The 56,029-nt window shown below is 57.7% G+C and carries 58 protein-coding genes (1 of these 58 cut by a window edge); 25 read left to right on the top strand and 33 right to left on the bottom strand.

From position 1 onward, the window contains the following. The 3 genes in view from HK24_RS08240 to HK24_RS08230 are tightly spaced (each overlapping or abutting the next) and all read left to right on the top strand, a layout consistent with a single transcriptional unit that may run on beyond the window. Positions 1-203, top strand: the 3' portion of a protein-coding gene (locus HK24_RS08240) for a metallophosphoesterase (RefSeq protein WP_046899576.1). Its footprint begins 484 nt before the window's first position; only the last 203 of its 687 coding nucleotides appear in the window; its start codon lies beyond the left edge, outside the window; it ends in the stop codon at positions 201-203. Beyond that, the gene (locus HK24_RS08235; RefSeq protein ID WP_086634073.1) at positions 193-507 is read left to right on the top strand and encodes a chorismate mutase; all 315 of its coding nucleotides are present in this window, start codon (positions 193-195) and stop codon (positions 505-507) included. The genes HK24_RS08240 and HK24_RS08235 overlap by 11 nt, the downstream gene beginning before the upstream one ends. Beyond that, a complete protein-coding gene (locus tag HK24_RS08230) occupies positions 508-1,023 on the top strand; it encodes a histidine phosphatase family protein (protein WP_086634072.1) in 516 nt (171 codons plus the stop codon). An 18-nt stretch (positions 1,024-1,041) separates the two neighbouring features. On the opposite strand, the gene HK24_RS13870 is transcribed toward HK24_RS08230, so the two are convergent. From HK24_RS13870 to HK24_RS13860, 3 genes are all read right to left on the bottom strand, one after another. Further along, positions 1,042-1,959: a Hint domain-containing protein gene (locus HK24_RS13870; RefSeq protein WP_233126184.1), complete on the bottom strand. Its 918-nt coding sequence runs from the start codon at positions 1,957-1,959 to the stop codon at positions 1,042-1,044. Between the two features lie 136 nt (positions 1,960-2,095). Beyond that, on the bottom strand, positions 2,096-2,296 hold the full coding sequence (locus tag HK24_RS13865; protein ID WP_233126183.1) for a hypothetical protein: 201 nt from the start codon (positions 2,294-2,296) through the stop codon (positions 2,096-2,098). Positions 2,297-2,305: 9 nt separating this feature from the next. Continuing rightward, complete coding sequence (locus HK24_RS13860) at positions 2,306-2,530, bottom strand: hypothetical protein (protein ID WP_233126182.1); 225 nt, start codon at positions 2,528-2,530, stop codon at positions 2,306-2,308. A 342-nt stretch (positions 2,531-2,872) separates the two neighbouring features. On the opposite strand from HK24_RS13860, the gene HK24_RS08220 reads away from it, so the two are divergent. Next, the gene (locus HK24_RS08220) at positions 2,873-4,174 is read left to right on the top strand and encodes a citrate synthase (RefSeq protein ID WP_086634071.1); all 1,302 of its coding nucleotides are present in this window, start codon (positions 2,873-2,875) and stop codon (positions 4,172-4,174) included. Between the two features lie 24 nt (positions 4,175-4,198). Here HK24_RS08220 and HK24_RS08215 read toward each other — a convergent pair whose 3' ends face one another. Next, positions 4,199-4,435, bottom strand: coding sequence for a hypothetical protein (locus HK24_RS08215; protein WP_010502440.1), 237 nt, complete (start codon positions 4,433-4,435; stop codon positions 4,199-4,201). Positions 4,436-4,609: 174 nt separating this feature from the next. Between HK24_RS08215 and HK24_RS08210 the strand changes: the two genes are divergently transcribed. Both HK24_RS08210 and murI read left to right on the top strand, forming a co-directional pair. After that, positions 4,610-5,356 (top strand): orotate phosphoribosyltransferase, encoded by a 747-nt coding sequence (locus tag HK24_RS08210; RefSeq protein WP_086634070.1) that lies wholly within the window; start codon positions 4,610-4,612, stop codon positions 5,354-5,356. Positions 5,357-5,361: 5 nt separating this feature from the next. Beyond that, entirely contained in the window at positions 5,362-6,198 is an 837-nt protein-coding gene (gene murI / locus HK24_RS08205; protein ID WP_086634069.1) for a glutamate racemase, read from the top strand. 49 nt (positions 6,199-6,247) lie between these two features. On the opposite strand, the gene HK24_RS08200 is transcribed toward murI, so the two are convergent. Next, positions 6,248-7,303 carry a polyprenyl synthetase family protein gene (locus HK24_RS08200; protein WP_086634068.1) on the bottom strand — a complete coding sequence of 352 codons (1,056 nt, stop codon included), beginning with the start codon at positions 7,301-7,303 and terminating at the stop codon, positions 6,248-6,250. A gap of 147 nt (positions 7,304-7,450) precedes the next feature. Here HK24_RS08200 and HK24_RS08195 point away from each other — a divergent pair, with 147 nt between their 5' ends. Then, positions 7,451-8,290, top strand: coding sequence for a tRNA1(Val) (adenine(37)-N6)-methyltransferase (locus HK24_RS08195; protein ID WP_086634067.1), 840 nt, complete (start codon positions 7,451-7,453; stop codon positions 8,288-8,290). An 18-nt stretch (positions 8,291-8,308) separates the two neighbouring features. Here the strand turns inward: HK24_RS08195 and HK24_RS08190 are convergent, their stop codons facing one another. Continuing rightward, positions 8,309-9,334 (bottom strand): ribonucleotide-diphosphate reductase subunit beta, encoded by a 1,026-nt coding sequence (locus tag HK24_RS08190; protein WP_046899852.1) that lies wholly within the window; start codon positions 9,332-9,334, stop codon positions 8,309-8,311. 266 nt (positions 9,335-9,600) lie between these two features. Here HK24_RS08190 and HK24_RS13855 point away from each other — a divergent pair, with 266 nt between their 5' ends. Next, positions 9,601-12,171, top strand: a complete 2,571-nt coding sequence (locus HK24_RS13855; RefSeq protein WP_233126180.1) for a YfhO family protein — start codon at positions 9,601-9,603, stop codon at positions 12,169-12,171. Positions 12,172-12,241: 70 nt separating this feature from the next. On the opposite strand, the gene HK24_RS08180 is transcribed toward HK24_RS13855, so the two are convergent. Continuing rightward, the gene (locus HK24_RS08180; protein WP_232309134.1) at positions 12,242-14,095 is read right to left on the bottom strand and encodes a ribonucleoside-diphosphate reductase subunit alpha; all 1,854 of its coding nucleotides are present in this window, start codon (positions 14,093-14,095) and stop codon (positions 12,242-12,244) included. Between the two features lie 439 nt (positions 14,096-14,534). Between HK24_RS08180 and HK24_RS08175 the strand changes: the two genes are divergently transcribed. Then, entirely contained in the window at positions 14,535-14,966 is a 432-nt protein-coding gene (locus tag HK24_RS08175) for an OsmC family protein (protein ID WP_086634066.1), read from the top strand. A 16-nt stretch (positions 14,967-14,982) separates the two neighbouring features. On the opposite strand, the gene aroC is transcribed toward HK24_RS08175, so the two are convergent. Both aroC and fabI read right to left on the bottom strand, forming a co-directional pair. Further along, entirely contained in the window at positions 14,983-16,065 is a 1,083-nt protein-coding gene (gene aroC / locus HK24_RS08170) for a chorismate synthase (RefSeq protein ID WP_086634065.1), read from the bottom strand. A 1-nt stretch (position 16,066) separates the two neighbouring features. Next, positions 16,067-16,918 carry an enoyl-ACP reductase FabI gene (gene fabI, locus HK24_RS08165; protein ID WP_015074825.1) on the bottom strand — a complete coding sequence of 284 codons (852 nt, stop codon included), beginning with the start codon at positions 16,916-16,918 and terminating at the stop codon, positions 16,067-16,069. Positions 16,919-17,209: 291 nt separating this feature from the next. Between fabI and pdxH the strand changes: the two genes are divergently transcribed. The 7 genes from pdxH to HK24_RS08130 all read left to right on the top strand — a co-directional run bounded on the left by pdxH (position 17,210) and on the right by HK24_RS08130 (position 23,883). Next, positions 17,210-17,812, top strand: coding sequence for a pyridoxamine 5'-phosphate oxidase (gene pdxH / locus HK24_RS08160; RefSeq protein WP_086634064.1), 603 nt, complete (start codon positions 17,210-17,212; stop codon positions 17,810-17,812). 42 nt (positions 17,813-17,854) lie between these two features. After that, positions 17,855-18,739, top strand: coding sequence for a universal stress protein (locus HK24_RS08155; RefSeq protein WP_086634063.1), 885 nt, complete (start codon positions 17,855-17,857; stop codon positions 18,737-18,739). A gap of 75 nt (positions 18,740-18,814) precedes the next feature. Beyond that, the gene (locus HK24_RS08150; RefSeq protein ID WP_086634062.1) at positions 18,815-19,525 is read left to right on the top strand and encodes a polysaccharide lyase family 7 protein; all 711 of its coding nucleotides are present in this window, start codon (positions 18,815-18,817) and stop codon (positions 19,523-19,525) included. Positions 19,526-19,578: 53 nt separating this feature from the next. Then, positions 19,579-21,444 carry a glycosyltransferase N-terminal domain-containing protein gene (locus HK24_RS08145; RefSeq protein ID WP_086634061.1) on the top strand — a complete coding sequence of 622 codons (1,866 nt, stop codon included), beginning with the start codon at positions 19,579-19,581 and terminating at the stop codon, positions 21,442-21,444. Beyond that, entirely contained in the window at positions 21,441-22,424 is a 984-nt protein-coding gene (lpxK, locus tag HK24_RS08140; protein WP_086634060.1) for a tetraacyldisaccharide 4'-kinase, read from the top strand. Before HK24_RS08145 ends, lpxK begins: the two co-directional genes overlap by 4 nt. Further along, the gene (locus HK24_RS08135) at positions 22,421-23,335 is read left to right on the top strand and encodes a lysophospholipid acyltransferase family protein (protein ID WP_086634059.1); all 915 of its coding nucleotides are present in this window, start codon (positions 22,421-22,423) and stop codon (positions 23,333-23,335) included. The genes lpxK and HK24_RS08135 overlap by 4 nt, the downstream gene beginning before the upstream one ends. 164 nt (positions 23,336-23,499) lie before the next feature. After that, positions 23,500-23,883: a hypothetical protein gene (locus HK24_RS08130; protein WP_174694759.1), complete on the top strand. Its 384-nt coding sequence runs from the start codon at positions 23,500-23,502 to the stop codon at positions 23,881-23,883. A 115-nt stretch (positions 23,884-23,998) separates the two neighbouring features. Here the strand turns inward: HK24_RS08130 and HK24_RS08125 are convergent, their stop codons facing one another. Continuing rightward, entirely contained in the window at positions 23,999-25,336 is a 1,338-nt protein-coding gene (locus tag HK24_RS08125; RefSeq protein WP_369826523.1) for a penicillin-binding protein activator, read from the bottom strand. 92 nt (positions 25,337-25,428) lie between these two features. Here HK24_RS08125 and rsmI point away from each other — a divergent pair, with 92 nt between their 5' ends. After that, the gene (gene rsmI, locus HK24_RS08120; RefSeq protein WP_046899856.1) at positions 25,429-26,262 is read left to right on the top strand and encodes a 16S rRNA (cytidine(1402)-2'-O)-methyltransferase; all 834 of its coding nucleotides are present in this window, start codon (positions 25,429-25,431) and stop codon (positions 26,260-26,262) included. Positions 26,263-26,265: 3 nt separating this feature from the next. Here rsmI and HK24_RS08115 read toward each other — a convergent pair whose 3' ends face one another. The 3 genes from HK24_RS08115 to HK24_RS08105 all read right to left on the bottom strand — a co-directional run bounded on the left by HK24_RS08115 (position 26,266) and on the right by HK24_RS08105 (position 29,218). Then, on the bottom strand, positions 26,266-26,898 hold the full coding sequence (locus HK24_RS08115) for an outer membrane lipoprotein carrier protein LolA (RefSeq protein WP_086634057.1): 633 nt from the start codon (positions 26,896-26,898) through the stop codon (positions 26,266-26,268). Positions 26,899-27,025: 127 nt separating this feature from the next. After that, positions 27,026-28,402, bottom strand: coding sequence for a glutamate--cysteine ligase (locus tag HK24_RS08110; protein ID WP_086634056.1), 1,377 nt, complete (start codon positions 28,400-28,402; stop codon positions 27,026-27,028). Between the two features lie 75 nt (positions 28,403-28,477). Then, positions 28,478-29,218 (bottom strand): 16S rRNA (uracil(1498)-N(3))-methyltransferase, encoded by a 741-nt coding sequence (locus HK24_RS08105; protein WP_086634055.1) that lies wholly within the window; start codon positions 29,216-29,218, stop codon positions 28,478-28,480. Positions 29,219-29,254: 36 nt separating this feature from the next. On the opposite strand from HK24_RS08105, the gene ubiA reads away from it, so the two are divergent. Together ubiA and HK24_RS08095 are read left to right on the top strand one after the other, a co-directional pair. After that, the gene (ubiA, locus tag HK24_RS08100) at positions 29,255-30,166 is read left to right on the top strand and encodes a 4-hydroxybenzoate octaprenyltransferase (protein WP_086634054.1); all 912 of its coding nucleotides are present in this window, start codon (positions 29,255-29,257) and stop codon (positions 30,164-30,166) included. Between the two features lie 5 nt (positions 30,167-30,171). Beyond that, positions 30,172-30,840 carry a methyltransferase gene (locus HK24_RS08095; protein ID WP_086634123.1) on the top strand — a complete coding sequence of 223 codons (669 nt, stop codon included), beginning with the start codon at positions 30,172-30,174 and terminating at the stop codon, positions 30,838-30,840. Here HK24_RS08095 and HK24_RS08090 read toward each other — a convergent pair. The 5 genes from HK24_RS08090 to HK24_RS08070 all read right to left on the bottom strand — a co-directional run bounded on the left by HK24_RS08090 (position 30,809) and on the right by HK24_RS08070 (position 37,316). Then, positions 30,809-32,197: an MFS transporter gene (locus HK24_RS08090; protein ID WP_198942096.1), complete on the bottom strand. Its 1,389-nt coding sequence runs from the start codon at positions 32,195-32,197 to the stop codon at positions 30,809-30,811. The genes HK24_RS08095 and HK24_RS08090 overlap by 32 nt on opposite strands. Before the next feature lie 6 nt (positions 32,198-32,203). After that, positions 32,204-33,616 carry a sugar porter family MFS transporter gene (locus HK24_RS08085; protein ID WP_046899598.1) on the bottom strand — a complete coding sequence of 471 codons (1,413 nt, stop codon included), beginning with the start codon at positions 33,614-33,616 and terminating at the stop codon, positions 32,204-32,206. 184 nt (positions 33,617-33,800) lie between these two features. Continuing rightward, positions 33,801-35,192 (bottom strand): ribosome biogenesis GTPase Der, encoded by a 1,392-nt coding sequence (gene der / locus HK24_RS08080; RefSeq protein WP_046899857.1) that lies wholly within the window; start codon positions 35,190-35,192, stop codon positions 33,801-33,803. A gap of 4 nt (positions 35,193-35,196) precedes the next feature. Further along, entirely contained in the window at positions 35,197-36,591 is a 1,395-nt protein-coding gene (locus HK24_RS08075) for a PQQ-binding-like beta-propeller repeat protein (protein ID WP_086634052.1), read from the bottom strand. Continuing rightward, positions 36,591-37,316, bottom strand: coding sequence for a tetratricopeptide repeat protein (locus HK24_RS08070; protein WP_086634051.1), 726 nt, complete (start codon positions 37,314-37,316; stop codon positions 36,591-36,593). The genes HK24_RS08075 and HK24_RS08070 overlap by 1 nt, the downstream gene beginning before the upstream one ends. Positions 37,317-37,425: 109 nt before the next feature. On the opposite strand from HK24_RS08070, the gene HK24_RS08065 reads away from it, so the two are divergent. After that, the gene (locus HK24_RS08065; RefSeq protein ID WP_046899858.1) at positions 37,426-37,728 is read left to right on the top strand and encodes a hypothetical protein; all 303 of its coding nucleotides are present in this window, start codon (positions 37,426-37,428) and stop codon (positions 37,726-37,728) included. 7 nt (positions 37,729-37,735) lie between these two features. On the opposite strand, the gene HK24_RS08060 is transcribed toward HK24_RS08065, so the two are convergent. From HK24_RS08060 to HK24_RS08005, 12 genes are read right to left on the bottom strand one after another with little or no spacing between them, the layout of a single operon-like run. After that, positions 37,736-38,116, bottom strand: coding sequence for a hypothetical protein (locus tag HK24_RS08060; RefSeq protein ID WP_086634050.1), 381 nt, complete (start codon positions 38,114-38,116; stop codon positions 37,736-37,738). 45 nt (positions 38,117-38,161) lie between these two features. Next, positions 38,162-39,481, bottom strand: coding sequence for a dihydroorotase (locus HK24_RS08055; RefSeq protein ID WP_086634049.1), 1,320 nt, complete (start codon positions 39,479-39,481; stop codon positions 38,162-38,164). A gap of 33 nt (positions 39,482-39,514) precedes the next feature. Next, positions 39,515-41,275 (bottom strand): asparagine synthase (glutamine-hydrolyzing), encoded by a 1,761-nt coding sequence (asnB, locus tag HK24_RS08050; RefSeq protein ID WP_086634048.1) that lies wholly within the window; start codon positions 41,273-41,275, stop codon positions 39,515-39,517. Continuing rightward, positions 41,275-42,351, bottom strand: a complete 1,077-nt coding sequence (locus HK24_RS08045; protein WP_198942094.1) for a glycosyltransferase — start codon at positions 42,349-42,351, stop codon at positions 41,275-41,277. The genes asnB and HK24_RS08045 overlap by 1 nt, the downstream gene beginning before the upstream one ends. 37 nt (positions 42,352-42,388) lie before the next feature. Continuing rightward, entirely contained in the window at positions 42,389-43,297 is a 909-nt protein-coding gene (locus HK24_RS08040; protein ID WP_086634046.1) for a glycosyltransferase family 9 protein, read from the bottom strand. After that, a complete protein-coding gene (dnaQ, locus tag HK24_RS08035) occupies positions 43,297-43,983 on the bottom strand; it encodes a DNA polymerase III subunit epsilon (protein ID WP_046899604.1) in 687 nt (228 codons plus the stop codon). Before dnaQ ends, HK24_RS08040 begins: the two co-directional genes overlap by 1 nt. Continuing rightward, entirely contained in the window at positions 43,980-44,585 is a 606-nt protein-coding gene (gene coaE / locus HK24_RS08030) for a dephospho-CoA kinase (protein ID WP_086634045.1), read from the bottom strand. The genes dnaQ and coaE overlap by 4 nt, the downstream gene beginning before the upstream one ends. A 3-nt stretch (positions 44,586-44,588) precedes the next feature. Next, positions 44,589-45,419: a shikimate dehydrogenase gene (locus tag HK24_RS08025; protein WP_086634044.1), complete on the bottom strand. Its 831-nt coding sequence runs from the start codon at positions 45,417-45,419 to the stop codon at positions 44,589-44,591. Continuing rightward, complete coding sequence (locus HK24_RS08020) at positions 45,416-46,180, bottom strand: N-formylglutamate amidohydrolase (protein ID WP_086634043.1); 765 nt, start codon at positions 46,178-46,180, stop codon at positions 45,416-45,418. Before HK24_RS08020 ends, HK24_RS08025 begins: the two co-directional genes overlap by 4 nt. A gap of 15 nt (positions 46,181-46,195) precedes the next feature. Beyond that, on the bottom strand, positions 46,196-46,831 hold the full coding sequence (locus HK24_RS08015; protein WP_086634042.1) for a TlpA disulfide reductase family protein: 636 nt from the start codon (positions 46,829-46,831) through the stop codon (positions 46,196-46,198). A gap of 35 nt (positions 46,832-46,866) precedes the next feature. Then, on the bottom strand, positions 46,867-47,436 hold the full coding sequence (locus tag HK24_RS08010) for a TlpA disulfide reductase family protein (RefSeq protein WP_086634041.1): 570 nt from the start codon (positions 47,434-47,436) through the stop codon (positions 46,867-46,869). A 39-nt stretch (positions 47,437-47,475) separates the two neighbouring features. Further along, complete coding sequence (locus tag HK24_RS08005) at positions 47,476-48,051, bottom strand: TlpA disulfide reductase family protein (RefSeq protein WP_086634040.1); 576 nt, start codon at positions 48,049-48,051, stop codon at positions 47,476-47,478. A gap of 15 nt (positions 48,052-48,066) precedes the next feature. On the opposite strand from HK24_RS08005, the gene argH reads away from it, so the two are divergent. Continuing rightward, positions 48,067-49,512, top strand: coding sequence for an argininosuccinate lyase (gene argH, locus HK24_RS08000; protein ID WP_086634039.1), 1,446 nt, complete (start codon positions 48,067-48,069; stop codon positions 49,510-49,512). Next, entirely contained in the window at positions 49,509-49,646 is a 138-nt protein-coding gene (lptM, locus tag HK24_RS14065; RefSeq protein ID WP_408870428.1) for an LPS translocon maturation chaperone LptM, read from the top strand. The genes argH and lptM overlap by 4 nt, the downstream gene beginning before the upstream one ends. Before the next feature lie 63 nt (positions 49,647-49,709). Here the strand turns inward: lptM and gluQRS are convergent, their stop codons facing one another. Continuing rightward, on the bottom strand, positions 49,710-50,543 hold the full coding sequence (gene gluQRS / locus HK24_RS07995) for a tRNA glutamyl-Q(34) synthetase GluQRS (RefSeq protein ID WP_086634038.1): 834 nt from the start codon (positions 50,541-50,543) through the stop codon (positions 49,710-49,712). A 150-nt stretch (positions 50,544-50,693) separates the two neighbouring features. Between gluQRS and HK24_RS07990 the strand changes: the two genes are divergently transcribed. Together HK24_RS07990 and HK24_RS07985 are read left to right on the top strand one after the other, a co-directional pair. Next, positions 50,694-51,257, top strand: a complete 564-nt coding sequence (locus HK24_RS07990) for an HNH endonuclease (protein WP_046899613.1) — start codon at positions 50,694-50,696, stop codon at positions 51,255-51,257. Positions 51,258-51,299: 42 nt separating this feature from the next. Continuing rightward, positions 51,300-51,749 carry a CHRD domain-containing protein gene (locus HK24_RS07985; protein ID WP_046899614.1) on the top strand — a complete coding sequence of 150 codons (450 nt, stop codon included), beginning with the start codon at positions 51,300-51,302 and terminating at the stop codon, positions 51,747-51,749. 160 nt (positions 51,750-51,909) lie between these two features. Here HK24_RS07985 and HK24_RS07980 read toward each other — a convergent pair whose 3' ends face one another. Beyond that, on the bottom strand, positions 51,910-53,460 hold the full coding sequence (locus HK24_RS07980) for a M81 family metallopeptidase (protein ID WP_198942093.1): 1,551 nt from the start codon (positions 53,458-53,460) through the stop codon (positions 51,910-51,912). Between the two features lie 364 nt (positions 53,461-53,824). Then, complete coding sequence (guaA, locus tag HK24_RS07975; protein ID WP_174694761.1) at positions 53,825-55,447, bottom strand: glutamine-hydrolyzing GMP synthase; 1,623 nt, start codon at positions 55,445-55,447, stop codon at positions 53,825-53,827. A 75-nt stretch (positions 55,448-55,522) separates the two neighbouring features. Here guaA and HK24_RS07970 point away from each other — a divergent pair, with 75 nt between their 5' ends. Beyond that, positions 55,523-55,897, top strand: coding sequence for a hypothetical protein (locus tag HK24_RS07970; protein WP_086634037.1), 375 nt, complete (start codon positions 55,523-55,525; stop codon positions 55,895-55,897). The last annotated feature ends 132 nt before the right edge of the window (positions 55,898-56,029 follow it).

Here is a 56,029-nt window from a genome sequence, read left to right as displayed (position 1 = left end):
AGCCGGACGGATATCCCGAACGCCGCCTGACCTGGATCAACCGCATTCCGGACGGAATGACGGTCTATGTCGGCCATGACCGCCGCTCGACTGACGGACGCCCCTGGCGCCGGACGGGGCGCCTTGGCGGCACGGCTGTCTTCACGGATCTGGGCGCAGGAAAAGGCGGCCACCTTGCATGGATCGATATCAATGATTTCTGACAGCTCTTCCGCCCTCGCAGAACTTGAGCGCCTGCGTGCCAGCATCGACAATATCGACGCCGCCCTGATTCATATGCTGGCAGAGCGGTTCCGCTGCACCAAGGCTGTTGGCGAACTCAAGGCGCGTTCCAGCCTGCCCGCCGCAGACCCTAATCGGGAAGCCCGGCAAATCGAACGCCTGCGCCAATTGGCACGAGACGCACATCTGGACCCTGATTTTGCTGAAAAATTTCTCGCATTTGTCATTCGTGAGGTCATTCGCCACCACGAGGCCATCGCTGCCCAAGCCAACGGTACCCACTGAATGACCGAACGCCTGCTCCTCATCCTGCGGCATGCTGAAGCAGGCCCGCACCTTTATTCAGGATCGGGTGATATTGAGCGGCCATTGACACCAATGGGCCATCAACAGGCGGCCAGAATTGCTGCCCAGCTTGCAAAGCTGGAGTTACCGGGGCCTGTTCAAGTGCTTTGCAGCCCTGCACGCCGAACACGGGAAACGGTAGAGGGCGTGCTCTCTGCTCTTCCAGGCGCGGCTGTTCCGCAGCTTGAGAGCAACCTCTATGGGGCTGACCTCGACACGCTTTATGGCTTCATTCACGCCACACCAGAAGATATCCGGACGCTACTCCTGATTGGGCACAACCCGGCCATAGGAACACTGGCTCATGACCTTGCTGGGCCGGCTCTCCAAAGTGATACTTTTGCGGCTCTGAGACATGGTTACGCGCCCGCAACCCTAACCGTTTTTCAGACACAGGAAGACTGGATGAATATCCGGCCTTCTACTGTCAAAGCCAGTCAGGTTCTTACCCCCTGACTGGCGTACCAGCCTCGCTCAGGCGCAAAGAAGACTGATGCGTTTTTCAGCGGTCTGAGGTTTTACATATGGGCCAGCCTCAAGAATTTCGATCTCCAGAACACCCGCGTCAGTGGCCGACCGCGCCCCGAGTGCGAGAAGAGCATTGCCATTCGTCCAACGGATTCCTGATGGATCTGCTGGATACCATCCCTCAGCATCTGCGGGCTGGCGCGCCATAAGTTCTTGCATTCCATCTCCATCCCAAAGACGGATCGTGCGCGTCAGAACGCCGAGCATCCGGCGGTCATCCAGATAGGGACCAACCGAATCACACAGCCGAGATGCACGTGACACCAGACGCACCGTGCGCGCACCCGTCGGAAGTGAAAAGAGGAGCCTTCCTCCGACCTGACGCATCGGAGCAATATGTTGCCCCGAACGTGTTTCGAGATGGAGATGCTGAGCAAAGCTGTTGCGATTTCTTGTGTCGAGATAGCTCTCTGTCGTCAGACCGTTCGTCACAATCACATCATGATTGGCTGTCTCGACATGGTAGTAGTCATAGGACGTGATGTCAGTTGCGTAGGCAATGCTGCCACCATTCACGAGCATACGCACTGGAATGAAAACACCATTGAGATAAAGGCAATGCTCAGGCGTCAACAGCAGATCCGTATGAGGAACGCGCTCAGACACGGCCCCTTCGCAGATGCGGACCGGATAGCCAGCTTCAACCAGATACGGCCCTTTACGAACCTGTACTTTCTTGCGTCCCACCCAATTCAGACGTTCAACCTGCTCGGTGCCGTCGCGGATGACCACAACTTTTTCCCCAGCACGCAGGTCTTCAACAACGACCTCACCAGTCGGTGTCTGGATAAGGCTTCCTCCAAGAAAGCAGACCGGGCCTAGCGCAGCGATTGTTGAACCGTCATCATCTTTCTTCAGGGCCACACCATTGCTGCTGTAATCGCCCTGCATCCGCGTGGAATAAACGACATTTCCACCAAAAGTGACGTTCAGATAATAAGCCCCCCCACTGTTGACAAAGGTTGCTGTTTCCCCGTCTGAATAGCTGAGCCAATCCAGATCAGTCCGTCCGCCTGACGACAGGATCGTCTCGGTCAGGATGCCCCCCGCTTTGCAGCGTCAGGACAGCGCCCGACGAAATAACGGTCGTCGCTCCGGATGCAACGTAGAACAACGCTCCACTGCGAACTTCAGCATGGTCAACAATCGAGCCAGACAGAGCCGAGAGGGTAGCGCCGAGATTCAATTGTGTATGGGTCAACTTACCGCCCTAAGACGTAACCTGCATTCCCCCGCCGCTGACGGCTACATTATAGGCATGACCGCCGTTCGTAACAGCCTGGAGCCTCCCGGACAAAACAGTCGCGTTGTAGGAGGTACCCGCGGACCCGACTGCCAGGGCTCCACCATTACTGATGGTCAGAAAACGATCTTCCCCTTCGTTAGAAACAGCACCACCGCTCACAACGGTTACCGTATTGAATAGAGCCACCATTTTCAACGGTCAGAATGTTACCCTCTCCGCTGACGGTACCCCCGGAGACTGCCCGACCTGAAGAAACTATCTGAGACATAAAAATCCTGTTTTGACGGAAAAGGAAATCGCAGATTTTCTAAACCTGACGATGTGAAGAGCGCGGGTTGTAGCCGAAACGCATTCAAAAACACAATTTTATTAACAAAAACTTTAAGACGCGCAGTTTCACAACGGTTTTTAGGTTTTTCCGCTTTTTTTGAAGCCATCGACGGCTTGACAGATGGTGTCTCTGGACAGGGAAAACCCCTACGCCCTAGACTTTAATCCTTTCCGTCACTCTGCCAGACAGGCGCCTGTTCCATGCACGATCCAAAGTCCGAAACTGCTATCCTTCATGCTGGCGGCGCTTCCATGCAAGCGCCCCTCCTGAAAGGCACCATGGGGCCGGACGTCGCAGACCTGCGTGGAATCCAACAGAATCTGGGTATTTTTTCCTTTGATCCGGGCCTGACGGGAACGGCAACTTGCACCAGCAAAATCACATTCATTGATGGCGATGCAGGAACGCTTCTTCACCGCGGCTATCCCATTGAAGACCTCGCCCTGAATGCAAGCTTCACGGAAACAGCCTACCTGCTGCTTTACGGAGAACTGCCGACCACTCCGCAGTATCAGGCTTTTCAAGCTGACATGAACACCCATCGGCTGCTCAATGAGCAGATCCGCAATTTTTTCAACGGTTTCCGCCGCGATGCCCACCCGATGGCTATTCTGTGCGGGACTGTTGGTGCGCTGTCCGCGTTTTATCATGATGGTCTGGATATTTCACAGGCAGAAGACCGGGATCTCTCTGCCCGCAGGCTGATTGCCAAAGTGCCGACCATTGCAGCTTGGGCTTACAAATATTCCATCGGTGAGCCTTTCATCTATCCAGATGAAGAGATGTCGTTCTCCGAAAATTTTCTGCACATGCTTTTTGCCCGCCCGGGCAATCACTACCGGGTCAATCCGGTTCTGGCGCGCGCCATGGACCGTATCCTGCTCCTGCACGCCGATCATGAGCAGAACGCATCAACCACGACCGTTCGACTTGTTGGTTCTACCGGCGCGAACCCTTACGCCTGCATCTCGGCCGGTATTGCTGCGCTTTGGGGACCGGCTCATGGGGGAGCCAACGAAGCAGCATTGAACATGCTTCAGTCTATCGGAACACGTGAGGGCATCCCTGCTTTCCTGGAGCAGGTTAAAGATAAAAATTCCAGCGTTCGTCTGATGGGCTTTGGCCATCGCGTCTACAAGAATTTTGATCCTCGCGCGAAAATCCTACAGGCGACGTGCCATGAAGTGATTTCCGAGCTTGGCCTGGAGCGCGATCCGCTGCTCGACCTTGCCAAGGAACTGGAAAGAGTGGCCACGGAAGACGATTATTTCGTCAGCCGTAAGCTCTATCCGAATGTGGATTTCTACTCAGGTCTGATCCTGAAAGCTCTCGGGATTCCGACAAGCATGTTCACTGTTCTATTCGCGGTTGCGCGGACAGTGGGCTGGGTCAGCCAATGGAAAGAAATGATTGAAGATCCGGCCGGGCGGATTACGCGCCCTCGCCAGCTTTATGTAGGGGAAACAAAGCGGGAGTTTGTTTCCATGAGTGACCGGGGCTGAAAGGCCCCTGTCACACGGGCTGGATTAGCAATCGCAGCCCGGAGTCTGCCCCTCGGCTTTACGCACAACGTGATGGTCGATCCATTCCGCAACAAGGCGGCGCGCTTCCGTGATGGACGACTCAGGGTGATGGATACGGTAAAGCGTGGTGCATGCGGCAAAAGCCTGCATGTCCGGCTGACCGACCTCACGCAGTTCCTGATAGGCTGTTACGACGGCACGTTCGCATTTCCGGCCAATCCGGCTGGTTTCGATGCTCACTTTTGATCCTGCTTCAGAAGAGGAAAAACGGTCTTACTCCTTAGGGGGAGAGACCTGACTCCGCAAGCATAGATTGGCTCCCCCTATGACAGCAACAAGCGCGGGCGAATTTGGCACTACCCTTCGCGCCTTGTGGCCGGTAAACCACATAAAACGACGTCAGTGGAGAGCAGCATGACACAGCATGGAGACAGCCCGATCGCAGGCCGCACACAGTGGGATCGGGACGCAGCCCTGACCACGGCCCGCATCCTTCTTGAGATCAAAGCCGTCAACTTCCGCCCGGAAGAACCTTACACCCTGACGTCAGGCTGGAAGTCTCCGGTCTATATCGACTGCCGCAAGATCATCTTCTTCCCTCGTGCGCGCACGAGGATCATGGAACTGGCCGTCGAGAAAATCGGCCGCCACATCGGCTATGAAAGCATTGACGCGGTCGTCGGTGGCGAAACAGCGGGTATTCCATTCGCTGCGTGGATCGCAGACCGCATGATGACGCCGATGGCTTACGTCCGCAAAAAGCCGAAGGGCTTTGGCCGTAATGCGCAGATCGAAGGTGATGTGCCCGATGGCATGCGCACACTTCTGGTCGAAGACCTGACGACAGACGGCGCATCCAAAATCCGATTCGCCAATGCCCTGCGCGATGCAGGCGCCATCGTGAACCACACCTTCGTCGTGTTCTTTTACGGCGTATTCCCCGGCGCTCATAAAACGCTGGCCGACATGGACATCTCCCTGCACGCCCTGTGCACCTGGTGGGACGTTCTCGAAGCCTGTGCAGGCGGCGATTATTTCTCTGAAAAGGACAGCGCCGAGGTTCGTCGTTTCCTTGAAGATCCCTGTGGTTGGTCCCGCAAACACGGCGGTGTTGGCAGCGCCGAAGAAGCGCTGGCACTCAAGGCCAAAGCAGAAGGCTAACGCCCGTGGGCTCTCCTGCCCTTTCGTCCCGATGCCTTGTTTTTGACTCGGGCATCGGAGGGATGGGTGTCGTTCAGGCTCTGCGCGACATCCTCCCCGCACTTACGATCGACTATCTGGCTGATACTGCGCTGTTTCCCTATGGGGAGCAACCTGATGACCGCCTGACCGGCCGCATCGTCAGCCTGCTCGAATCAGCCTGCCGTGACGTCCAGCCAGACGTTTTGGTGATTGCCTGCAATACGGCGAGCACTATTGCCCTGCCAGCGCTCCGGGAACGTCTCTCCATCCCCGTTGTCGGATGCGTCCCCCCGATCCGCTGGGCGGGGCGTGTTTCTACAACCCGAACCGTTGGTCTGCTGTCCACGTCAGCAACAGCCCGTCGCCCCTATGTTCTGGAACTGCATCGGCAGTTTGCTCCGGATTGCCGTCTCATCACTCACGGTGCTCGTAGACTGGCGGATCTGGCCGAACGCGCCTTTCTGGGCGATGCCATTCCGGATGCAGACGTCGAACGCGAACTAACCTGCCTGTTCGAACAGCCTCATGGCGAGGCCATCGATACGGTCGGGCTTGGCTGCACACATTACACGTTCCTGATGCCAGCGTTTCAACGCCTTGCACGCCCAAACCTGAACTGGCTCGACCCGGCACCAGCCGTCGCGCGACAGGTTCGCACTGTGCTTGAGACACTCGCCCCCATCGCAACAGACAAAGTCGCAGCACCGCCCCGGCTTTTCATGACAAGCGCACCATTCAATGCGCCACGCCTAGAAGCCGCCGTAAGCCGTTTAGGTTTTTCGGAATGGTCTCTTTTCAGCCCGCTCGCACTGACGGCCTGAAAGCAAAGTCTGCGCCAGCCCTGAGCGGACTGGCGCAAAACAGAGCTTTTTAGCGGGCCCGGTTCACCGTGAACTGAACCGTCTCAATCAGAAGGCGACGCAGTTCGCTATCCGGGAAAATGGACAGGGCTTCAACAGCCGCATCTGCGTAGACCTGCGCCCGGGCGATCGTCGTATTGATCGCACCTGTTTTCGCAATCAGGTTCAAGGCGTGAGGCAGATCTTCCTCAGTCTGCTCACCTTCCCCGATAACGCGCTCCCAGAACACACGCTCTTCCGGTGAGCCGGCCTCATAGGCGGCCAGGACCGGCAGAGTGATCTTGCCTTCCCGCATGTCATCGCCAACGGTCTTGCCCAGAACCTGCTGGTCTGCGGCATAATCCAGCGCGTCATCAACAAGCTGGAACGCCATGCCCAGATTGGTCCCAAACTGCTCCAGAGCATCCTCTTCGGCATCCGGACGCTCGGCCACAACAGCACCGACGCGGCAGGCAGCCGCAAACAGTGCGGCCGTCTTGCCGTGAATGACTTCGAGATACCGCTCAACAGGCGTCGTGAGATCGTTCTGCACAACCATCTGAAGGACTTCGCCTTCAGCAATCGTTGCAGACGCATCTGACAGGATCGCCATGACCTTCAGGGAGCCGTCTGCCGTCATAAGCTGGAACGAACGGGCGAACAGGAAGTCCCCCACCAGAACGGACGCCTTGTTGCCGAACACGGCATTGGCCGAAGCCAGACCACGACGCAGCGTGCTTTCGTCCACCACATCATCATGCAGCAGAGTAGCTGTGTGAATGAACTCCACGCAGGCTGCGAGCCCGACATGACGCTGATGATCAGGGCCTGGCTGATAACCACACAGCCGTGCTGAAGCGAGCGTCAGAAGGGGACGAAGGCGCTTGCCGCCAGCAGCCACCAGGTGAGCGCCAAGCTGCGGGATCAGGGGGACAGGGCTCTCCATCCGCGCGATAATGGCGCGGTTGCAAGCCAGCATGTCCTCTTCGAGATAGGCTGACAGCGCTGACAGTGCGCTTTCGCCACCTGTACCCTGAACCACAGCTTTATCAACGGTCACGGCAGCATCCGGTGCGGCAGAATCCAAGGGTCTTTACTCCAGTTCCTGCACACTATCCTAGGACTGCCCAGGACCGTGCAGGCACGATATGATGTGGCGTATCCCTGCTCGTTCTTCCTGTCTGGAAAAGCGACCAGGCCATATTAACGCCGGACGACAGGTTGGAATGACCATATGAGCGGCAGCAGGAAGGTGGTCAACCCATTGCAGCCCCCTAAGGCCCATCTGAAGAGCACTTCCCCCCTTTCTGAAAACGAAAGGGACGGAACATTGCTCAACGGACGACTCCACTACCGACAATTTCGGAAGGGCTATCGTACGGGGCTTGAGCCCGTCCTGATGGCGGCAGCGGTCCCTGCACGAGCCGAAGAGACTGTTCTGGAAGCAGGATGTGGTGCAGGCGCAGGCTTGCTATGCCTTGCAGCACGCGTTGCTGGCGTGAGCGGCATTGGGCTAGAGGCCGATGCGGACACAGTGAAACTGGCGGCTCACAATTTTCTGAACAACCCGTTTCCAGACTCGCGAACATCGCTTTCGGCTCTTCAGGCCGTGCTCCCGACAATCCCATCATCCTTGCGAGCTCTGGCTCCGACAGCCAATGGTCGCTTCCATCACGTGATGGCCAATCCTCCTTGGCACAGCGCGCATGGTACGCCCTCCCCCGACGAACGACGGCGACTAGCCCTCAGCGCAGAAGACACCGACCCACAGGCGTGGATCCGCAGCCTCACCCGCTGGGTTCTACCCGGTGGAACACTGACGTTCATCATATCCGCAGCGATCACGGACAGAGCCTGCCAGACGCTTTTGGAAAACGGGTGCGGTTCACTCCAGCTCTACCCCTTCTGGCCCAAACAGGGACGGGAAGCGAAACTGGTGCTGATCCAGGCCATCCACGGCGGCAAAGGCATCTTTCGCCTGCGTCCGGGACTGATTTTGCATGAAGAGGATGGCCGCTTTACCGATGCGGCCGAACGGGTTCTGCGACGGGGAGAAAGCCTGCCCGAAAGCTGACTCTCCCCTATCTGCAGATTATTCGAAGACGCTGCCTTCAAAGGCTTCTTCCCAGGTGCCGGACGTAGAGGCACGGGAGTATTCCGTAGAGCGGTTTTCGAAGAAGTTGGCATGCTCAACAGCGTTCAGCATGTCATCAATCCACGGGAGCGGATTTTCTTCCTCACCATAAACCGGATCAAGACCCAGCTGCGTCAGACGACGATCCGCAATGAAGCGAATGTAACGCTTGACGTCTTCCGAGGACATTCCCTCAACCGGGCCCATTTCAAAAGCCAGATCAATGAACGCGTCTTCATGCTCAACGGTCGTGCGGCAGATTTCCTTCAGTTCTTCACGGAAATCTTCCGTCCACAGTTCCGGATTCTCACGAATGAACGTGCGGAACAGACGGATCATGGACAGGCAGTGCAGCGTTTCATCACGCACGGACCAGGACACGATCTGCCCCATGCCCTTGAGCTTGTTGAAGCGCGGGAAATTCAGCAGGATCGCGAACGATGCGAAAAGCTGAAGCCCTTCCATGAAGGCGCCGAATGCCGCCATGGTCTTCGCGATCTCACGCTTGTTGTCGATATTAAACGACTGCATGAAATCGTATTTGTCCTTCATCTCCTTGTACTTCAGGAAGGCCGAATACTCTGTTTCGGGCATCCCGATGGTGTCGAGAAGATGGGAATAGGCCGCAATGTGGATCGTCTCGATGTTCGAGAACGACGACAGCATCATCAGCACTTCAGTCGGCTTGAAGACCTGGCTGTAATATTTCATGTACGCGGAATTCACTTCCACGTCGGCCTGCGTGAAGAAGCGGAAGATCTGCGTCACGAGATGCTGCTCGGCTTCCGTCAACGTACGGTGCCAGTCCTTCACGTCATCAGCCAGCGGCACTTCTTCCGGGAGCCAGTGAACGCGCTGCTGGGTTAGCCAGGCATCATAGGCCCACGGGTAGCGAAACGGTTTGTACACCGGGTTCGCAGTCATCAGGTCATAATGCTGCTCGGTCGCTGGCGTTTCGCCAGCATTCGGGGTCGTGTTGCTCATGACCTTACTTTCCTCAAAGACACGTTCTTCCTGTGGCCGCGTTTCATCCGATCCGGACAAGACAGACACGTGAAAATTCGTGTTTTTCAATACCTTAGTCCGACTGAAGACCATCGCAGGGGCGCAGCGACGCACAACCCAGGTCATCCAGAATCATTCTGAGGCAGATCATAACGTCCGACGCTGCATCAGTCGACAATCCATTCGCTTGTGGGACGAAAACACGGGGGTTATGCAATCAACACAACCCTCCACCTGGAGCTTCCATGCCCCCGAAAATGCGTCGCTTCTGGCCTCGCTCTCACCTTCTCGCGCTGATCTTCCTGCCAATCTGCATCTATCTGCCGGAATGGCTCGGCTTACGCTCCAGCGACCCAATGATGACGACGTCACTGATGGTGCAGAACTCCGCCAGTGCCGCGAAGGGACTGATACCGGGACATCCAGGCTGGATCGACGGTTGCGCAGGCGTTTTCGTAGAAGCCCTCGGCCGACTTGTGGCGCACGACTGGGTTCATGGTGTCATTCCCTGGTGGAATCCCTACAGCGGTGTCGGCATGCCTTTGGCGGGCGAATACCAGCCTGCCGCATTTTTTCTACCATTCGTGCTGTTTCTGGGGCTGCCGAATGGTCTCCTGATGATGAAGTGCACTCTGCAAATCATCGCGGGCCTGTCCACATATGCATTTTTGAAACAGCTGCGCCTCGATCCGCGCGCCGCGCTGATCGGTGGCCTGCTCTATGCTTTCAACGGCACCTATGCATGGGCGTCGGACGGCCCGTCTGAACCCCTCGCCTTTCTGCCCCTCGCTCTCTATGGCGTAGAACGCGCCCGAACCGGAAATTGGAGCTGGCTTGCTCTAAGCCTGACCTATCTCCTGCTGGCAGGCTTTCCCGAAACTGCCTTTCTTTTAGGACTAATCGCGCTGGGGCTTGCCGTTCTGCGCTTTTTCCAGACTGCTCCTGACAGCAGATCCCGCTTTGCCCTTCACATCTGCCTTGGGGGCCTCACGGCGGGTTTGATTGCCGCCCCACAACTCCTCGCTTTTCTGACATTCCTACCCCATGCTGACATCGGCGTTCACGGCGGCATCAATGATGAGACCCTGCCGCATCAGGCATGGTCGATGCTGCTATTTCCCTACATCAACGGCCCCATATTCTACGGCTCCGAATTGGATGCATGGTATGCCCTAGGAGGCTATTGCGGGCTTACTCTTCCGTTTCTGGCTTTATGCGCCATCGGGGGCAACAACGAGCGAGGGCTGCGCTTCCTGCTGCTCGGCATTTTCCTTGCTGTCGTGGGAAAACAGGCCGGTGTTCCGGGGCTGACTCAACTCGTCGATCTGGTGCCAGGACTTGGCCACACCGTATTCTTTCGCCTTTGCGAACCCATGGTGGAAAGCTGCCTGATTCTTCTTGCAGCCTTCGCCCTGGATGACATGTTCCGCGGTGTGTGGCGCCGCAGAGCAATCATCCTGTCTGCTTGTGCGATGAGCGCCCTGATTGTCACGACCTATGGTCTGGATCATCAGTTCCTGACTAAACTTCGCTCGGTTTCCGAAGGACCAGTTTCCTCCCACATTTATGCGGTGGGATCTCTAATTTTTGGCAGCCTCTGCTTGGCTGTTGTGGTTTTTCTTGCAGTGAGCAGGAAACATCCGAAAATTATTGGAACGGTTCTCTTTTGTGAGACCCTTTTATTGTTCGGATTTCCTCTTCTAAGCGCCTATCCGGAACAACCCCATCCAGACCAACGCCTTATTACGGCACTACAGGGTGAAACCGGACTCCAGCGCTTCGTAACCATTGGCCCGATTGAGCCAAATTATGGCGCTTATCTTCGGATCGCCTCTATCAATCACAACGCCATTCCCACGCCGAAAGCATGGATCGAGCGCCTGAAACAGGACTTCGGCTCAGAAGTCGACGCCGTAACCTTTAATGGCTCCTATCCTTTTGCTGAAAATGACGATGCCTTTCTGGAAGCCTCTTTGGCCCGGCATCCTGATCTGTTCGCCAAACTTGGCGTATCAGCCCTGCTGGTTCCTCCGGGTCATGGCATACCAAGCATCGCGCCCTACCCCCTAGAAAACCGCCAGCCAAGCGGCTTTCCTCTGACGCCAAACGCCCCAGAAGTCACAATCGATATTTCATCATGGGAAAAGCCGGTCAGCCGCCTCGCAACGCTGCAATTGGGCACTTACGCTGGAAACTCGAACGGAATCCTGACTCTGTCCATTTGTTCCGACACGCAATGTGCAACGGGTCAGGCACGGTTGAAAGAGGCAACAGACAACGGTCTGACGTCGATCAAACTGGATAGAATCATTCCAGCCGATGCCCACACCCTGACATTAAGCCTCAAAGAGGCCACCACAGACGTTATGATCTGGTCCACAGTGAAGGATCATTTGGCTTGGCCGCGCATCCGCTTTGAGACAGATGCTGTGCGCGAAGCCATGATGCCCGTCCTGCACACGGGAACCGGAGATCTCATCCGGCTGAAGAGCGCTGCCCCCTATTTTGAGACTGAAGCAGCCTGCACCCTTACTCTGAAAGACCGGGAGACGCTTGCCGCAAACTGCCCAGCGCCGACTTATCTTGTTCGTCGCGAGGTCATGCTGCCGGGATGGACGGCCGAGGTGAATGGCACTTTCATCGTCCCGGAAGTGTGGGACGGGTTATTTGAACGTATCCCGCTTCCTGCAGGACCAACCCGGATCCACTTTCATTTTGCACCTCCCGGCGCAACATTCGGATGGATCGCTACAGCACTGGGGCTTATCCTGCTCTGGCTGGGTTTCCATCGCGTTAAAGCGCCTGCCACGCCCTGAGAACATAAAAAAAAAGCCCGGCTCCCAAAACGAGGAGCCGGGCTTTTTAAACCGATAGTACCAACCTGCCTTACTGACAGGCGAGGCACTCGTCGTAATCACCACTGCTCATTTTGCCACGCGGAGCAGCCTGCACGGTAGCTTCGTACTTCTCATCGTCCAGAATATCGCTCTTCACGGCCAGCGTGGAGACCGCATCGGCACGCTGCACTGACAGGGAACGGCAATAATACAGAGACTTCAGGCCTTTCTTCCAGGCCTGGAAGTGGATCTGATGCAGGTCGCGCTTATGTACATCTGCCGGCAGGAAGAGGTTGACCGACTGTGCCTGACAGATGAACGGCGCACGGTCTGCGGCATGTTCAACAACCCAGCGCTGATCCAGTTCGAAGGCCGTCTTAAAGACGTCTTTCTCATCCTGCGTCAGGAAGTCCAGATGCTGAACGGAGCCTTTGCTCAGGGTGATGTCAGACCACACCTTGTCCGTGTTCTGGCCGCGCTCTTCAAGGATCGTAGTCAGATGGCGGTTACGGACCGAGAAGGAACCAGACAGGGTCTTCTGAAGGAAGACGTTGGCACTGATCGGTTCGATGCCGGGGCTGGCATTACCCGTGATGATGGAAATGGACGCCGTCGGAGCAATCGCCAGCTTGTGCGAGAAACGCTCCATGAAGCCGTACTCTTCGGCATCCGGGCACGGACCACGCAGTTCCGCCAGCTTCTTTGAAGCCGCATCGGCCTGAGCGCGGATGTGCTGGAAGATCTTTTTGTTCCAGACCTTCGCCATCACGCTCTCGAACGGGATCATCCGGGCCTGAAGAAAGGAATGATACCCCATCACGCCAAGACCGACAGAGCGCTCACGGGCAGCCGCATACTTGGCACGCGCCATGTCATCCGGGGCACGGTCAATGAAGTCCTGCAGAACGTTGTCGAGGAACAGCATGACGTCCTCGATGAACTGCGGATCGTCTTTCCACTCGTCCCAGGTTTCCAGGTTCAGGGAAGACAGGCAGCAGACAGCCGTCCGGTTCTTGCCATGATGATCGATCCCGGTTGGCAGCGTGATCTCAGCACAGAGATTGGAGGTCTTGACCTCAAGCCCGGCAAGCTTGTGATGCTCGGGGCGGGCGCGGTTCACATGATCCGAGTAGATGACGTACGGCTCGCCCTGCTCCATACGGGCCGTCAGGATGCGGATCCACAGCCCGCGAGCGGACACCTTGCGGATGATGCTGTGATCCTTCGGGGACAGCAGAGGCCATTCCTCGTCCGCCTCAACAGCCCGCATGAAGGCGTCTGTGATCAGAACGCCATGATGCAGGTTCAGGGCCTTACGGTTTGGGTCACCACCCGTTGGGCGGCGCATTTCCGTGAATTCTTCGATTTCAGGATGCCAGACCGGCAGATACACAGCCGCAGACCCACGACGCAGAGACCCCTGCGAGATAGCTAGTGTCAGGCTGTCCATCACGCGGATGAACGGAATGACGCCGGACGTCTTGCCGTTACGACCGATGTTCTCGCCGATTGAGCGCAGATTGCCCCAATAAGACCCGATGCCGCCGCCCTTGGATGCCAGCCAGACGTTTTCGTTCCAGAGGCCGACGATACCTTCCAGGCTATCTTCGGCTTCGTTCAGGAAGCAGGAAATCGGCAGACCGCGGGACGTTCCACCGTTAGACAGAATCGGTGTAGCTGGCATGAACCAGTGGCGCGAAATGTAATCATAAATACGCTGGGCATGGCCCTGATCCGCCCCGTAATAGGACGCAACACGCGCAAACAGATCCTGATAATGCTCGCCCGGCAGAAGGTAGCGGTTGTTCAGAGTCGCCTTGCCAAAATCCGTCAGAAGCGAATCACGTGAACGATCCACACGGACGGCATGATGACCCGGAAGTTGCACGACATCATCGAACATGTCCGGCGTTTCTTCCCCCTCCCCAACAGCACGCTCGCCAACAGGATGGTCAACAGGCGGAAGCACGTCATGCGGGCGGTCGGCCGTATGTGGCGTGTCCATCGTCACGTCATGAAGTGTCATTGCGCTCTGCTCCGGCAGTCTGATTTTTTCGATTTGATGCCCCTCCAATTCCACACCCGCGCCCGTCACTGCAAGCGAACTCTTCTCTTGCAAATTGGAAAGAGCTGTGAATTTGGAGTCATCCATATCTAGGGGCATAAACGATCCACACCCCTATATATTGGGGCAATCGCAGAAAACCGCCATAGGTTCTCATTCATCCCCAAGGGGGCTTTTCCTGAGTGGCATCACAACCACACCACACGGTTTTTTCACGGCAACGTTTCCTGTCTGGTCACGTTGGAGACAGCATCCCCCAACACGCGGAGAGCGTCTCATGACCATCAACAAGAAAGCTTCGGCCCACTGGAGCGGCACCATCAAGGAAGGCAAGGGCACCATCTCGACGCAGAGCGGCGCCCTTCAGGACCAGCCTTATGGTTTCAACACGCGATTCGAAGACAAGCCCGGCACCAACCCGGAAGAACTGCTCGGCGCGGCCCACGCCAGCTGCTTCACAATGGCGCTATCTCTGATCCTTGGTGATGCTGGCTTTACAGCAGACTCCCTCGATACGGAGTCGACAATTTCCCTGGATAAGGTTGGCGATGGCTTTGCCGTCACGAAAGCCCATCTGACGCTTCGTGGCGTGGTTCCGAACGCAACTGAGGCCGACTTCCTGGACGCTGCCAACAAGGCCAAGATCGGCTGCCCGATGTCCAAGGTTCTCAATACAGAGATCACCTTGGACGCCAAGCTTGCCAGCTAAAGCCTGAAGGCTGGGATCAGTTGTCCCAGCCGCACTGCGCATGATTGCGCAGCAGATGGTCTGCCAGAACGCAGGCCATCATGGCTTCCGCCACAGGCACGGCACGAATACCGATGCACGGATCGTGTCGTCCTTTGGTGCGAACCTCCACTGAATCTCCTGCACTATTGATGCTCGGCACACGTGTCAGGATCGAACTGGTTGGCTTGATGGCAAAGCGAGCCACGATCGGTTGCCCCGTGGAGATGCCTCCCAGGATGCCGCCCGCATGGTTCGATGCGAATTGCGGCCCTGGTGCGATCGGATCAGCATTTTGCTCACCGCGAAGGGCCGCGACGGCAAAACCGTCGCCGATCTCAACGCCCTTCACACCATTGATGCCCATCAGAGCACCAGCGAGATCTGCGTCCAGCTTGCCATAAACTGGCGCACCAAGACCGGGCGGCAAACCTTCTGCAACAACTTCAACAGTGGCCCCGATGGATGAGCCATCCTTGCGAATGGAGTCGAGCAGCTCTTCCCATGGACCAACGCTCGCAGCGTCCGGACACCAGAGCGGGTTGCGCTCCACTTCGTCCCAGTCCCAGCGGGTTGGATCAATGGTCTGACCGCCAATCCCCGTCAGGGCCGCGCGAATCTTCACGCCTTCTCCGACCAACGTTTTCAGCAGCACGCGCGCAACAGCACCAGCCGCGACACGCATGGCTGTTTCACGCGCGGAAGAGCGACCGCCGCCACGATAATCGCGGATGCCATATTTCAGATCGTAGGCAATGTCCGCATGGCCCGGACGATAGCTCTGGGCAATCTCACCATAATCTTTCGACCGCTGATCGGTGTTTTCGATCATCAGCGAAATAGGCGTGCCGGTCGTCTGGCCTTCAAACACCCCCGACAGGATCCGGACCTGATCCGGTTCCCGACGCTGGGTCGTGAAGCGGGACTGCCCCGGCCGACGGCGATCAAGCCAAGGCTGGATGTCCGCTTCGGACAGCTTCAGGCGGGGTGGACAGCCATCCACGACGCAGCCGATGGCTGGACCGTGGCTTTCACCCCAGGTGGTGACGCGAAAGAGTTGCCCGAAGCTGTTGTCTGACATGTCAGTCCCCGGAGCTGACAGCGGCGATGTCCGGAGCTGCCGGGTTCTTCATACCAACCGTATGGTAGCCGCAATCCACATGATGGATTTCGCCCGTCACGCCGCTGGAGAGGTCGGAGAGCAGGTACATGCCCGAACCGCCAACGTCCTTCAGGGTCACGTTACGCTCCATCGGAGCATTGAGTTGGTTCCAGCGCAGGATGTAGCGGAAGTCACTGATGCCGTTGGCTGCCAGCGTCATGATCGGGCCTGCGGAAATACCGTTCACGCGGATATCGTCACGGCCAAGATCGGCAGCCATGTAGCGCACGGAGGCTTCGAGAGCCGCCTTGGCAACACCCATGACGTTGTAGTGCGGCATGACGCGCTCGGCACCGAGATAGGTCATGCTCAGGAACGAACCGCCAGCATTCATCATGGCAGACGCGCGACGGGCGACGGACACGAAGGAATAGCAGGAAATGTCCATGGCTTGCAGAAAGGCATCACGCGGCGTGTCGATGTAACGCCCGCGCAGGTACTGCTTGTCAGCAAAAGCAATGGCGTGAAGCACGAAGTCGATCTTGCCCCACACCTTTTCGATTTCATCGAACGTCGCATCGATTGCGGCATCGTCGCTGACATCACACGGCAGAACCAGATCAGAGCCAACGCTTTCAGCGAGGGGACGCACGCGCTTGCCAAGAGCTTCACCCTGATAGGTGAAAGCAAGTTCCGCGCCCTGTGCAGCACAGGCGCTCGCGATAGCCCAAGCGATGGAATGCTTGTTGGCGACACCCATGATAACACCGCGCTTGCCCTTCATGAGGGTGCCGGTCACGGGAGCCGGGATGTTGTCTTCTGTTTCAGACATTGAAGGTTTCCTGAATCGCGTTGGCGTGTTAGCGCCGTGGTCGCACAAGAGATGCCAGCAAACAAGAGTAACACGACACTCAATGCCTCTTGGACGGCAGTTTCCAGCCGTAGTGTGGATTTCAGGCCCATGAGGCAGGTCAAGGCAACTGCTCCTGCTTCCTTTATATAATTCCTCTGACGCCATAATTCGGAGCCGGAACCTGACAGGGTCTGTTCCGGGACCCGGACGGAGCCGCTATGGTTCTCACATCGCCCTTTCGGGCTGTCCCCGCTGCTTCAGGAGACTTCCATGCCCTCTCTGCCCCTCATCGATCTGACTTCTGATCCATTTGCCCTGTTTGCAGCCTGGATGTCAGACGCAGAAGCGTCTGAGCCCAATGATCCGAACGCCATGGCCGTTGCAACATCCACGCCAGATGGCCACCCTTCCGTTCGCATGCTGTTGCTCAAGGGCGCGGACGAGCGCGGGTTTGTCTTCTATACCAACGTGGAGAGCCGCAAGGGTGGCGATCTGCTGGCCAATCCGCATGTCGCTCTGTTGTTCCACTGGAAGTCCCTGCGTCGGCAGATCCGGATCGAAGGACCGGTTACGCAGGTCAGTGACGAGGAAGCAGATGCTTATTTCGCCAGCCGGTCGCCCATGTCCCGGCTGGGGGCGATTGCATCTGACCAGTCACGCCCTCTGGATGAGCGCAGCACCTTTGAAGAGCGCCTGAAGGCCGCAGAAGAAAAATATGGCAATGGCCCTATTCCACGCCCGAACAACTGGACAGGTTTCCGCGTTGCTCCAGACGCCATAGAGTTCTGGCAGGACCGGCCTTTCCGCCTCCATGACCGAGCATTATGGACTCGTGATGGATCTGAATGGAACGTCACGCGTCTTTATCCGTAAAGATAGAGAACACCCTTTTCCCAAGGTGGGGAGCCTTACGTTATGCTTATCGAAATCAAGAACATCCTTCTCCCCCTCACCGGGGCCGACGATCTGGATTCAGTCATGTCGGTGGCCCTGGATTTTGCCCGTCGTTTTGATGCACACCTGTCTGCTGTCGTTGTCGGATCAGATCCGACCGAAGTTGCCACCCTTGCTGGCGAAGGCATTTCTGCCGGAATGGTGACGGAAATGATTGATGCGGCGGCCACGGAAGCCCACCGCCGCGCCATCAGGATCCGACACAGCTTCGACAGCTTCGTGCATAATAACGGACTTCACCGCGTCGAAGCCTCCAAGATCGGCATGTCCATTGGCGGCGGTGTCAGTGCCAGCCTCGAAGTGCTGGATGGCACGGAACATGATGCCCTGACATGGCGCTCACGTCTGGCAGACATGACGCTCGTGCCCAATCTCATTTCAGCCACTGACCCGCGCGCATCAGAAACACTGCATGCCATTCTTTTTGACAGCGGGCGTCCTCTGGTCATTGCTCCGCCAATTGCTCCGAAAACAGTAGGCAGCCGCATTGCCATTGCCTGGAACGGAACGCCCGAGTCTTCGCTTGCGCTCCGCTGCATCCTGCCATGGGCGCATACCGCGGAAGGCGTTCAGGTTTTGACATGCCAGGAATATCAGCGTCGCGGCCCTACGGGCAACGATGTTGTCCGTTATCTGCGTCTGCATGGCATTTCCGCTACGACACGCGCCTGCGACCCCATCAATAAGGATGTCGGTGCCGGCCTGTTGAAGGGGGCTGAAGATTTTGGTGCCGATATGCTGAGCATGGGGGCCTACTCCCACTCCCGTCTTCGCCAGATGATTCTGGGGGGCGTGACCCGTCATATCCTTGAGAACATGAAACTCACGGTTCTCATGAGCCGCTAATCATGCGTCCTTTTCGGGAGTTCTGCGTTGAAACAGTCATCTGACGTCACAACCATAACCCCGGAAGGACACATTATGATCTCCCGACTTGCTGGCCCCGCTTTTTGCCTGAGTGCGCTGATTGCTACGCCGGTGCATGCCATGGATGTCCCGCAAGCGCCGGACATTTCGGCTTTTACACTTCAGGAGCCTGCCAAGCGTCTGGGCCTGCATCTTGTTCCGTCCACGACACTCGGCTCTGGCTACAACACAGCTTTTTATTCCCGTGATCAGCAGACAGGTGCCCTGAGACTCACAACTGACGGCCTCCAGCCAGTCATTCGTGGAAAGGTCGCTCCGGAGAGTCTTTTGCGAGAAAATACCGCATGGTATTTTCAGCAAACGAATTCTGACATGACGGCGGCCCTACACATTGACCACCTTCCACGAAATGGAAAAGTGGTCATTGGCCGCTTGGCAAGCACACAGCATCCAGTGGCGGAGCTAAGTGTTCAGGGCGACCGGGTCTTTGCACTCGTGGATAATGGGACATCCAAGCAGAGCATTGTGGTCGGCACGGTTTATCCGCATCAGACCATTCGCTATGAAATTCATACGTCTCCGAATGGTCTGATGCGCATCATCGTCAACGGAACAGAAAATCACTTCTCATTGCCCTCTGCCGCGATAGCGCAGGGTGTATGGTTCGAAGCTGTGGCTGGCGAACAGGGTTGGCACGCGCCAACTCACTCCGATATGGCCCGGGTAACCTTCACCGGCCTTCAGGTTCATCACGAAGCAGCCTGACAGTCTGTCACAAAGTTTTGCGAGCGCCATCTGACCATGCTACCCGACTGCTCATGATATCGCCCGCTCGCATGATCCATGTCTGGTTAGGTGCCTGTCTGCGCTCCACCCACTGGAATGTCGGAGGCACCAAACAGGCAAGAGCGCTTCTGACGCAAGCTGATCAGGGAACAGTTCTTGCCCTCTGGCACCGCTCCCTGACACTGGCTCCAGCGCTCTGGTTCTGGGCCCAAGCGATCGAACCACAGGTGAAGCTCCGGGTTCTGATTTCCCGCAACGCGGATGGACGCCTTATCGCGGACGCTATTCGTCCGTGGGGAATCATTGGCATTCATGGCTCCACGTCCCGCAAAGGGAAGGACAAAGGCGGCGCGGCGGCACTGAGAATCGCTCTCCGGGAGCTGAAGCAAGGTGCCTTTGTCGCCATTACTCCAGATGGCCCACGCGGCCCAGCAGAAGAGGTGCAGCCGGGCATTCTTGTGCTATCGCGGATTTCCAGACGCCCCATTATTCCGCTGGGTATGGCCTGCAACAGCATTCGCCTGCCCTCGTGGGACGGCCTTACATTTCCATTCCCCTTTGGGCGCGGGTCTGTCGTGGTCGGTGAACCGCTTATTGAACCGGATACCGAGACGCTCCGTGTTGCACTCAATGCCGTTGCGGAGCAGGCGGAAGCTAACGTCCGCAATCAAAATCTTTCCGTCATGGATCGGTTGTGGGGGGGCGTTGGCAGCCTTCTGGCTCCTGCTCTGACGATCATGCTGCGGGTACGTCTGAAGCGAGGACGGGAGCTGCCAGACCGCCTTCGTGAAAGAATGGGTCTAGGGGGCGGTCAGCGCCCTGAAGGTACACTTCTCTGGATACATGCTGCGAGCGTGGGGGAGACCCTGTGTGCGCGACCATTGCTTGATGATCTTCTGGAAAAGCGCCCGGATCTGCATGTCCTGTTCACAACCGCCACGGTGACGGGCGCAGAAATTGTCAGCCGCCATCCGGAATTCGGGCGCCGCGTCTCTCATCGTTTTATTCCTCACGATGTGCCGCGCTGGTTTGGCCGATTTCTCAAACGTTGGAAGCCGGACGGTGCTGTCTTTGTAGAAAGTGAACTCTGGCCCGGCATCATTGCAGCCTGCTACCGCAAGGCTATTCCCGTCATGCTGGTCAACGGTCGCCTCTCGGATCGCTCGGCTCGCCGGTGGAAAAAAGCCGCTAGCCTGACTGGACGCATGTTTTCCCGTCTTTCCTGGGTTGCAGCCCGAGGCCCGGAAGACGCGGCACACTTCCGCTCCTTAGGCACCAAAGCCGTTTATGAAGATGGAGACCTCAAACAGGACGCTCCTCCTCTGTCATGCGACTTCGCGGAATTGGAGCGACTTCAGGCCGTGATTGGAAATCGTCCGGTTTTCGTCACGGCTTCGACTCATCCTGGTGAGGAGGAACTGGTTCTGGCAGCAGCAGCGCTTGCCAGAGAAAAACAACCCGACCTTCTGACGATCCTCATCCCCCGGCATCCAAAACGTGGCGAGGAACTGGCTTCGCGCTTTGATCTGCCCCGGCGATCCGTCGGGCAGGAGCCGAACCACAAGACACATTGCTGGATTGCCGACACATTAGGGGAGCTGGGCCTGTTCTACAGACTCGCAAATTGCTGCTTCCTCGGCAACTCTCTCGCGGGGAAAGGCGGTGGCCATAATCCTTTCGAGCCACTTCGCCTAGGCATACCAACGGCAACCGGCCCTCTTATGGAAAACTGGCGGGAAGCGGTTAGCCTGCTGCACGATTATCTTCACATCGTTAAGGATATCGATAGTCTGAGCCAGTGGATCACTGGACCTCATGTCACGCCTTCACCCGCAGTGCTTCAGCGCTCCGTGGTGTCCAGACTAAGCCCCCGCATTCTGGAGACACTTGAACGATGAGACTACGGGCTCCGCGATTCTGGTCCGTCCCGAGGGTAGGCCCTGCGGCATTCATGCTGCGCCCTTTGGCAGGAATCGCAACCCGTCTGACCCGTCGCCGCATGACCCGGGAAGGCTATCGAGCCATAGTCCCGGTACTATGTTGCGGCAACGTGACTGCTGGGGGCACGGGAAAAACACCTCTGACACTGGATCTGGTCCAAAGACTGAAAGATCGAGGACATTCTCCACATATTCTCAGTCGCGGTCATGGCGGCAGAGAGAAAGGTCCGCTGGAGGTCAATCCGGGGCGTTCGAGCGCCCGCGATGTTGGCGATGAGCCTCTTCTTCTGGCAAAAGCCGTACCAACATGGGTCGGAGCAGACCGGGCCCAGACCGCGAGACTGGCGGTCGGCCAAGGCGCTGATTGTCTTGTGATGGATGATGGTTTCCAGAACCCGGGCCTTCACAAGGACCTCTCGGTTCTGGTCGTGGATGGCGTCGTGGGGTTTGGCAACGGGCAGGTCATGCCTGCGGGTCCTCTGCGTGAACCGGTGCTGGATGCTCTGAAGCGTGCGCAGTGTGTGGTTATCATCGGGGAAGACCGTCACGGGCTGCTTCTCACCCTTCCCCCGTTCCTCTTCAAAGCTCAGGCCAGACTGGTTCCGGGCCCTGAAATCCGCGGTCTGCAAGGCCGGAGAGTTGTCGCTTTCGCCGGCATTGGCCGCCCCGATAAATTCTTCACCATGCTGCAGGATGCAGGAGTCTCTCCTGTTCGCTGCCTTCCCTTTCCGGATCATCATGCCTACTCGGCCAATGACATCCAGCGCCTTGAAACGCTGCGTCGGGAATCCGGAACCACGCTCGTGACCACAGCCAAGGATGCGGTCAAACTTCCTCCCGCTTTCCGGGCGCAGGTCACCGTCATCAACGTTGAGCTTCTTTGGGCGGACCCAAAAGCGCCGGACCATATTCTGGATCTTCTGTTCCCTCACTCATGACTTCAATTCCACATCGGGCGGAAGCCCTGCTTGTGCGCGTCCTGCTGGGCTGGCTGCGCATTCTCCCCCCTGCGGCCGCGTCCACACTGGGTGGCTCCGTCGCGCGCCATATCGGACCTATTATTCCCGTCTCCAGAGTGGCCGACCGAAACCTGCAACTGGCCATGCCACAGCTGACCAAGGAAGAGCGGCGCGGTATCGTCAAAGACTGCTGGGAAAACCTGGGGCGCACCGTGGCGGAGTTTCCGCATGTGGGCCGATTGAAACAGAACACGCCGACCGGCCCAGGATGGCGTGTTGAAGGATCGGAATATCTGGAAGCCGCACGCGCAACAGGGCGCCCGGTCATTTTCTTTTCCGGCCATATTGGTAACTGGGAACTCATGCCCCCGGTCGTCGCGCGATTCGGGATGCCCTTTGCTTCCTTCTATCGGGCAGCCAGCAATCCGATTGTAGATTCCATCATCCACGCCCTCCGCCGCCGAGCTATGCGCATGGATGTTCCGATGTTCCCAAAAGGGGCACGTGGAGCACGTTCTGCGCTGAAGCACCTGTCTCACGGCGGGCATTTGGGCGTGCTTGGCGATCAGAAAATGAATGATGGCATCGAAGCCCGTCTTTTTGGCCGCCCTGCCATGACAGCCTCTGCAACTGCCGTGTTTGCCCTGCGGCATAAAGCCTTGATTGTAACCGGACATGTGCGCCGCGAAGGGCCTGCCAGACTGGTACTCGCTGTGGATCCCCCCATTGATCCACAGCCTACCGAGAATCGTCAGGCAGATGTCCTGAAGCTGACACAGCAACTCAATGACCGGCTTCAGGAGTGGATAGAGCAGGAACCCGGCTCATGGCTCTGGCTTCACCGGAGATGGGACAAGGCGCTGTATCGGAATATGACAACAACATGTTGAGCTATGCAATTTTTGCATGGCAGATTTGTCACAGTGGGGAAAGTTTATGTCGCGGAAAGGGGTTTTGGCGTCATTTTAGATTGTGAAAGGGGCCGTTTGGATTTTAGCCTGACCTTATCGCAATCCACGGGCTCCCCCGCCCCGCTCTGATGAGGACTTTCCTGATGGCGCAGGCAACTCCCCTATACGATCTTTCACCCGTTTCGATGGGCGGTAATGTCGTGACGTTGAGGCAGGGTGTTCTCCCTCGTCACCGCGAATATCTGTCGCGGTGGCTGGAAGCCGGAATGCGGATGGGTCTCTTCGATGCAGAAATCACACCGACGGATTCCGGGGTCACGAACTTCGATGGAACGACACCCATTGAGCATGTTCTGGTCTGGGTCCGTGAGAACCCGGATCCAGCCTACATGCTCCGCCCGCAAGGGATGCGTTGGGTCCTGATCGATCATCTGCGCAATCATGAACTGGGCAGCTACGCCAGCTTCGAACTGGCTCTTCACACCATTCGCCCGGTTCTGCCGCTGGCCGAGACCTACGCAGCCTGATCCGCGCGGTCAGGATTGCTCCTGACACGCCAGTTGGCTTTCAGGAAAAGCCATAAAAAAACACGCGCCAATCGCCATGGACGCGTGTTTCTGTTTCTGAACCAGCAGTATTTTCTCAGCTTGGACGGACCGCAATATCCCGCGATGCTGGAACAACGATGCGGGCACCACCGCCACGCTGAATCTGGAAAATAGCGAGCGCGCGAGTGACATGACCATCAGCGCGCAGGCGGAACAGGCCATCCACACCCATATAGCCGTCCGGACGGGTCAACGCCTGAACAGTGGGGCCTCCCTGCTTCATCAGGTTGCCAGCAAGGGCTGCGGCATCATAGGCGAAATCCGTCACAGGTGACGGCGCCTGATGATAAACCGCTTTGTATTGGGCAACGTACCCATTGCGATCCTTGGCATCGGGCGCAGCATACCAGGCACCATGCAAGGCACTGAGCTTGCCGTCGAACGCCTTCCAGAGTGCTGGCCCCATGATCTGCACCTGGTCTGACGTCACTTGGTCAGCGTGTAGCGCAGTGATGATGCGCCCTAGCTCCACACCGGTATCTGCCAGCAGAAGAGCGTCAAACGGAGGGGGCGGCACCGCTGGCGCAGCAACTGGAGTTGCTGGCGGCTGCGCAGGCGTTGTAGAGTCGGCAGGCGAATCGGCCGTAGGATCAACAGCCGATGGACCGGGCGGCGTCGAAACCACAGGTGCCGGCGGCAGGCGATTAGCAATATCTGAAAGGGATTTCAGGCCATCATCAATGGTTTGGGCATCCATGGAATGAAAAACGATCTGCGGATCTTTCAAGCCGTCATCTCGGCAGGCCCGCTGTAGTCCTTCCGCCATCGCATGCCCCAGCGCACTATCTGGCAAAAAGGCTGCAAAGTTCTTGCGGCCTGTTGCACGTGCAGCATCCACCATCCGGCGAACCTGTTGCTCCGGTGTCAGGCCCATCACCCAGACACCAGGACGAGCCTGCGTGGAATCGCTTGTGAACGCCAGAACAGGCTTGCCTGCTTCAACAGCCAGCGGTGCGAGAGCCGCAGTTTCTGTAGCCGTTAGCGGCCCAAGGAGCATGGCATCGCCACGCGTCAGGGCGTCATGGGCAGCCTGAGCTGCGCCACCAGCAGCGTTGCTGTCATGGACGTCCAGCACAGGCGAGCCTTGTGAAGACAGAGCCAGCTTGGCTGCATCACGCATTCGCGCACCGATGGCACCGTAGCGTCCCGTCAGGGGAAGGATAAGGCCAACGTCATGCGCTCCAGGAGCCTGACCTGAGCCGGGAATTCCACCCACACCAGATGTCAAAGAGGAGTTTCCGCCGGAGCAGGCGGCCAGCGTCAGGAAGGTTCCTGCGGCCAGCCCAGTGCTTACACCCTTGCGCAGACGGCTCATCGGTCCAGAATAGACCCTTGAGTTCGTCACCGAGGATGCAGATGTCCGAAAAGTCATGTTCCGCTGAAACTCCCTTGAGCGATACGGCTGAAACGTTAACGGCCGCCCCGCCTTCGGAGCATGGCCCGAGAGTGGGGGGACAACTGATATTGGTTGCGACGCCGATCGGCAACCTGGCCGATATCAGCGAGCGCGCGATTGAAGCCTTGAACAGTGTTGAAGCTATTTTATGCGAAGATACACGCGTTACGGCAAAATTATTGATGTCGCGCAACATCTCCACTCCCACACGAACGCTTCACGATCATAACGAACAGGATCGCGCACCGTTCTTTGTGGAAAAAATGGTGGCTGGTGCCAGCTTTGCCGTGGTGTCAGACGCAGGTACTCCGCTTGTCTCGGACCCGGGCTATCGGCTCGTCCGGGCAGCAATCGCCGCTGGTGTTCATGTTACGGCCATCCCAGGCCCAAACGCTGTCATCACGGCTCTGACCCTTTCAGGCCTTCCCCCTCTTCCCTTCATGTTTCTCGGCTTTCCAGCGCCACGGAGCGAAGCCCGCAAGACAGGCTTCGCGACGCTTCGGGCCGCAGAACAGGCTGGCGTTCGCTCCACACTGATCTGGTATGAGGGCCCGCACCGCCTCGTCGAGACACTGGAAGACCTGATCACTGTCTTCGGCCCTGACCGCGAGGCAGCGGTTGGCAGAGAACTGACCAAACGCTTTGAAGAGATGGTGCGGGGAACGTTGGCGGAAGTGCTCGCCCATTTCCAGGACACTGCACCACGGGGTGAGATTACACTCCTGATCGGCCCCTCAGCAGAGGACGATAGCGGAGCAGATGATCTGGATACGCATCTCCGCGAAGCGCTGACCAGTCATTCGGTGAAGGATGCGGCCACTCTCGTGGCGGGAATTATCAAACTGCCCAAGCGCACGGTTTATGCCCGCGCACTGGAGCTTTCCCGCGAAACAAAGGACTGAACGTCAGTCCTCAGACTTCGGGAGCGTGAACAGAGATTGGGATACGCTCCCGCCCGTCCTGATGTCCGACAGGGCGATACGCGTTGTTCGGCCCTGAGCATCCACGACTTCCCATCCCAAAAGAGCAAGTGGCGCTTCGGAGAACATGAGGGTCAGATTCCCCTCACCCGGGCTCTCCGTTTTTTCAACCTGAAGGTTGATCTGACCGTTCTTACGATCAAATCCTGTTACCGTGACATCGCCCGAGAGCTTCAGATCAGGCCGTAGCAACAAGCCGAGGGGAGTACGGTCCAACGGCATAACCGTTACCTGTCCGACGCTCCGATCCTGAAAAACGACTTTGCCATCATTAGCGACAAGAAGAAGCGGGCTGGGACTGTCATAGTCGAAGCGCATCCGCCCCGGACGATCAAGCGTGGCTGTCCCGGCAACAGCTTTCCCATCTGGTGCAATTTGTTGAAACCGCGCCTGAAGCGTTGTGATCTGCGCCAGCGTATCCTGAACGCGCGCAACCCAGCCCTGATCCACAGGACGGAGTTGTGCGGGAACGGCCTGAGCCATGGCAGGGAGCGGAAGAGCTGCTACGGATATGAAAGCGCTGGCCACAGCCGCGCGGAAGAAAAGACGGTTCATCATGCCTCTGGAACTGCCGATCAGGTCACGGGTTGCAAAAAGCTTCGCACCTGCATTCCATAACGTGTTCCTGCACAAACCGGAAACTGATCGTAGCAGGGCTTAACGCCCTACTCCAATACGTCTGACTTCAGATCGATGCTTCGCGGAACAGCGGCTTCACATTTCCGCCCCATGCACCTTCATACAGGGCAAGCCAGTACTCAGCCTGGTTTGGGCCACCATCTGCAATCAGGTGGAGCGGATCCAGGAACTGTGCTTCGTTGCGAACACGGGCGCGAAGTCCCTGCTCCGCGAGAGCCACAACGCGCTTTGCCAGCGCTTTCAGCCCCCCGGGGAAGTCAGCCTGCATGCCTTTGGCAGGAACATCCGCACGGAGTTGCTGATAAACTTCCCAAGGCTGTTCCAATACCAGCTTTTCAGCGGCTTCCAGCGTTGCGGCATCGTAGAACAGGCCAACCCAGAGCGCGGACTGGGCAACCATCATCTCCGGACGACCGGCGTCCGCGCCACGCATCTCAAGGAACTGCTTGAGGCGCACGTCAGGGAAAACAGTCGTGAGGTGATCCTCAAAATCACCAATTGTCGGCGTCAGACCTTCCAGAGCAGGCTGCGCAGTGCCTTCCAACCAACGCCGGAAGGAGCAGCCACTGGCGTCGATGTTTTTTCCGTCCCGAGCGACGAAATACATCGGCACATCCAGCGCCCAGTCCACGTATTTCTCGAAGCTGAAATCTTCTGCGAAGAACAGCGATGGCTGGCCTGAACGCTGATTATCGGTATCCGTCCAGATACGGGCGCGATTGGAAAGGAAGCCGTTTGCTTTGCCTTCTACAAAAGGCGAATTCGCGAACAGAGCCGTGGCCAATGGCTGAAGCGCCAGCGATACACGCATCTTGCGGGCCATATCGGCTTCATCACCGAAGTCCAGATTGACCTGCACAGTACAGGTCCGCGTCATCATATCCAGGCCCAGCGTGCCAACCTTGGGCATATAACTGCGCATGATGGCGTACCGACTCTTGGGCATCCATGGCATTTCGTCGCGCGCCCAGAGCGGCTGAAAACCAAATGGCAGAAAGCCAAGTCCGAGCTCAGCAGCAGGACCGCGGATCAGATCGAAATGCTCCTGCATCTCGCTCTGCGTTTCCTGCAAGGAGACAACCGGCGCACCGGAAAGCTCGAACTGTCCAGCGGGCTCCAGAGAAATGGACCGCCCTTTCTGGCTGTTCTGCCCGGCCAGACCGATCAGCGCCTCACCGTCGTGGATCGGAGCCCAGTCCGGCCCCTCCAGTTTCCGCAACAGCGCGCCAATACCTTTGGGTTCATAAGGAGGTGCTGACAACGGTGTACGCCCATCATCCTGCCCCGGCAGTACAAAGCCGAACTTCTCGTGTTCGGTTCCGATCTTCCATTCGGACCGCGGCTTGGAGCCCCGTTCCAGAACCTCGACGAGCTGCGCCCGATTCTCGATCGTTGCGCTATTAGACGTGCCGGGATTGGACATGGCGGTTTTGCCTCGATTTGCGATCGTTGTTCGATATTGATTGAACTTGTAGCACCTCAGACTGTCCTGTCACCCTCAGGCGCCACGACGCAGTGCAAGTCGCGCCAGTCCGGCGCAGACAGCCGTCTCGGCGCGCAGTACCAGCGGCCCCAGTGTCAGCGCATGAACAGCAGGATGCTTCTGAAGCAGCGCCACCTCCGCATCGGAAAAGCCACCTTCAGGCCCAATAAGAAGGGCAGACGCGACCAAAGGACCATTCGCCCCGGGACGTCGCTCAAGAGCCGCAAACAGCGGCTTGTCCTCCGGCCATTCCGCAAGAACGGATTTCAAGGGCTCCAGCGGCTGGATTTCGGGAATATCCAGCCGCTCGCATTGTTCAGCAGCTTCACTGGCAATCAGGGCAAGGCGGTCGAGGTTCAGGCGATGCGTGTTTGTGCGCTCTGTTACGACGGGCCGAAAACACGTCACCCCGAGTTCTGTCCCCATCCGGATAACGAGTTCTGTCGCATCCCGCTTGAGGGGCGCAAACAGCAGTTCCACACCCTCTGTGACCTGAGGTGCGCGCTCTCGCGTTCCCAGCCGCACTGTTCCCTTGTCTTTTCGCAAGGTCTGGATGATGGCATTCCACTCTCCATCTCGCGCATTGAAGACACGTACCGGATCTCCAGTGCTCTGCCGCATGACATTGCCAAGGTAATGGGCCTGACTGGCGGGAAGAGGAAGTTCCAGCCCTTCCGTAAAGGGAACATCCGGCACTTCAAGATAAAGACGGGGATCAGATCGGCTCATCCTTTTCCGATAGCGCGCAACAGCCATTGACGGAAGCGCATCTGCCCCTCATCACGTGCTTTGATGAGTGAAACCCGCCCCCATACCGATATCAGCCTGACAGGCTGGACCGGCCGCCTGCCCGAACCATGGCGGTCCTACGCACTTTTGGCCCGACTGGATCGCCCGGTTGGGACATGGCTGCTGTTTCTCCCTGGGGTTTGGGGATTATTCCTTGCACCGAATGCGCCACTCGGACTCCGCGTTGTCTACACGGCCCTTTTTGCGTTCGGCTCACTCGTTATGCGCTCTGCCGGATGCGTAGTGAATGACATCTGGGACCGCGATATTGATGCCAAGGTTGCCCGAACCGCGGGCCGTCCGCTTGCCAGCGGTGCGCTCTCCCTGAAGCAGGGCCTTAAGCTGCTGGCCTTTTTACTTCTGTGCGGTCTGGGCGTTCTGGTGTGCCTGCCCCGCGCATGCTGGCTTCTGGCGCCCTTTGCTTTGCTGCTTGTGGCGCTCTACCCCGCGGCGAAGCGTGTGACGTGGTGGCCACAACTCGTCATGGGCTTCACGTTCGGTTTTGGTGCGCCCATGGGCTATGCCGCAGCAGGGGGCGGCCTGGATGGAAATGGCGCGCTGCTATATGGCGCTGTCATCCTTTGGCAGCTCGGCTTTGATACCATCTATGGCTTCCAGGACATGGAAGATGACGCCCGCATCGGTGTTCGCTCCACGTCTCGCCTGATGGAAAAGCGCGCTCGGCCCTTTATTGCCACCTGCTACAGCTTGATGCTTCTGGCGCTGGGACTCGTCGCCATTCATGCCCATCTGCATCTGGGGTTCTGGCTGTTCTTCCTGATCGCAGGGGGCCTCCTTCTCCAGCAGGCTCGCACGCTGAACCCATACGATGCGCCAAACTGCCTGCGACAATTCAAGCAGAACGTTCCAATCGGTTTCCTTCTGGCTCTGGCCTTTATCTGCGGAAGACTTTGAACATCATGTCTGTCAGACTGCAGGACCCCGCGGCATTTATCCGCGAGAATACGGCGGTCGAGACCGCCAGCCTTGTTCCCGAAATTCCCCTGCATCTGGCAACAGACATCACCCCCATCTGGCAGACCAGCGAAGCCTTCCTCGAAGCGCACGGTATTGAGCCCCCGTTCTGGGCATTTGCGTGGCCAGGCAGCCAACTTATTGCGCGATATATTCTGGATAATCCTCAGCGCGTCGAAGGCAAGAGAGTTCTGGACGTGGCGTGTGGATGCGGATTAGCCGCCATTGCCGCCGTAAAAGCGGGTGCGTCTATCGCAGCGGCCAATGATATTGACCCTATGGCTCTCGAAGCAACGGCCCTTAACGCTACGCTCAATGCCGTGACAGTAGCGCTTTGTCCGGGCGATCTTGTCGGTTCAAAGCCGGACTGTGATCTGCTGGTGATCGGAGATGTCTGTTACAACGAGGCGATGGCTGCACGCATCATGCCATGGCTGCTGGAATGTGCCCGGCACTGCGAAGTCTGGCTCTGTGATCCAGGTCGCCACTACGCTCCGAAACTGGATCTGGACATCCTGATTCAACAGAACGTCCAGACCACTCAGGAATTGGAAAGTACCGATCAACGAACGACGACGCTCTTCAGTCTGCGAGGTATTTCCGCCCAAGACTAAGGGCAGATCCCGTTAGCGCGGCGATCATCGCGCCTCCAAGGCAGATGAAGGCTGGATGTGGGAAGATCGTGAAAAGAGCTGCAACGAGCAGCGCACCCGTCGTCTGGCCACCCAGTCGTGCGACGGACAGCATGCCGCTGGCCCCACCTTCCCGCCCAGCCGGCGCAGAGACCATGATGGCCCGATTGTTGGGTGGCTGGAAAAGCCCGAACCCACATCCGGCCAGAAGCGTCCGCCACGCGATCGCAGCGTTGCTCGCTTCCAAGGGCAACAACCAGAGCAACATAAAGCCGAATGCTGTCAGGAGCAGTCCGAGCGAGGAGAGAACTGAAGCGGGAAAGCGGTCAGCAATCTTTCCAACAACAAACGACATCACTGCAACGCCAACAGCCCAAGGCGCAATCAGCAAGCCAATCGTGGAATCTCCACGATGAAAAGCCGATGCCAAGGTGAACGGCATGGCGACGATGTAGAGGTTGGAGGCCACAAAACCTAGAAATCCGACCAGACACGCCAACAGAAAAGGCCGCCGCGCCAGCAGATCCACCGGGACAATCGGCTCACGCCGTCCCTTTTGATACCGCAGAAGCAGCCACCAGCAGATGATACCCGCTCCCGTGAGCAACGATCCTGGTAGAAAATCGCCGTGCATCAATCCGTCCAACCCGATGCCGAGCAAAGCGAAGGACGCTACGGTCAGAAGGGAGCCCGGAATGTCTGCCTGCGTCTCGCTGCGCGGTGTCTGTGGCAGCGCAAAATGGGCCATGACGAGAGCGGCAAGTGCGAGTGGGAGATTGATCCAGAAAATCCAGGGCCACGTCGCGACCGAAAGGACGATCGACCCAATTGTTGGGCCAAGCGCGACGCCAATCCCGACAAACAGACCGTTCAGAGCAATGCCCTTACCAAGCTCTGCGTGGGGATAAATGAAGCGTACGAGCGCGATATTCACGCTCATGATGCAGGCGCCACCCACACCTTGAAGGGCGCGCGCCAATGTCAGTTCCAGCAGGTTCTGGGACAGGGCACAGCCAACGGACGTAATGAGGAATAGAAAAATCCCAATCTGGCTCATGCGGGCAAAGCCTACTCGGGAGCCAAAAGACGCGAGTGGGAGCAGACAGGACAGATTGGCGAGCTGATAAGCGTTCACCACCCAGATCGCCCGAGACGAGGGGGCGTTCAGATCATGGGCGATGGAGGGAAGCGCCACGTTTGCTATGGCGTAATCCAGAACGGAGAGAAGCAGCCCAAGAAGAACGGCTGACATTGCTTTGGCACGCTGGGCTCCGTAGAGCCCAGCGTGCCGTTGAGGGTCGACGCCGAGATCACTCTCGTCCGCCGCCTTGGCTTTCATCACGATTTAACGTCCCAGATTTCTAAGTTTCTTGCCCGAAAACAGATTGGCCTCAAGTGTCTCCAGGGAAACACCTTTCGTTTCCGGAACCATCATGAGGGTGACGAGAACAAAAAGTCCATTGAACGCTGCAAACATAATGAATGTTGATGCTGCCCCCATAGCCACCATGATCATGGGGAAAGTCTTGGAAATGGCCCAGTTTGCAGCCCAGTTCGTAACCGTTGAGCAGCCAATTCCAAAATCACGTCCGCGCGTTGGCTGAACTTCGGAACACAGCGTCCAGACCAGCGGTCCCTCTCCGATTGCGAATCCGGCGACGAACAATAGAACAAATCCACACAGTGCGATCTGTGCCTCAAAGCTCGACGCGCCCACGGCCAGCAACGCACCCACGCCCAAGAGCGCAAAACCCGCAATTGCGCAGCTTAGGATAAGCAAAGGACGGCGCCCCCACTTGTCCACGCAGGCAATGGCAACGCCCGTCAGAATCATATTCGTCAGACCAACGAGTGTCGTGGCCCAGATGGACGCGTTGACCCCGAAATGAGCGGCCTGAAAAACCCGCGGCGCATAATACAGGAGCGCGTTGATACCCGTGAGCTGCTGCATGACCTGCAGAAGCATTCCGAGATAGACGGAGCGCCGAAAGTTGGGATTGCTCCGGAAAAGGCCAAAGCCAGCGTCGCTGCTTTTGTGAAGACGCGCCTGAATATCTGCAAGCTCAGCTTCTGCCACTTCTTCGTCGGAGCGAAGGCTATTGAGCACGCGACGCGCATGATCCTTGCGTCCCTGCATCATCAGCCAGCGCGGGCTGTGTGGCAGGATCAGGACAATGCCCAGAAACAGGGTGGCAGGAACAGCCATAATCCCCAGCATCCAGCGCCAATGCTGACCTGTTGCCAGCAGACTGTCAGACACGAAGGCCAGGAAAATCCCGAGCGTGACCATGAGCTGATAGAAGGAAATCATGGAACCACGCGCAGATTCCACCGTAATTTCAGAAATATAGAGAGGAGCGGCAAACGCCGCCAAACCGACAGCAAGCCCCAGGAAAACGCGCCCGACAATCAGCACCAGAGCAGAAGGCGCCAGCGCACACAGTAACGTTCCTACAAGGAACAGAACCGCAGCCACGAGCATGGCCCCTGTCCGGCCATAGCGGCTGGAAATCCGACCGGCGGCGAGAGAGCCGAATGCTGCTCCCGCCATCATCGAAGATACGATCCACCCCTGCAGGGCGTCACTCGCGTGAAAATCTGTAGCGATAAAGGGCAAGGCGCCAGCGACAACACCGGTATCGAGACCGAACATCAGACCAGCGAGAGCTGCCATGATGCCCAATGCCGTGGCGCGCGCCGTGCTGCGTTGAGGCTCTCCTGAGGAGCCTTCACTGCGAACCGCAGCAATCCCGACCATAATCTGTAATCCTCATCTCTAACTCAGGCCTGATGTAGGGCTTGGCGGCTCTTCTAGGGCCGAACACCATGCACCGCCATAGGCTGACGAAGGATTAGGTATACGAAAATGGGGAGTTTTGCAGTCCTGTGAGAAGATTTTGTTCCGCTATGCGTTCATTGCATAACGGAACAAAAAACAACTCTCACTTATCCGCGTAAGGATTTGTCGTCCCGCGAAGCTGAATACGAATGGGCACACCAGGCATATGAAATGTCTCGCGCAGCCCGTTCACCAGATAGCGCTTGTACGCATCGGGCAGCATTTCTGCTCGGGTACCGAAAAGAATGAATGTCGGCGGACGAGCCTTCACCTGCGTCATATAACGCAGCTTGAGGCGGCGTCCATCAACCAGAGGCGGCTGATGACGGTCCAGCATTGCTTCAAACCAACGGTTCAGCTCACCCGTCGTGACGCGCGAATTCCAGACTTCGTACGCTTTCCGGACAGCCGGAAGAAGACGGTTAACGCCAGCCCCTGTCAACGCCGAGAACGTGACGACCGGGATGCCACGAACCTGAGCAAGGGACGTCTCGATCCGGTCTGAAATGGCCTGACGTGTAGCAACGCGGTCTTCAACAGCGTCCCACTTATTGAGAGCCAGAACGCAGGCGCGGCCTTCCTTCTCAATCAGACGGGCAATTTGAAGATCCTGCTCGTGCACACCTAGTGTGGCATCGATCGTCAGCACGACGACTTCCGCCATTTTCAGCGCTTCAATAGAGGCGGAAACAGACATGCGCTCAAGATGCTGCTCGACACGGGCGCGCTTACGCATCCCTGCCGTATCAACAAGCTTGATCGGGCCATGTTCGTCATGCAGATCGACGGAGATCGAATCGCGGGTCAAACCAGCTTCAGGGCCGGTGATCATCCGCTCTTCACCGAGAAGACAGTTCAGAAGCGTGGATTTGCCTGCATTTGGGCGCCCAACAATCGCCAGATGAAGCGGGCCAGCCGGGCGCTCTTCAGGCTCTTCGCCCTCTTCCGGCTCCTCGTCACGACGACGACGGCGCTCCTGCTTTGGAGCACCGGGAAGACGATCGACGATCTCTCCCATGAGGTCACTGATGCCCTCACCATGCTCGGCGGACAGCGCCAGTGGCGTGCCCAGACCCAGCGAGTAGGCCTCCAGTGCGGAATTGGTTCCCGCCTGCCCCTCTGCCTTATTGGCAATCAGCAGAACCGGACGGTTCTGACGACGCAGCCAGTTGGCAAAATGAGCGTCAGTTGGCGTGATACCGGCGCGTGCGTCGATGCAGAACAGCACCAGATCTGCCATGGAGACGGCAGATTCGGACGATGCACGCATACGACCGAACAGCGTGTCCGGGGCAGCTTCTTCGAGGCCCGCCGTATCAATCACACGGATGCGGCGACCGCGCATGTGGGCTTCGCCCTCCTTGCGGTCACGCGTCACACCGGGCTGATCGGAGACGAGCGCCTGACGACGCCCGACAAGCCGGTTGAAAAGAGTGGATTTCCCGACATTCGGACGCCCGGCAATAACAACTACGGGCAGATTCTCAGAGGTCATTCGTTCAGCCATAGGCCCGCAGAACAGCATCCTGGGACAGCGTCAGAACCAGACCGTCACAGACGATCGGCTGAACCTGGCATGGAGCCGTGGTTTTACGGGTCGATTCAATTTTGCCGGTTACGGCATCAACAATCACCATGCCTTCCTGCGGCAGGGTAGAGAAACAGACCAGCTTGCCGTTTACGAGCAGAGGCCCCACCCACTGGATGGCGTCCTTCTGCACTTCCTGTCGGCGGAAGCGGCGAAGCTGGGTAATCCAGCGTACGTGGCCGGACAGACGGTCCAGACAGGCAAGCTGCTGATCGGTGGACAGGACAAACATCCAGTCACCGCAGATTGTCAGGGGCGTCTGGCCACTGACTTCGCGCTCCCACAAGCGACGTCCGGAGCGCATATCCACAGCCACAAGAACGCTAGACATGGAAATGGCATAGGCCGTGCCATCCTTGATGACCGGAGCCCCGCGGATGCAGGAGAAATCCAGCATGGCGCCCATACCGTTGGCACCGCCAAGGCTATCGCTCCACACCATTTCACCAGAAGCCGCACGCAGCGCGACGAGGTCGCCACTGCCAAAGCCTGCCAGAACCACACCATCTACGATCGCAGGAGCAGCCTGCCCGAAGATGACGGTGTCCGCACCCGTTGCCTGATATGTCCAGACCTGTCGGCCCGTGGCAGCCTCAAGTGCGTAAAGACGCTCGTCAATTGTCCCGAAAACGACAAGACCATCGGCAATCGTGGGGGCCGAGCGCCCGGGTGTGCCGAGATCGACAGCCCACTTGATCTTGCCACTGGCAGCATCAACGGCCAACGCCTGCGCAACGCCATCCACGATGTAGAGGGTCTCTCCATCGAGTGCGACGCCGCCGCCAATGTTGGTGGAGCGGGACTTTTTAGGAGCTGGCTGATGGGACCAGAGCTGCTTCATGCCCGGCCACGTCCAAGCCTTCACCACACCCTGTGCATCCGTGGTGAAAATCCGACCATTCCCGATCACCGGCGGGGACTGAATGGCCCCGCGGCTGTTCGGCATGATGGCCACCATGGACAGGAAGCTCGTCGGGTTCACCTCGGCACCGATAGAGCGGCTCCATTTGATGTCCGAACCATTCCAGACAGCATTGACGGCAACATGGTCCGGCGTGCGGTCAGGCTGAAGCCATTCCGTCACGGACTGCGGTGCAGACAGTGTGATGGGCGTATGATCTTCCGGATCAACGGTCAGACCTGCCCCAGTGGAGAGCACGTCAACGCGATGGCCGGCCAGCGTGGGCTTCTCATCATCGTTGAAGAGGCTGCATCCACCCATCGCAGTCAGAGCGGCGCCAGAACAGGCAACACGCAGCATCGAACGGCGGTTCATGGGCGCAGAAGAACGGTCAGGACGGCGCATTAACCAGCGTCTCCAAAAGTTTCGAGAAGAGCCTGTGCACGCGCACGAGCCCCTTCAGGTGCAGATACACTTCCAACAATCTGCGTCAGAAGGCGACGGGCTTCTTTCTGCTGGTCAGCCGTCGCATCCGGACGCAGATCCAGAGCAACCAGACCTTCCTGAGCCAGAGCTGACCAGGCGCCACCATTCTGCGCAAGCGCTTCATAGCCGGGACGCAACGTCTTCGGATCCGCCGTGTTGGTCTGAGCATTCAGGACCATGTAACGGGCCATGTCCTTCAAGGCAGGCTCAGCGACAGAATCGGACGCGACGCTATTCCAGGCCTTCAAAGCAGATGCCAGATCATGATCCTGCATCTTCAGATCTGCCAGACGCAGCGCTGCATAAGACCGCACGCCAACAGGTCCATGATCTGCCAGATCCTGAAAAACTGTCTCGGCTTTCTGCGTGACAGTCTTGTCGTGCTTGGGATCAGCCAGCGTCTCAAGTGTATTGAAATACTGAGCTGAGGCAGCCTGCTGGGCCTGCTTCCGGGCATGATTCTGCCACTCCCAGACACCGCCGCCAATCGCTCCCACGATGACGACACCTGCCACAACAGCACCCCATCGGCGCGCAGCTGCCCGTAGGCGCTGAAGCCGAATTTCTTCGTTCACCTCTGTGATGAAATCGTCCGCCACCTGGTCCCCTGCTGGATCGGTCTTGTAAAGTTCTGGCGGAACCATACAGGCGCCGCACGTTTGCGGCAAACGCTTCGCTTGAGAAGCTGTTACCGAAAGAAACCGGCCATCAGTTTAGGGCTTCCTTAACCCCTGCCGCATAATGCTGCCAAACATGAAAAAACCAGCTCTGCTTCTATCGCCGGTTCTGATGTTTTGCACACTATGCGGCTGCGCGCCGGACCGGATTGCCTCTGCCATTACCGGAAAAGATTGCAATACGGCCTATCTGTATGATGACGAAAGCTTCTGCTCCCGCCCGGTTGGTCCGCCCCCGCCCCAGCCATACTGCACCACCAGCTTTGAAGGCACGGATTGCTGGGCACGGCCGGACCTGATGCCGAATGTCGCGCGCCAGACCTATGAAGGTCCGACTTCTCTAACGCCACAACAGAATCAGGTGCGGATGGGCCAGTGAAAACCTGTCAGTGATGGCCGAGCTTACGTCCAGCGGCAGTCAGTTCGGAAGAAAGCTTCTGGAATGACCCCGCGATGTGAGTCTGAACGGCTGCACTGGCAGAATGAATTCGTGAGATTTTAGCGCTGGCTTCCTGGCTGATGGCCGTCTCTTCACGGTTGGCCTGCCCTGAAACACATGCGTTATAGGCCCGCGCTTCTTTTTCGTAAGCTGTCACTCGGTCCACGCTCTCGTTGTACTGGGCAACAGTCCCAGCCTTCACGGCGGGAGCGTCTGGCTCGGCACCACATTTTGGTGCGCTCCAACCGGATTCGGCAGCGCTGGCTGTTCCAAAGGCGAACACGGACAGAAGGGACAGGCCGCAGAGTGCGGCGACGGGGCGAATCATAAAACTCTCTTTCATGGTCGAAGCGTCGCGCGCCCTACGCCCCGATCAAGGCGCAAATTTGGCAAACCGTCCCGTCGCTTCACCAATCACCTCATCGTCCTGCATGACCACCGTTCCACGCACGATGGTTGCCATTGGCCAACCCGTCACATGGGTTCCGTCAAATGGCGTCCACCCTGCAGGCGAGACGATCCAGTCATTGGTAATTTCCCGCTGTGCTTTCATGTCCACAAGCGTGAAATCTGCGTCGAAACCGACAGCCATGCGGCCCTTGGTCTGAAGACCGTAAACACGCGCTGGCCCGGCGGACATCAGATCCACCAGACGTGCCAGTGACAGACGGCCTGCATTCACATGATCAAGCATGACCGGAACAATGGTCTGGACACCAGTCAGGCCAGCCGGGCAATTCGGCCAAGGACGTTTCTTTGCTTCCAGTGGATGCGGCGCGTGGTCCGAAGACACAACATCGACACGACCATCCTGAATGGCTTTCCAGCTTGCCTCGTAGTGATAGCGATCCCGCAAAGGCGGGTTCATTACGGCAAGCCCACCCAGCTTTTCATAGCATTCCGGGCCAACCTGCGTGAGGTGATTGACCAGCACTTCTACGGTTGAGACATCCCGAAAGTCAGCGAGATATTCCAGTTCTTCGGCTGTGGACGTGTGGAGAATATGGGCCGGCCGACCCGTCTTGCGGGCAATCGCCATGATGCGGCGCGTTCCCAGAAACGCACATTCCACATCCCGCCAGACACTATGTGTGGCGTAAGGCTGGCCTTCATGAAACATTGGTTTGCGTGCCTGAAGACGGTATTCATCTTCTGAGTGAAAGCAGACACGACGATGGCCGGAACGCATGACGGCTTCGATGCCTTCGTCGTCCTCGATCATCAGGTTGCCGGTAGAAGACCCCGCAAACACCTTGATCGCACAGACGCCTGGCTGCTGCTCGAGCATGGCAAGGTCAGGCGTGTTCTCACGGGTCGCCCCGATGTACATGCCGACATCGACATGAGCGACATTACTGATGTGCTCTCGCTTCCAGTCCAGCATCGCCTTGTCCGTAACGCTGGGCGAGGTATTCGGCATATCGAAAACTGTTGCGACACCGCCCAAAGCTGCCGCGCGCGTTCCGGTTTCAAGAGTTTCTACCGCAGCATTTCCGGGGTCACGCAAGTGGACATGGCTATCGATCAGGCCCGGCAGGACATGCAGCCCCGTCGCATCAATCACCCTGTCAGCCTCATCGTCGTGCGAAACAGACAGAGAAGCGATGCGACCGTTTCGGACACCCAGATCCGCCTCCGCTTCTCCCCACGGGAATACGCAGCGGCCACCCCGGATAATCAGATCGTAATGCATGGTCTGTCCTTGTCAGTCTGATGAAAACCGCACTTAGCGAGCGCGGGAAAGTGTCTCGAAAACATCTCCGTCAGCCGGAATGCCTTCAACATGATGTCGGAACCACAAAGCGTAGAACAACAGCGTCCAGGCTTGGCGGGCGTGACCGCGCTGGGTCGCAGTCGAGAAAATACGTTCGACCTTGTGCGGAGCCATGACGTCCTGAATGCAGGACTGTTGCGCGACCAGCGGGCTCAGTCGTTGAGACTGTTTCTCGATCCACGGCCCAACAGGCACAGTGAAACCCTGCTTCGGAGCAAACGGCTTTGCCTGTGGAAGCGCATCCTGAAGCCAGCGGCGCAGAAGCCACTTACCGTATCCATCCCGCACCTTGAAATGATCCGGGAGAGACCAGACAGCCTTGGCCACAACAGGGTCTAATAGCGGTGTGCGCCCCTCAGCAGAATGCGCCATCAGGCAGCGGTCCAACTTGAGCAACAAGTCATTCGGGAGCCATTCGGCGATATCAAGCGCCTGCACTGCGGGAAGCCCCGTCAAACGCTGGGACAGTTCCATAGCCGCGAGCCCGGCGCGCCACTGACGCCCCTGTCCCGGCACACACCGACCAAATGTACCCGAACGCCAGGGCCCTCTTCCGCCGCGCCACCACGGCTTCATGGCCCGACGATAGCGCCCATATCCGGCAAAGAGCTCATCTCCCCCTTCGCCGCTCAGGATCACAGTGACGTCCTTGCGCGCTTCCTGCGCCAGAAACCACGTTGGGATGATCGCGTAATCTGCCGCGGGGTCATCCATGCAGGCCACGATGGCAGGCAGATGGGACCAGACCATTGCTTCTGTGACGGTCAGAACATGATGATCTGCACCAACCGAAGCCGCCAGCGCTGCGGCATCGGTAGATTCGTCCGCTTTTCCAGTGTCAAAGCGCGCCGTCCAGGTCATGGGACGCGGTAGCCCGAGTTTATGAGCGGCCGCGAGAATGGCAGAGCTATCAATTCCGCCCGATAGAAACAGTCCCAGAGGAACATCGGCCCGAAGGTGCGCATGAACACTGTCGGTCAAGGCGGCATCGAGCCTGTGCAGAGCCTGCTCGTCCGTCAGGTCAGCGGAGATGGTTTCCGTGGCTTCCTGCAAAGCGTGGCGACGACGCGATTCAACGATCCGCCCATCCACAATCCGCAGGGTTTCACCCGGCAACAAGCGCCGTATTCCCGGGAAAACTGTTTTTTGCCCGGTTGTGAACTGAAGCTGGAGCAGTTCATTCCGCGCCTTGCTCCTGACACGCCGGACACCAAAGCCTCCGGCCAGCAAAGCCTGCGCCTCTGAGGCGAAAGCAATTCCACTTTCGTATTCCGCAATATAAAGTGGCTTGATGCCGAACGGATCACGGGACAGCAGCATTTCGTGCTGGCCTTGCTCGTTCTCAACGGCGGCGATGGCATACATGCCGCGCAGTTCGTGCGTGTAGCCAGTTCCATCTCTCAGCCAGAGGTGCAAAGGCGGTTCACAATCGCTCCTGGTCTGGAAACGATCAGCAGGGAACGTACTGCGAATGTCCGGATCGTTGTAAATCTCTCCATTGGCAATCAACGCCGCATTCCCGACCCGAAAGGGTTGGGTTCCGCCAGCAATATCCACGATGGACAGGCGGCGATGCCTCAGCGCGGCGCCCGTAAGATCCAAGCGCCCTTCCCCATCCGGCCCACGATGAAAAATTGCAGCAGACATTCGTTCCAGCGCGGCTTGATCAGGCGCCTTTCCGGGCAGACAGGACAGACCGGCGATTCCACACATCAGGTCAGCCCTCCGTCCAGAAATTCGGACCAGCGGGCCATCACAACATCCTGTGCAAACTCGCGCTCGAACCGGGCACGACCATTGTGCCGCAAACGCTGGGCAAGAGCTTTATCTTCCAGAATATTCCCGATCTGGACAGAGAAGGCTTCAGCATCCTCAACGGGAGCAAGAAGGCCATCTTCGGTCCCGGAAAGAATTTCCTGAGGCCCCTGAATAGCACTTCCGACAACAGGCACCGCTGCTGAAAGACCTTCAATCACGACATTTCCAAGCGGCTCGATCCGCGATGGGCAAACCATAACATCACAGGCCCGCAACCATGGCCCACTCTCCGCGACCCACCCCGGAAGATGAACACGGCCTGAAAGATTTTCGCTTCGGATCAGCGCTTCCAGCGTCGCACGCTCCGGACCTTCCCCGGCAATAACGAGGTGCACGCTTGGCAGACGGGTCATGGCACGGATCAGGACATCGAACGCCTTGTTTTCATGCAGACGCCCCAACGCCAGCACAAACGGAACATCGGGAGGCAGGAAGTCCGGACGTACCGGCGTCACAGACGCAAAATCTGTCGCAAAATTCGGTAGGTAATGAACGCGGTTCGCAGGCCATCCCTGGGCTTTCATCCAATCGGCCAAACCACGCGTATTTCCAATCAGATGTTCGCAGCGCCGATAATTGGATAGATCGTAGTATCCGCCCAGACGCCCTGCTGTTCGCCAAGGACCTGTCGGCAGTTTGCGCGCCGCACGACTCATCCAAGCCACAACCACATCAGGTTGAAACTCACGCAGGTTCCGCCGCAAGTGCGACCGCGTTCTGACATCCAGAGCGCCACCAAACCTGAACGTATGGGTTTCCACGCAAGCGGCACGAAGACGATCTTCCCGCGCGGCATCATGACGGATCAGAGCGCGAACAGGACGCTCATCCTGAGTTTGAGCCATGGAAAGGCGCTCAAAGAACAGTTCCGCCCCGCCTCGTGCCGACCCCGCCATGACATGGGCCACTCTGGCTTTGCGCCCGGAAAAAGAACACGACACCACAGGCGAAGGCTGGAAAGAAACGCTCATACTTTCTCTATCGGCCATGCAGGGCAGCGCTTCAAGGTCAGGTCCGGAAGGAACCAGCGTTTCCTGCCAGAATGGCTTTGGCAACATCCAGAACCGCTTCGACACTCAGGTCTTCCAACGACGCTTTTCCTTCCGGCCCGGGAGCCGCGATTGCGAACGCCTCAATCCCCGACGGAGCATATTCGGACATGCGGGAGGGCCCAAACAGACCAAGCGTGGGCGTTCCGGCAGCGGCGGCCAAGTGCATGAGGCCTGAGTCATTGCCTACAAAGAGCGCACAACGAGCAAGCAGCGCTGCTACTTCTCCAAGAGACCTGTCTCCGCCCAGGTCCAGCGCCTCCGGGAGCGCGTCCAGAACAGGCCTGGCCCGTTCCTTTTCGGCATCTCCCGGCCCATAAAATAGAACAGGTCGCATCCCCTGCCGACGCAGGCCTTCAGCAAGTGCGACAAATCGTTCTGGAGGCCAGATCTTGCCGTCCCAATTCGCCGTTGGCCCCAAAGCCAGCCAAGGGCCACCGGCCAGCAGGTTTTTTGCAGTTTTGTCATGCTGGCTGGAGGTCCAGACCCGCGGCATCGGGGTTTTGTGACGGCCAAGCGCGTCACGAAGCTGCTCGATCTTGCGTCCGTCCCGGCGTCCTCCCTTAACGATCAACCTTCGACGCGTTCGGAGCGTGAGGCTGAGGAGGGAGCCTCGAAGATCCACGACCATAAACCAGCGCGTTCGAACGCATGCAGACCAGAGGTCCAGCCAGTGTCGATCGTGGCGGCGTTTTTCAAGAGTAATAACCCGCTCACAACGAGGGGCTGGCTCGAACAACCCTGCCGCGACCGGCCCACAGACAACAGTAAATACAGCTGCCGGATAGCGTTTTTGCAGAGCATCCAGCACACCGGTGGAAATAACGGCATCGCCAAGCCTGTTGGACGTGATGAACAGGATCTTCATCAGTCGCGGCGCCACACCGGATCCTTCAGACCATCCACAAACGCTGTATGAGCCGCCAGCTCTTCTGCATTCGGGAGCGCCATTTTCCGTGGGGTCCGGTTCGCGAGCATATCACCCGCTTCTGCAATACTGCGGCTCCGTGAAGGTCCAGCCAGTCCAAGCCCGCGCTGGCGGCCGCCCATCAGTTCGACATACACTTCTGCCAGCAATTTGCAGTCCAGCAGAGCATTATGGGTGCCGCGTTGGGACAGGTCGATGTTGAAGCGCCGGCACAGCGCATCAAGGCTGGCGGGCATACCCGGATATTTTTTGCGCGCCATTTCGACAGTATCGATCGCACGACTAGCGTAATCCAGCGGCGCGCGGCCGCATTTTTGCAGCTCGGCGTTCACGAATTTGAAGTCAAAGCGCGCGTTATGCGCGATCATCGGGGCGTCGCCGATAAACTCCAGAAATCCGTCTGCAATTTCTGGAAACTTCGGCGCACCCTCCAGATCTTCAATCCGAAAACCATGCACCTTCGTGGCCTCGGCCGGAATGTCGCGCTCCGGATGCACCATAACGTGGTAATAATTGGTCGTCGGCAGATCATCGATCAGTTCGATGGCCGCGATTTCGATGATGCGATCGCCCTGATCCGGGTCAAAGCCTGTGGTTTCCGTATCGAACAGGATCGAGCGTTTCATGAAGCCTCGCGCAGACGGTGCAAAAGAGCGCGAACCTGCCGGGCAGCAGATCCGCGGGAAAGGCCGGTTCGTATCACGATGTGTGCCCGGCGTCTGCGTTCATGGTCCGGCATTTGCCGTGCGATAAGGGAACGTGCCTGTGCCTCGCTCATTCTGGCACCCGTTTTCCCGCGCTGATGAATACGGGACAGGCGTGTTGCCATGGGGGCCTCAACCACCACCACTACATCGCATTTCCGGTCTTCCCCGATTTCCATCAGGAGCGGAATATCCAGGACACAGAACGGTTCTTTTCGCGCACGACAGTGACGCAGGAACCTCCCGCGCTCGGCTTTTACAAGTGGATGCATGATGGCCTCCAACGCTTGAAGCGCGGCGACATTTCCAACCACAGCCTGACGCAGGGCCATACGATTCAGAACGCCGTCCTGCACTGCAACAGGAAAGACGCGGGCAATGGCGGGGAGCGCCTTTCCTCTTGGCCCCTGGAGGGTCCGTACAACAGCGTCCGCGTCAAAAACCGGCACACCGGCCCGACGAAACAGAGCGGCGACTGTACTTTTCCCCGCCGCCATTCCGCCTGTCAGACCGATGATTTTCATGGGTTAGCGCAGACTTGCAGCCAGCAGATTAAAAGTTGCCTCATCGGCTTCCGGATCTACTCCGAACCAGGATCGAAACCCTGCCCGAGCCTGATGAATCAGCATCCCGAGACCATCAACCGTTTGCAGATCGGCAGCTTTTGCCGCTTTCAGGAGCGGTGTCTCCCGCGGAGTATAGACAATATCTGTCACGCACAGGCTGGACCCGGCCTGCCGCAGCATTGCATTCCAGTCTATGTCGGCTTTGCCGTTCATCCCCAGCGACGTTGCATTGACCAGAAGTGAACAGCCCGGAAGGAGAGACGGCCAGTCATACCACTCGACAGCTTCCCCTCCCTTCAGGGCCTCGACCATCGCTTCGGCGCGCGCCATGGTTCGGTTCGCGACTACAACTTCGCAGCCGCGATCCAGCAGTGCAGCCGCAACAGCGCGCGCTGCGCCTCCAGCCCCAAGGATTAGCGCTCGGCCGGACAAGGTGACGCCATGTGCGGTGAGGTTGTCACAAAAACCCGTGCCGTCAGTGCAGTCACCGATAATCTGACCATTCTCAAAACGCACCGTATTAACAGCTCCCGCACGCCGGGCGGTATCCGTCATGCTGTCGCAGGCCCGCATCGCGGCTTCCTTGTGCGGAATCGTGACGTTCACGCCCCGAAAGCCCGCCGCAGCCAAGCCCTTGAGAGCAGCCTCAAAATGTTCCGGTCGCGTGGGGAGCGGCACATACGCCCCGTTCACATCGTGCACCCTGCACCAGTGATTGTGCAGCATGGGCGAACGGGAATGCTCTACGGGCCATCCCATGACACCAGCAAGTTTTGTATGTCCGTCAATCATGCAGGCAGTGTCTCCCAGACCTGAGGCAGAAGTCTCGCGAGACGCTCCGCCCATGCACGTTGCCCCTCCTCATCCGCAATAAGGTCCTGTCGAAGTTCAATTTCCAGATAAGGCAACCCGTTTGCTTCTGCATGCCGGGGGACTGTGTATTCGTTGGTATCGGTCAAGACGTAAGGCTCGTTATCTCCAACGCAAAGGTCACCTTCTGTCCGCAGAGTATCGATCATCACACGAGCCATCCGGCTATCCTTGTGATGAAGGATACCGATCTGCCAGGGGCGTCGAACACCCGCCATTTCCGGGGTAAAGCTGTGTAAGGCAATCAACGCCGTCGGGCGCGATGTCCGTTCCGCCAGAACCTCGGCAATTGCATCGTGATAGGGATGGAGGATTTCGCGCTCGCGCCGTGCCCGGCAATGAACAGGCGCTTCACTGTTTCCTGGAACGTGGGTCCCATCACTGACATGGGGCATGGATGTCGGGTGACCCGGCGCGCGGTTACAATCGATGACCAGCCGGGAATAGACCTGCTCAATCAGGGGAGAGCCCAGCAGGTCACGCAGAAACCGCCCTACCCCGACGATCCCGATGTCCCATGCAATATGCCGGTGCCAGTCCGGTTCCCCAACGCCCAGAAACTCCAGTGCTTTGGGAACAGCTTTTCCCGCATGGTCACTCACCAGCACAAAGGGTGACGGCTGGGTCTCGGGGAACAGGAGGAACGGTGCCGGATCATCGGCACCCAGCAGAGAAAGGGACATCGACTCTTTACATTGTTAGCCTGCGAGGACGGACAAGGTATGGCGGACCGCATCGGCAGACCAGTCCATATTCCCAATGGCCTCGGCGACAACTTCACCCTTGGCGTTCAGCAGAAGGGACCGGGGCACGCCATGCAGCGCCATGACACTTGGCGTAAGATCTTTCAGATCGTCCGGACGTACATGCTTGATAGACGCTACCAGAGCATCCTGATCCGCCGTTTCCATCATTACAGAGGACGTCGGGTCCACCAGAAGCGGCAGGGCGTCAATCTTGTGTGCATCATAAAAGGCCCGGACCTTGGGCACCGTACTGCCGCGCACGGCTGCCGTCACAATCTGTGGCCCGTCTGCACCCAGAGCCTTGGCCGTCGCGTTAACGGACGGAAGTTCACGAATGCATGGCGGGCACCAAGTCGCCCAGAAGTGCAGAACGAAGGGCTTGCCGAACCAATGCGACAAAGGGACTTCCTGCCCCTGCTCATTCTGGAAAGAGAGCACTGGCAGAGCACGAGGCTTGGCCAGAACGCCGAATGAATTCGGGACAAAGGGTATGCCTTTGTCTTCAGCTGAAGCGCTGAAAACACGGGAAGAAGCGAGCAGTCCGGCGGCTCCGGCGAGCGCGGCACGGCGGGTCAAAGAAAAAGTCATCAGTGGAATTCCTGGTGTCGTCAGAAAATCAAAAATCAGATTCCGGCAAGAACATCGTGCAGTTGACGCGCGGCATCAGGGGCGGACCAGTTCACACCACCTTCGGCCGCAGCCCGCAGATGACCCGACGAATCAATCAGGTATGTGACTGGAATGGCGACGTCGGATGTCTTCAACCATGCTTTGTAAGCAGTCTTGTCCATCGTCCACGCCGGGATGTGCTTCAGGGCCGCCGCATCCAGAAATGACGCAACCTTTTCCGGTGTGCCACTGGCTACAGCAGCGGGAATGATGGGGCAGTCTGTTCCCAGGGAAGCACAGAAAGCGTCGAGCTTTGGAAGCTCCTGTTTGCAAGGACCGCACCACGTTGCCCACACATGCAGCAGGAACGGCTTACCTCGCATCGAGGCCAGCGATTGCGTTGCCCCTGCTGGGCCAATCAGTTGCAGCGCTACGGGCTCAAGCTGCGGCTTACCCGGCGCCAAACTCCTGACCGAACGAAGATTTTCCTGCTTTCCAGCCCATGCGGCGCCGGACAGGCCGGCAGCCACGCTTAAACCGCCTACGCCCGCAATAAATCCACGCCGACCAATCGTCACTGCCATCAAATCACTCGTTCTGCTGTCACTTTCGCCAGAACACCATTACTTTTTCAAAGCTGCAATAACTTTTCTGAACTGCGCCACACTCTCTGGCGCCCCCCAGTCCGTTTCGCCTTCAATCACCGCGCGAAGACGACCCTCTGCATCAATCAGATAGGTAGAAGGAAAGCTCAGCGGCTTGTCACCCAGCCAGCTCTGGAATTCATGAGCATCCGCCGACCACGGATCAATATGGGTCAGATTTTGCGCCTTAAGAAACGCAGCGACGGCATCCGGCCCATGACTGGCCATAGCGACCGGGACGATAGGGCTGTCGTCTCCAAGCGCCTTCATAAAGGCATCCAGTTGCGGCAGTTCGTGCTTGCAGGGCGCACACCAGGTTGCCCAGACATGCAGAACAAATGGCGTGCCACGCCAGGCGGACAAGGCACGACTGCCGCCCTCCGGCCGCTGAAGCTTCAATTCCAGCGGAGCAAGACGTGCCGTCCCCGGCTCCAGAGACGGAACAATCGGTTTCGGGCGATCTTCAGCACGTGCGGAATTGCGCAGGCTGGCCGCCGCAGCTAGGCTTAGGCCTCCTGAAAGAAGGGTTCGCCGGTCGATCTGCTTCTGTTTCATCCTGTTACGGTTATCATGAAAAACGTTCCTGTCGAAAAAGAAACCGATCCTGCCTCAAGCTTTGAAGGTACGGCTGCCAACCCGCAATGGGGTGGCCGTTTCGCCTCCGGACCGGCTGCGATCATGAGTGAGATCAACGCTTCCATCGGCTTTGATAAAATCCTCTGGCGTCAGGATATCCGCGGCTCTCTCGCACATGCAGCGATGCTTCAGAAGGTCGGCCTTCTGACGGAGACCGAACTTGCGGAAATCCGGCAGGGACTGGGTGATATCGCACAGGAAATCGGCGAAGGACGCTTCGAGTTCTCCCCTGCCCTCGAAGACATTCACATGAACATCGAGGCACGCCTCTCCGAGCGGATTGGCGAAGCTGGCAAGCGCCTGCACACGGCACGGTCCCGCAATGATCAGGTGGCCACAGATTTCCGCCTGTGGGTGCGTGATGCGATTGACGGCCTTCAGGAACAAACCGCCTCCCTTATGCGCGCCCTTGCGACACGCGCATTGGAACATCACGCAACGCCGATGCCCGGCTTCACGCATCTTCAGGTCGCTCAGCCTGTAACGTTCGGCCATCACCTTCTGGCTTACGTCGAAATGCTCTCCCGCGACCGTGGACGCCTGCGCGATGCACGGGCTCGGTTGAACGAATGTCCGCTGGGATCAGCGGCTCTGGCTGGAACGTCCTTCCCGATCGACCGCGCAATGACGGCAGCAGCGCTGGATTTTGATCGCCCGACGGCCAATTCACTCGACGCCGTTTCAGACCGTGATTTCGCTCTCGAATTCCTGTCAGCCCTGTCTCTTCAGGCCATGCATCTGTCGCGACTGGCTGAAGAAATTGTCATGTGGGCATCCGCTCCTTTCGGATTCGTAACCCTGTCGGACGCGTTCACAACCGGCTCGTCCATCATGCCCCAGAAGCGTAACCCCGACGCGGCTGAGCTGGTGCGCGCCAAGATCGGCCGCATTATGGGGAATTTCGTTGGCCTGCTGACTGTTATGAAGGGCCTGCCGCTGGCCTACGCAAAGGACACACAGGAAGACAAAGAGCCTGTCTTTGACGCGACAGAAGCCATGACGCTGTCCCTGGCTGCCATGGACGGGATGATCCGGGACCTTAAGCCCAACACAGACCGTATGCGTGAAGTCGCAGGCATGGGCTTCTCCACCGCCACAGATCTGGCGGACTGGCTGGTGCGTGAACTCCGTGTGCCTTTCCGGACGGCTCATCACGTTACAGGTCGTTTGGTTGGCCTGGCTGAACAGAAAGGCTGTGATCTGGCTGATCTGTCCCTTGCTGAAATGCAGGCCGTGGAGCCGGGCATCACTGCAGGAATTTTTGATGTTCTGACGGTTGAATCTTCCCTCGCCTCCCGCACCAGCTTTGGCGGCACGGCTCCGTCCAACGTTCAGCACCAAGCTCAGACCTGGCTGAACAAACTTGGAGAGACGACATGAAACGTTTTTTGATTTTCGGTCTAACTTTTCTCGCTCTCAGCACCAGCCTGAGCGCCTGTGGAAAGAAAGGCGCGCCACGCCCACCGGGCCCAGACTCTGACGTCACATACCCGCGGAGCTATCCTGCGGAGTAACACTTTGCTCCGGTAATAACTTTTTATGGGATGACCCGCACTCCGCTGGGCCATCCCATGATTTCAGCTTTCCGCGAGTGCTCTCAGCACAAGCGGATGAGCCAAAACCTGCTCGGCAGTCCATCCAGCAGCACGCAGCGTCCGAATACCTTCTACTCCATTCCGTTTTGAGAGCTTCCGGCCACCTTCGTCTTTGATGAGGGCATGATGGCGATAGTGAGGTTCTGGCCATTTCATCAAGCACTGAAGAACACGATGAATGGATGTTGCGTCATACAGGTCCCGACCACGCGTGACGCAGTTCACACCCTGTTGGGCATCATCATGCGTGACGCAGAGGTGATAGGAAACACCCGTGTCCCGTCGGGCCAGCACAACGTCTCCAAATTCATCAGCCCGGCCAGAAATTCTTCCCTGCCCCACTTCGTACCAGGATGGCACCTCCTGAAGTTCATCAAGCGCGCGCTGCATGTTCAGGCGCCAGGCTGGTATACGCCCGGATATTGACCGGCCGTCACGGAGACATGTGCCCGGATAAACAATACTTCCGTCTGGAGCATAAGACGCAGAAGCCGCAGCAATTTCAGCTCGTGTACAAAAGCAGGGATAGAGAAGCTCCCTGTTCCTGAGCTCAGTCAGAACATGGGCATAGTCCGCCAGATGACGGGATTGCTGACGCACGGGTTCCTGCGGCCATAGCCCCAGCCATTGCAGATCCTCGCCCAGCGCAGCAGTAAAAGCTGATGTGCACCGCGCGGTATCAATGTCCTCAATCCGCACAAGAAACCGGCCATCCTTTCCGGCGGACGCGCGCGCGTGAAGGGCAGACACAACGTGTCCAAGATGCAGGAAACCAGTCGGGCTGGGCGCAAAGCGCGTTACAGGAGGCAGCGTCATCAAGCTTTCATCAGGGTTTTCTTGCAGTTCATGAAGTTTACTGAAATAGTCATCTCAAAGAAGCCGACGACGCATGTTTATCGGCGTTTGTCTTAAGTTTTCTACGCCGAAGTTCCCGCATGTGCCGTCCTTCAAAAAAGGAAGCGCGTGGTGCCTGTCAGTAGTCAGCATTTTCCGGCTCTTGTTCTGAATGCGGATTTTCGTCCGCTCTCATACTTTCCGCTGTCGCTATGGTCATGGCAGGAAGCCGTGAAGGCTGTGTTTCTGGACCGGGTATCCGTTCTATCAGAGTACGAAGACGCCGTCGTTCACTCTCCCAGCATGGCCATGCGCCTTCCCAGCGTCATCGCACTGAAAGATTACATTCCTTCAGCACGAAAACCCGCTTTCACACGGTTCAACGTTTTCTTGCGGGACAATTTTTCGTGTCAGTACTGCCATGATCGATTGCCAACACATGAGCTGACTTTCGATCACGTTATCCCCCGTGCGAAAGGGGGAAAAACAACCTGGCAGAACGTTGTTACCGCCTGCAGCCCCTGCAATCTCCTCAAAGGCTCCCGCCTCCCCAGCGAGATCGGCATGCACCCCCACCGAAAACCCGATCAGCCCAGCAGCCGCCTTCTTCAGGAAAACGGGAGGACCTTCCCGCCCCACTATCTTCACGAAAGCTGGCGTGATTATCTGTACTGGAACACTGAACTGGAGACCTGACACCACGTTTAGTGTCTTCAACTCCTGCAAGGATCACGTTCCATGCGTACAGGTCTCTTTGTTACCGCTCTCGCGCTGGGTCTATCCGTTACGGCCCTGCCTGCTTCTGCTGAAACGATCCATCTTTTTGGCCCGTTCAAAGGCGAACATGGCGCAACATCCCCCATCAAGGGGTCTGCGTCTGCCATGCTGGATACGACCAAAAACACCCTGTCTTACCGTTTCGAAGACAACGGCCTGACAGGCCCGGTCAATGCAATCCACCTGCATGGTCCGGCAGCCGAGGGTGAAGATGCCGGCGTAATTGCGCCGATCCCTGGCCCTTACCAGACCCGGATGACGGGAACCCTGACACTGACAGCAGATCAGGTGAAGGACGTGCTGGCAGGCAAAAGCTACATCAACCTGCACACGGAAAAATTCCCATCCGGTGAGGCCCGCGCCCAGCTCACGACAGAGCTGACAGGCCACAAGCACCATATGGAACACTAAGGTCTTTCCAGCCCAAACAAAGGCCTGCTTCTTCCGAAGCAGGCCTTTATTCTGGATAGAGCTTAACGAGCGTTTATACCCGCCTCAGGTGACCATCCAGTTACCCGAGGCGTAGTTTTATGCGGATAACGAGAGGATCTGCCTCCTCTATCCACCCTCCTTAGCTGCGATGAATTCGAGCCGACACATAAGGTTGGGGCGTGTACGTCAGATCGGGCACCCAAGGCCAAGTCGGTTTACGGCGATGATTACCGATATTGACGATATCTTGATTGATAGCTCCCGGCGAAAGCGCCATGAGCGCCGGATTGGCCAGCGGCTTCATGGTTGGGTTGAGATACCCGCATTTCAGAACGACAATACTGAAATTGGTTGGCTCCAGCCCAATATCCCGGAATGCTTCCGCCGAATGATACAGACGTCGCCGAGCAGAAAGCGTCGCCGTGATGTCATTGAATTCAATGACAGCTTCACCTTCATCGGGATGCGAGACCGGCGTCAGATGCTTCACAGTCGCGCGGACATGCACAGGCTTGCACATCACGGGGTCTAAAGTCGCGCCGATAGATAACGGAAGAACTGCGCCAACACCCGCCTTGTAACAGGCATCCGTTGCAGGCCGGTCCGTCATGCCACCCAGCAGAACATTCTTCGCGCCAGCCTTTAGCAAAGCCTGAAGGAAAAAAGTCTGGTCAGAGTTTCCGCCACCGCCCGGATTATCTCCGGAATCTGAAATGACCACGGGATGCGTTTTTGACGACATCGCACGGCTGAGACACTCATCGATCGTCCCGGTTGGTGTGCCGAAATGAAAGTCGTGTCGTGCGTCCCAGTATCGCTGTGCCAGTTCCGTAGCAATACGCTTCTGTTCTTCGACGTTCGTACCTGTGACAACCACAGATGCAGCCGAACGGGGCTCATCAGCCCAGACATATCCAACCAGTTGGGAGACATCGAGAATACCTGGCAGCCGATTGTATTCCGCCAGATCCGCCCACAGGCGACGGCCCGGCTCCCATTCTGTGCTGCTCTGTTCCCCCGGAAGCAGCGCCGGGATACTTGCCCATACAATTCCGGGTCGCAGGCCGTAACGCAGACAATGCGTAAGCATATCCGTAGCCCGCATGACATTCTCGATACGATCAACATGCGGCGCCGTGCGGTATGCCGTCAGAGCATCCAGTGTATCCACACTGCGCTGACTGAGATTGCCGTGAAGATCGTAATAGGCAGACAACAGGCAATCCGGCCCGACGACAGACCGCGTTGCCGCATACCAGTCCCCCTCCGCATCATCCATGCCTTCGACACTCAGGGCGCCATGCATCGCCAGATAAACACCATCCAGCGGCAAGAGCTTGCGCAAACGCTCAAGATATTCTGCTTTCAAAGCCTCATACGTCTTGCGCTCAACTGGGCCGCCTGGTGGTGCGGATGCTTCCAAGGTCGGCAGGAGGTCAAAATCATAACGATGCAGCGGCTGGGACAGCGGCGCTCCAGAAATCTCATCGCCTCGGAGCGTGGTGAACTCCGGCATACGGGAGCGAATACGGCTGTAAGTGCTGCATTCTGACGCAATCCCACCCACGGCAATCCGGGGCGTACCTTTAAATGCTGGTATCAGCCCGGTTCCACGATCTTGGGCATACCCCTGCCCTCGTAACGCCAGTAGCCCGGCTGGAAGCATCTTCAAGATCAGTCTGCGACGCACGTCGTTAGCCCTCGTCCTATTATCCAGATGTTCAAAAAGCAGGAATTGTCGCAGCTCTCTTAAAGCGGAGGCCCGCCCGGAGTACTCCGCTGGAGGCGCCTCTGAGCAAAAAACGGCCCGGCCTTCGAACTGTCACCGTGCCAGACACCGGCAATTCCTCACTTGTTTTGTCCGCCAGAAAATGGCGATGACACGAACATGCGAAAGTCTGAACGAGATCGATATTGTTTTTCTACAAAAACTAATGTCGCAATGCGCGTTAAATTGACGCGAGGCGAAACAAATGCCCACTTTGATGGCAAAATCATAAAAAAGGCCCGTCCCTCTCGGGACAGGCCTTTCCAAATGACAAAGGTTTAGAACCTCATTCCCACTCGATTGTTCCCGGCGGCTTGGACGTAATGTCGTAAGTCACGCGGTTAACACCCCGGACTTCATTGACGATACGGCCAGCAACGCGATTCAGGAACGCGAAGTCGAACGGATAGACTTCAGCCGTCATGCCGTCAGTGCTGGTCACGGCACGCAGAGCGCAGGCTTGATCATAGGTCCGGCCATCGCCCATCACACCGACAGTCCGCACAGGAAGCAGAACCGCAAAAGCCTGCCAGATGGCATCGTACAGGCCGGCATTGCGGATTTCTTCCAGGTAGATCGCGTCCACCTTTCGCAGAAGATCCAGCTTCTCCTTGTCGATCTCACCTGGAATACGAATAGCAAGCCCCGGACCCGGGAACGGATGACGTCCAACGATGTGTTCCGGAATGCCAAGTTCACGCCCCAGTTCACGAACTTCGTCCTTGAACAGTTCGCGGAGAGGCTCGACCAGCTGCATGTTCATGCGATCCGGCAAGCCGCCAACGTTATGATGGGACTTGATGGTAACAGACGGGCCACCCGTGAAGCTGACGCTTTCAATCACGTCTGGGTAAAGCGTGCCCTGAGCAAGGAACTGTGCGCCACCAAGCTTTGCGGCTTCTTCCTCGAACACTTCGATAAAGAGACGGCCAATGGTCTTCCGCTTGATTTCCGGATCTTTGACACCTGCAAGTTCACTCAGGAACAGGTCAGATGCGTCGCGGTGAACCAGACGGATATTGAAGCGACCACGGAACGTCTTGACGACTTCGTCGGCCTCCCCGGAACGCAGGATGCCCGGATCAACGAAAATACAGGTCAGCTGGTCGCCAATAGCATCATGGATCAGCTTCGCCGCCACGGAGCTGTCCACACCGCCGGACAGACCACAAATGACGCGGCCGTCCCCGACCTGCTTGCGGATACGGGCGATTTCCAGCTCGCGGAAGCCAGCCATCGTCCACGTGCCGCTGCAACCCGCAACATTGTGCGTGAAGTTACGGATCAGCGCAGCACCATGCGGCGTGTGCACGACTTCCGGATGGAACTGCACACCATACAGGCGACGGCCTTCATCGGCGATGATCGCGAACGGAGCCCCTTCCGAATAGGCAACAGCGCGGAAGCCCGGCGGAAGCTGCGTGACGCGATCGCCATGGCTCATCCAGACCTGTTCACGCTTGCCGCGTGCCCAGACGCCACGGAACAGGGCGCAATCTTCAGCGATGTCGATATAAGCGCGACCGAATTCACGATGTTCGTGCGTTTCGACCTTGCCGCCCAGCTTCTGGCACATGGCCTGCTGGCCATAGCAGATGCCAAGAACCGGACGGTTCAGTGAAAAGACGATTTCCGGAATCGCCGGAGCATTTTCGTCATGAACGCTGGCAGGGCTGCCAGACAGAATGATACCGCGCGGATTGAATTCACGGATCTTCTCGTCCGTCGCCGTGAACGGCCAGATCTCACAGTAAACACCGCTCTCACGCACACGGCGGGCGATGAGCTGCGTTACCTGGCTGCCGAAATCCAGAATGAGGATACGGTCTTCGTGAAGTGTTTCGTCGAGTTTCGCGACGGTGCTGGCGTCCTGCTGGGTCAATGTGATGGCCTCGCGTTCCGTGTTCATGGTGCCTTTTGATGCTCTCCTATAAGGTGTTGTGTCGTCTGCGTCATCCATTCTGCATCACAGGACAGGCACAACATGCGTCCGATTGCTCTTTTTTCTCTTTCTGCCATGGCTTTTCTGGCAGCCTGCGCCACTCCTGATCCCGGAAATGACCCATCAGGCCGTTGGGTAGGCGCTCTCGTTACGGATCAGGGCTCCTGCCCGACAGAACGCACGTCCACACTTGATATTCGTGGACGAAAGATCGTTTTCACACCGGGAGATGGCTCTGAAGTACTTTCTGGCATCTATCAGCCCGGCGTTCATCACTATCACGCAGAGCTTGCCAGCAAGGACATGAACGGCCGTCCGACCGCGCTGGTTTTTAACGGATATCCCGTTGGTCAGGCGATTGGTGGCACTTTTGGTTCCAGTGCCTGCCGTGCTCACATCACCATGACAAGAAAGTAGAAATTAATTTTCAGAGGGGGGTTGTCAGGTTTTGAAACCGCCTGTAAAACCCCGCCTCAAGACGCACCCGTAGCTCAACTGGATAGAGCACCAGACTACGAATCTGGGGGTTAGAGGTTCAAGTCCTTTCGG

Origin of the sequence: Gluconobacter sp. DsW_058, assembly GCF_002153615.1 — a bacterium.
In the GTDB taxonomy this organism is placed as follows: domain Bacteria; phylum Pseudomonadota; class Alphaproteobacteria; order Acetobacterales; family Acetobacteraceae; genus Gluconobacter; species Gluconobacter cerinus.
The sequence above is the reverse complement of the archived record's forward strand: the minus strand, read 5'-3'. Positions and strand labels throughout refer to the sequence as shown.

What these genes read in the sequence shown, in the direction of transcription:
- HK24_RS08235 (WP_086634073.1), top strand. Translation starts at nt 193, where the DNA reads ATGATTTCTGACAGCTCTTCCGCCCTCGCAGAACTTGAGCGCCTGCGT.
- HK24_RS08230 (WP_086634072.1), top strand. Translation starts at nt 508, where the DNA reads ATGACCGAACGCCTGCTCCTCATCCTGCGGCATGCTGAAGCAGGCCCG.
- HK24_RS13860 (WP_233126182.1), bottom strand. Translation starts at nt 2,530, where the DNA reads ATGGTGGCTCTATTCAATACGGTAACCGTTGTGAGCGGTGGTGCTGTT.
- HK24_RS08220 (WP_086634071.1), top strand. Translation starts at nt 2,873, where the DNA reads ATGCACGATCCAAAGTCCGAAACTGCTATCCTTCATGCTGGCGGCGCT.
- HK24_RS08210 (WP_086634070.1), top strand. Translation starts at nt 4,610, where the DNA reads ATGACACAGCATGGAGACAGCCCGATCGCAGGCCGCACACAGTGGGAT.
- HK24_RS08195 (WP_086634067.1), top strand. Translation starts at nt 7,451, where the DNA reads ATGAGCGGCAGCAGGAAGGTGGTCAACCCATTGCAGCCCCCTAAGGCC.
- HK24_RS08190 (WP_046899852.1), bottom strand. Translation starts at nt 9,334, where the DNA reads ATGAGCAACACGACCCCGAATGCTGGCGAAACGCCAGCGACCGAGCAG.
- HK24_RS13855 (WP_233126180.1), top strand. Translation starts at nt 9,601, where the DNA reads ATGCCCCCGAAAATGCGTCGCTTCTGGCCTCGCTCTCACCTTCTCGCG.
- HK24_RS08180 (WP_232309134.1), bottom strand. Translation starts at nt 14,095, where the DNA reads ATGTTCGATGATGTCGTGCAACTTCCGGGTCATCATGCCGTCCGTGTG.
- HK24_RS08175 (WP_086634066.1), top strand. Translation starts at nt 14,535, where the DNA reads ATGACCATCAACAAGAAAGCTTCGGCCCACTGGAGCGGCACCATCAAG.
- aroC (WP_086634065.1), bottom strand. Translation starts at nt 16,065, where the DNA reads ATGTCAGACAACAGCTTCGGGCAACTCTTTCGCGTCACCACCTGGGGT.
- fabI (WP_015074825.1), bottom strand. Translation starts at nt 16,918, where the DNA reads ATGTCTGAAACAGAAGACAACATCCCGGCTCCCGTGACCGGCACCCTC.
- pdxH (WP_086634064.1), top strand. Translation starts at nt 17,210, where the DNA reads ATGCCCTCTCTGCCCCTCATCGATCTGACTTCTGATCCATTTGCCCTG.
- HK24_RS08155 (WP_086634063.1), top strand. Translation starts at nt 17,855, where the DNA reads ATGCTTATCGAAATCAAGAACATCCTTCTCCCCCTCACCGGGGCCGAC.
- HK24_RS08150 (WP_086634062.1), top strand. Translation starts at nt 18,815, where the DNA reads ATGATCTCCCGACTTGCTGGCCCCGCTTTTTGCCTGAGTGCGCTGATT.
- HK24_RS08145 (WP_086634061.1), top strand. Translation starts at nt 19,579, where the DNA reads ATGATATCGCCCGCTCGCATGATCCATGTCTGGTTAGGTGCCTGTCTG.
- lpxK (WP_086634060.1), top strand. Translation starts at nt 21,441, where the DNA reads ATGAGACTACGGGCTCCGCGATTCTGGTCCGTCCCGAGGGTAGGCCCT.
- HK24_RS08135 (WP_086634059.1), top strand. Translation starts at nt 22,421, where the DNA reads ATGACTTCAATTCCACATCGGGCGGAAGCCCTGCTTGTGCGCGTCCTG.
- HK24_RS08130 (WP_174694759.1), top strand. Translation starts at nt 23,500, where the DNA reads ATGGCGCAGGCAACTCCCCTATACGATCTTTCACCCGTTTCGATGGGC.
- HK24_RS08125 (WP_369826523.1), bottom strand. Translation starts at nt 25,336, where the DNA reads ATGACTTTTCGGACATCTGCATCCTCGGTGACGAACTCAAGGGTCTAT.
- HK24_RS08115 (WP_086634057.1), bottom strand. Translation starts at nt 26,898, where the DNA reads ATGATGAACCGTCTTTTCTTCCGCGCGGCTGTGGCCAGCGCTTTCATA.
- HK24_RS08110 (WP_086634056.1), bottom strand. Translation starts at nt 28,402, where the DNA reads ATGTCCAATCCCGGCACGTCTAATAGCGCAACGATCGAGAATCGGGCG.
- HK24_RS08105 (WP_086634055.1), bottom strand. Translation starts at nt 29,218, where the DNA reads ATGGCTGTTGCGCGCTATCGGAAAAGGATGAGCCGATCTGATCCCCGT.
- ubiA (WP_086634054.1), top strand. Translation starts at nt 29,255, where the DNA reads ATGAGTGAAACCCGCCCCCATACCGATATCAGCCTGACAGGCTGGACC.
- HK24_RS08095 (WP_086634123.1), top strand. Translation starts at nt 30,172, where the DNA reads ATGTCTGTCAGACTGCAGGACCCCGCGGCATTTATCCGCGAGAATACG.
- HK24_RS08090 (WP_198942096.1), bottom strand. Translation starts at nt 32,197, where the DNA reads ATGAAAGCCAAGGCGGCGGACGAGAGTGATCTCGGCGTCGACCCTCAA.
- HK24_RS08085 (WP_046899598.1), bottom strand. Translation starts at nt 33,616, where the DNA reads ATGGTCGGGATTGCTGCGGTTCGCAGTGAAGGCTCCTCAGGAGAGCCT.
- der (WP_046899857.1), bottom strand. Translation starts at nt 35,192, where the DNA reads ATGACCTCTGAGAATCTGCCCGTAGTTGTTATTGCCGGGCGTCCGAAT.
- HK24_RS08075 (WP_086634052.1), bottom strand. Translation starts at nt 36,591, where the DNA reads ATGCGCCGTCCTGACCGTTCTTCTGCGCCCATGAACCGCCGTTCGATG.
- HK24_RS08070 (WP_086634051.1), bottom strand. Translation starts at nt 37,316, where the DNA reads ATGGTTCCGCCAGAACTTTACAAGACCGATCCAGCAGGGGACCAGGTG.
- HK24_RS08065 (WP_046899858.1), top strand. Translation starts at nt 37,426, where the DNA reads ATGAAAAAACCAGCTCTGCTTCTATCGCCGGTTCTGATGTTTTGCACA.
- HK24_RS08060 (WP_086634050.1), bottom strand. Translation starts at nt 38,116, where the DNA reads ATGATTCGCCCCGTCGCCGCACTCTGCGGCCTGTCCCTTCTGTCCGTG.
- HK24_RS08055 (WP_086634049.1), bottom strand. Translation starts at nt 39,481, where the DNA reads ATGCATTACGATCTGATTATCCGGGGTGGCCGCTGCGTATTCCCGTGG.
- asnB (WP_086634048.1), bottom strand. Translation starts at nt 41,275, where the DNA reads ATGTGTGGAATCGCCGGTCTGTCCTGTCTGCCCGGAAAGGCGCCTGAT.
- HK24_RS08045 (WP_198942094.1), bottom strand. Translation starts at nt 42,351, where the DNA reads ATGAGCGTTTCTTTCCAGCCTTCGCCTGTGGTGTCGTGTTCTTTTTCC.
- HK24_RS08040 (WP_086634046.1), bottom strand. Translation starts at nt 43,297, where the DNA reads ATGAAGATCCTGTTCATCACGTCCAACAGGCTTGGCGATGCCGTTATT.
- dnaQ (WP_046899604.1), bottom strand. Translation starts at nt 43,983, where the DNA reads ATGAAACGCTCGATCCTGTTCGATACGGAAACCACAGGCTTTGACCCG.
- coaE (WP_086634045.1), bottom strand. Translation starts at nt 44,585, where the DNA reads ATGAAAATCATCGGTCTGACAGGCGGAATGGCGGCGGGGAAAAGTACA.
- HK24_RS08025 (WP_086634044.1), bottom strand. Translation starts at nt 45,419, where the DNA reads ATGATTGACGGACATACAAAACTTGCTGGTGTCATGGGATGGCCCGTA.
- HK24_RS08020 (WP_086634043.1), bottom strand. Translation starts at nt 46,180, where the DNA reads ATGTCCCTTTCTCTGCTGGGTGCCGATGATCCGGCACCGTTCCTCCTG.
- HK24_RS08015 (WP_086634042.1), bottom strand. Translation starts at nt 46,831, where the DNA reads ATGACTTTTTCTTTGACCCGCCGTGCCGCGCTCGCCGGAGCCGCCGGA.
- HK24_RS08010 (WP_086634041.1), bottom strand. Translation starts at nt 47,436, where the DNA reads ATGGCAGTGACGATTGGTCGGCGTGGATTTATTGCGGGCGTAGGCGGT.
- HK24_RS08005 (WP_086634040.1), bottom strand. Translation starts at nt 48,051, where the DNA reads ATGAAACAGAAGCAGATCGACCGGCGAACCCTTCTTTCAGGAGGCCTA.
- argH (WP_086634039.1), top strand. Translation starts at nt 48,067, where the DNA reads ATGAAAAACGTTCCTGTCGAAAAAGAAACCGATCCTGCCTCAAGCTTT.
- lptM (WP_408870428.1), top strand. Translation starts at nt 49,509, where the DNA reads ATGAAACGTTTTTTGATTTTCGGTCTAACTTTTCTCGCTCTCAGCACC.
- gluQRS (WP_086634038.1), bottom strand. Translation starts at nt 50,543, where the DNA reads ATGACGCTGCCTCCTGTAACGCGCTTTGCGCCCAGCCCGACTGGTTTC.
- HK24_RS07985 (WP_046899614.1), top strand. Translation starts at nt 51,300, where the DNA reads ATGCGTACAGGTCTCTTTGTTACCGCTCTCGCGCTGGGTCTATCCGTT.
- guaA (WP_174694761.1), bottom strand. Translation starts at nt 55,447, where the DNA reads ATGAACACGGAACGCGAGGCCATCACATTGACCCAGCAGGACGCCAGC.
- HK24_RS07970 (WP_086634037.1), top strand. Translation starts at nt 55,523, where the DNA reads ATGCGTCCGATTGCTCTTTTTTCTCTTTCTGCCATGGCTTTTCTGGCA.